This window comes from Peteryoungia wuzhouensis, from assembly GCF_003205195.1.
GTDB lineage: Bacteria > Pseudomonadota > Alphaproteobacteria > Rhizobiales > Rhizobiaceae > Allorhizobium > Allorhizobium wuzhouense.
This window is the reverse complement of record NZ_QJRY01000005.1, coordinates 286472-343034: the sequence shown is the minus strand read 5'-3', so window position 1 is coordinate 343034 and position 56563 is coordinate 286472. Positions and strand designations below refer to the sequence as shown.

Sequence of the window (56563 nt, the reverse complement as noted above, 5' to 3'; positions counted from 1 at the left end):
CGAGATCGCAGGGGCAGCGTCCCCAGCCGGTGAAATTCGGATCGGCTCTGCCGCGCGTCTCCGAAGGACTGTTGTACAGCCCGTCGGCATCCGCCTGCCAGATTTCGATCAGAGCATCCTTGAGCGGCGTGCCGGAGCCGTCGATGACGCGACCGGTGAGCGTGATCCGCTCGCCGCGCGTCTTGTCGTTGACCATGCTGGTGCCGAGATCGACGGGATAGACACCCTTGATGTCGGCGAAGTTCGGCGTGAGGCCGATATGGACATAGGGGCCTGCCGTCTGGGAGGCGCTTTCCTTGAGGTAACCGAGATCCTGGACCATCAATTCCCCTCCATCCGGTTTTCAAACAGCGTCGAACGACGACCGCGGAGCACGATGTCGAACTTGTAGGCGCGGGCATCCATCGGAATGGTCGCGGACCAGTCGAGGACGGCGACAAGCTGTTCGATCGCCTTGCGATCCGGGATGGTCAGCACGATCGGACATTTCCAGATCATCGGATCGCCCTCGAAATACATCTGGGTGATCAGGCGCTGCGAGAAACCATGACCGAAGATCGAGAAATGGATATGCGCCGGCCGCCAGTCGTTGACGCCGTTCGGCCAGGGGTAAGGTCCTGGCTTGATGGTGCGGAAGGCATAATAGCCGTTCTCGTCGGTGATCGTGCGCCCGCAGCCGCCGAAATTCGGATCGAGGGCCGCCAGATAGCTTTCCTTCTTGTGGCGATAGCGACCGCCGGCATTGGCCTGCCAGAACTCGACGAGAGCGCCGGGGACCGGGCGTCCGCGCTCGTCGAGCACGCGGCCATGCACGATGATCCGCTCACCGATGGCGCTCTCACCGGGCTTGGCAAAATTATGGATCAGGTCGTTGTCGAGTTCGCCGAGGATCGAATGACCGAAGACCGGGCCTGTGATCTCGGACTTGGTGCCGTCCAGAGACAGCAGTGCCTTTTGCGGCGAGCGCAGGACCGAGGTCTTGTAGGTCGGGGTGAAGGCCGGCGGATGCAAATTCCGGTCGCGCGGGAAGAAGGCGCCCGTCTCCGGCTTCTTGTTGGACAAATCAGTCATGATCCCCTCCCCCGATCTCGCCGGCATCCATCTTATCAAACACGTGCTTGGCGATCTTGAAAGCCCTGTTGGCTGCGGGAACACCGGCATAGATGGCGACATGCATCAGCGCTTCGGTGATATCTTCGCGGCTCGCACCGGTATTGGCAGTGGCGCGCACATGCATGGCAACTTCTTCGTCATGCCCGAGCGCGGCCAGCAGCGCGATGGTGATCATTGACCGTTCGCGCGAACTGATGCCGGGACGCGACCACACGGTGCCCCAGGCGCCTTCGGTGATCATCTCCTGGAAGGGCTGATCGAACGGCGTCGCGGACGACGAGGCGCGATCGACATGGGCGTCGCCCAGCACCCGGCGGCGGGTCGCCATGCCCTGTCGATAACGGTCTGATGGACTGCGGGCGTCAGCCATGGGCTGGCTCTCCTGAAATGATGGGCGCGAGGAAGGCCTCGATGAGGGTGGTGAGAATTTCAGGCTGCTCGACGCAGGGAATGTGGCCGGCGCCCTGGATGACCTCGTAGCGCGCGCCGGGCACGAGCTTGGCGAGCGACAGCACGAGTTCGGGCGGCGTTGCCCCGTCCTGGTCACCAACGACGCAAAGCGTCGGGACAGCGATGCGCTTGGTAGCCTCGGTGAAATCGGCATCGCGGATCGCGGCACAGGTGCCGGTATAGCCCTCGACCGGCTGGCGCAGCATCATGTTGCGATAGCCCGGGAACGCGGGATCGTTTTCGCGAAAGGACGGGGTAAACCAGCGCTCCATGACACCATCGACGATGCCCGAGAGTCCCGTTTGTTCGATCGCCGAAATCCGGGCGGCCCACATGTCAGCCGTTCCGATCTTGTGGGCGGTGTCACAGAGGATCAGCGCCTTCACCAGATCCGGACGTCGGGCATAGAGACCTTGGGCGATCAGCCCGCCGACGGACAGTCCGCAGATCACGGCATCACGAACCTTGAGATGCTCGAGCACGCCGATCAGATCGTCGACATGGTCCTCGATCGAATAGGGCGCCTGCCCGACATCAGAGAGCCCGTGACCACGCTTGTCATAGGTCAGCAGCGGATAGCTGCCGGCGAGCCGGACGATCACGTCGCGCCAGATGCGGAAATCGGTGCCGAGCGAATTGATGAAGACGATGACCGGCTTGTTGCCCGGCCCACCGATGATCTGGTGATGCAGGCTGACGCCGTTGACCTGAACGAACTGCACGGGTTCCTCCTCCGTTGGCTCCATATTGCTCATGCGATTTGGTTAGGTAAAATGATGTTTTCCACGAAACATCTAACCGCAGGGTTATGATTTCATGATCGACAATCGCGTCAAGTTTCGCCATCTGCAGACCTTCGTCGAGGTCTCGCGCCAGAAAAGCGTGATGAAGGCGGCGGAATTGCTGCATGTCAGCCAGCCGGCGGTGACGAAGACGATCCGGGAACTCGAGGAGGTGCTGGGAGTCGCGGTGTTCGAACGGGACGGGCGCGGCATCAAGATCACCCGCTATGGCGAAGCGTTTCTCAAACATGCCGGTGCTGCCCTGACGGCGCTGCGCCAGGGATTCGATTCCGTTTCCCATGCGCTGCATGCCGACGCGCCGCCGATCCGCATCGGCGCCCTGCCGACGGTCTCGACCCGGATCATGCCGCAGGCAATGACACTCTTCCTGAAGGAAGACGTGCCCGCCCGCATCAAGATCGTCACCGGCGAAAATGCGGTGCTGCTCGAACAGCTGCGGGTGGGCGACCTCGACCTCGTCGTCGGCCGTCTGGCGGCGCCCGAACAGATGACCGGCTTTTCCTTCGAGCATCTCTATTCCGAACAGGTGATCTTCTGTGTGCGCGCCGGTCATCCCCTGTTGTCGGCCGGCTCCGACCTTTTCGGCGAACTGGAGCGCTACCCGGTGCTGATGCCCACCCGGGCCTCGATCATCCGCCCTTTCGTCGAGCGGTTTCTGATAGCCAACGGCATTTCCGGCCTGCCCACCCAGATCGAGACCGTATCGGATAGTTTCGGCCGCGCCTTCGTGCGTCAAACGGATGCAGTCTGGATCATCTCCGCAGGGGTCGTGGCAACGGATCTGGCAGACGGTATCCTGGCGACGCTGCCGATCGACACAAGCGAGACCAAGGGACCTGTCGGGCTCACCGTCAGGGCGGATGCCGTTCCCTCCATGCCGCTTGCACTTTTGATGCGCACGATCCGGGAAGCGGCGATCGAGGCGGCGAAGGCATGAGACATCAGGCAAGCAGAGGTTTCAACCTCGCCTGAACCTCCCGCATGGCCGCAAGGCAATGTCCAGGCAGTTCCGAAGCGGGCAGCACGGCAGCGGGCGCGCCGACATTGATCGCTGCGACAACACGCCCGCGATCATTGCGAACAGGAACCGCAATCGAACAAAGGCCGATTTCCAGTTCCTGGTCGATCACGGCATAACCCTGTTCGCGAACCCGCGCGATTTCTGCCTTGATCGCCATGGGATCGGTCAACGTACGCGGCGTATGCGCCTTCAACTGCGACCTCGACAAGATGGCATCGACCTCGGCATCCGAAAGCGCTGCGAGCAACACCCGCCCCATGGACGCACTATAGGCTGGCAGCCGCGAACCGGGCATCAGGTTGATGGACATCACCCGCTTCTGGGAGGCGCGGGCGATATAGACGATCTCGCTATTGTCGAGGATCGAGGCCGAGGCGCTGTGACCCACACGTTCGGACACCTGATCGAGGTGGGGTTGAAGCAGCATCGGCAACGGTGTCGCCGACAGCCAGGCATGGCCGATGCGCAAGATCTTTGGCGTGAGCGAGAAGAACTTTCCGTCGTAATCCGCATATCCAAGGTCCGCGAGTGTGAGCAGACAGCGCCGTGTGGTGGCCCGGTCGAGCCCACTGACCTCGGACGCTTCGGTGATGCTGAGCCGCTGGCGCTCGACACCGAAAGCTTCGAGCACCTTCAGGCCTTTGGCAAAACCACCCATCAGATCCCGCTCACCAATCGCCATGCCACACCCCCATTTTTGTGCGATTATCGAACAAAAATAAAATATCGCACAATTGCCTTGCTGTCGATGTCCGTCCGGACTTATTTGTCTGCCGAGGAGGCGGGCGACCGCCAGACGGAAACGGGAGTTCCCATGGACAAGAGAATTGCAAGCCTGGCGGATGCCGTGGCCGGTATCGGCGATGGCGCAACCGTCATGATCGGCGGCTTCGGCGGCTCCGGCGCGCCAATCGAACTCATTCACGCGCTCATCGACAAGGGCCCGAAGGGTCTGACCGTCATCAACAACAATGCCGGCAACGGTCGCATCGGCATTGCCGCGATGATCGACGCCGGCATGGTGAAGAAGATGATCTGCTCCTTCCCGCGCTCCTCCGACCCGCGCGCATTCACCGACCGTTATCTCGCCGGTCAGATCGAGCTGGAACTCGTGCCGCAGGGCACGCTTGCCGAGCGCATCCGCGCCGGCGGCTCGGGCATCCCCGCCTTCTACACGCCGACCGGCTTCGGCACCGAGCTTGCCAACGGCAAGGTGATTGCCGAATTCGACGGCCGCCAATATGTGCAGGAGCGCTGGCTGAAGGCCGATTTCGCCATCGTCAAGGCGCATCTCGGCGACACGATGGGCAACCTGACCTACCGCATGGCCGGCCGCAACTTCAATCCGCTGATGTGCATGGCCGCGGCCAAGACCATCGCCCAGGTCTCGAAGATCGTGAAGCCCGGCGAAATCGATCCCGAGCAGGTGATCACCCCCGGCATCTTTGTCGATGGCGTCGTCGAAGTCGCCAACCCGCAACAGGAAGAAGAGCTCATCCGGGCCGGAGTGGAATACGCATGACCGACGCACCAGCCATCGACACCCGCGAGGACATCAAGCTTTCCAACGCCCAGATCGCCTGGCGCGCGGCCCAGGACATCGCCGACGGGGCCTATGTGAACCTCGGCATCGGCTTTCCGGAAATGGTCGCCAAGTTCCAGCCTGAAGGACGCGAGGCGATCTTCCACACCGAAAACGGCGTGCTTAACTTCGGTGAAGCGCCTGCTGCCGGCGAGGAAGACTGGGACCTCATCAATGCCGGCAAGAAGGCGATCACGCTGAAGCCGGGCGCTGCCTTCTTCCACCATGCCGACAGCTTCGCCATGGTCCGCGGCGGCCATCTCGATGTGGCCATCCTCGGCGCCTATCAGGTGGCCGAAAATGGTGACCTCGCCAACTGGCGTGTCGGCTCCAAGGGCGTTCCCGCCGTCGGCGGCGCCATGGATCTGGTGCACGGTGCCAAGCAGGTCGTCGTCATCACCGAACATGTCACCAAGGACGGCAAGCCGAAACTGGTCGAGCGCTGCTCGTTCCCGCTGACCGGCGTCGGCTGCATCACCCGCGTCTATACGAGCCACGCCGTGATCGACATCGTCGATGGCAAGTTCGTCGTGCGCGAAAAGCTTGGCCCCATGACCATGGACGAGCTGCAGGCCATGACCGGCGCCAGGCTCCACACGGACGGTCCGGTTGCCGACCTCGTCGTGCCAGCGCTGTAAGGAAAACCCAATGACCGAAGCCTTTATCTGCGATTACATCCGCACACCCATCGGCCGTTTCGGCGGTTCGCTCTCCTCCGTCCGCGCCGACGATCTTGGCGCCGTGCCACTGAAGGCGCTGATGGAGCGGCATTCCGGCATCGACTGGGAAGCCGTCGAGGACGTGATCTTCGGCTGCGCCAACCAGGCCGGCGAAGACAACCGCAACGTCGCCCGCATGTCCGCCCTGCTCGCGGGCCTGCCCGTTTCGGTGACGGGCACCACGATCAACCGCCTCTGCGGCTCCGGCATGGATGCCGTGATCACCGCTGCCCGCGCCATCAAATCGGGCGAGGCCGAGCTGATGATTGCAGGCGGCGTCGAAAGCATGAGCCGCGCACCCTTTGTCATGCCGAAGGCGGAAACCGCTTTCTCCCGCAATGCAGAGATCTACGACACCACCATCGGCTGGCGCTTCGTCAATCCGCTGATGAAGAAGCAATACGGCGTCGATTCCATGCCGGAGACCGGCGACAACGTCGCGATCGACTTCAAGGTGTCGCGTGAGGACCAGGATGCCTTTGCCGTGCGCAGCCAAGCCAAGGCGGCGGAAGCGCAAGCCAATGGCCGGTTGGCGAAGGAAATCACGCCCGTCACCGTACCCCAGCGCAAGGGCGATCCCGTGATCGTCGACCGCGACGAACATCCGCGCGCGACATCGGTCGAGGCGCTCGCCAAGCTGAAGCCGGTCAACAAGATGGAAGGGGCTACCGTCACCGCTGGCAATGCGTCCGGCGTCAATGACGGGGCCGCTGCCCTGATCATCGCTTCGGAAGCGGCCGTGAAGAAATACGGCCTCAACCCAATCGCCCGCGTCCTGGGTGGTGCGACGGCGGGCGTCCCGCCGCGCATCATGGGCTTCGGCCCGGCCCCGGCCTCGAAAAAGCTGCTCGCCCGTCTCGGCCTGACGCAAGACCAGCTCGACGTGATCGAGCTGAACGAGGCCTTTGCATCCCAAGGCATCGCCACGCTCCGCGATCTCGGCATCGCCGACGACGACCCGCGCGTCAACCGCAACGGCGGCGCCATCGCGCTTGGCCACCCACTCGGCATGTCAGGCGCGCGCATTGCCGGAACAGCCGCGCTGGAACTGAAGGAAACAGGCGGCCGCTACGCGCTCTCCACCATGTGCATTGGCGTCGGCCAGGGCATCGCGATCGCCCTGGAACGGGTCTGATCGAGAATTGAAGGCGCCCCAATGCGGGCGCCTTTTCATGTCACGGATTGAGGAAAGCCAGGATCAGCTGATGCACTGCACCACCCGGTGACATCTCGACCTGATCGTATTCGCTGTGGCGCGCCACATGCGCATCCGAGATCGGCTTCAGCTGGGCCTGCAAGGCCGCCCGCACCTTCTTGCAGCCGGGATCGTTCTCATCGCGCAGACCGACCGAGATATCCTGGATCTGCTGGGTGAGGTCCCGCATGAACTGGCCGTGCAGTTTCTCGTGCGTCACGATCCCATCGTAGAATTTGCTCCACTTCACCGCCACGTCTGCCGGCAGTTTCTGGGTCGGCTTCGGCAAGGTGTAGGTGATGACAAGCTTCGGCTTGGCCGAAGCCAGCACACAGGCCGCCCCCTGCTGTTGATAGTCCCGCTGCCAGGTCAGCTTGAAGCTGGTATGGGCGATCACACGCCCGCCGCCGAGCTTCGGGCCACGCTCGCCGATCGACTGGTAGAGTTCCATCGGCGAAGTGCCATTGACCTTGTAGTGGTCGACCTTTTCCGTCGCCGTCCACTCTTGTGCCACTGCGGGCACGGCGGCCAAGGTCGAGACAAGTAAGACAACCAGCTGGCGAGCGTTCAATGTCACTGTCCGAAATCTCCCGTCGTTTCGGCCTCTGATATCGGCGTGCGCCGCCAATCGCAACGCTGCTGTGACATCGGCCAAATTTCTCGGTGCAATTTTATGGCCGACGCTTTCCGCAATTTTAACGGAGTCTCATATAGAACGAACGCTGGGGGAGCGATGATGAAAGCGGACCGCGTGGATAAAATTCGGACGACGCACCATTTCAGGACACGCCTGGGACAGTGGTTTGAGCTGCTTAAAGTCCCGAACGGCAATCCGGCTCTGACCGCTGCCCAGTTCGAAGCCTTCTCGAAGCAGGTTCCACTTCTCTACTTCATTCTTGCGACAAACATGATCTCGCTCGCCTGGACGCACCAGGGCACGGCACCGGATTATCTCGTCATCTACCTGCCATCGTTCTTCATCGCACTCTTCGTCTTGCGCTCGCTGATCTGGCTGCGTGGTCGCAAACGTCAGCGCACAGCGGAACAGGCTTATCGCCAACTGAAGGCGACCAATCTCCTCTCCTTGCCAATTGCGGTCTTCTGCACCGGATGGTCGCTCTCTCTTCTGCCTTATGGCGATGCCTACCAGCAGGCCCATGTCGCCTTCTTCATGGCAATCACGGTCATCGGCTGTATCTTCTGTCTGATGCATCTGCGATCGGCCGCGCTGATCGTCACGGTCACCGTCAACCTTCCCTTCTTCGTGGTGATGTGTCTGAGCGGTCACCCCACCTTCATCGCAACGGGTGTGAACGTGATCTTGGTCACCATGGCGATGATCATGATTCTGGTCTCGCATTACCGGGATTTTCGCCAGCTGCATGAATCGCGCAATGTGCTGATGCTGCAGCAGCAGGCTCTGCAAGAGCAGAACAAGGCCATGCAGGTTCTCTCGGATGAAAACCTGCGCCTCGCCAACCTCGACAGCCTCACCCAGCTCGCCAACCGTCGAAGCTTCTTCGCCATGCTGGAAACGGCCTTTGCCCGGGAAAGCAGCACCGATGGCAAGCTGGCTGTCGGCGTCATCGACCTGGACGGGTTCAAGCCGGTCAATGATCTCTATGGCCATTCGGCAGGCGACAAGGTTCTGATCGAGATCAGCAACCGCCTCTCCACGATTACCGATCCGCGTTTGTCGGTCTATCGGCTTGGCGGCGACGAATTCGGCCTCCTGCTGCAGGGGGACGTAACGGAGGACAGCGCCAACGCGCTGGGCGCGAAGGTCTGCGAACTGATCGCCGAGCGGATCAACATTGGCAGCGGCATGGTCCAGGTCACCGGCTCGGTTGGCTTCGCCATCTATCCCGATGTCGGTGAAACGGGACAGGAGATCTACGAGCTCGCGGATTACGCACTCTATACCGCCAAACGCCATCATCGTGCCGGAACGGTCATCTTCAACGCTGTCCAGGCGAACGAATTGAACCGCCAGAAGGTGGTCGAGGAAGCAATGGTCGCGGCCGATCTCGACAAGGAACTGTCTCTGGTCTTCCAGCCGATCACCTGTGTCGACCGTCGCATCTGCATCGGCTTTGAGGCGCTTGCACGCTGGCAAAGCCCGCGGATCGGCCAGGTCTCTCCGGCGGAGTTCATTCCCGTGGCAGAACACAATGGCCGCATCACGCTCATCACCCGCATGCTTCTGGCGCGGGCGCTGAAGACGGCAACGCTTTGGCCTGATGATATCTATCTCTCCTTCAACCTGTCGCCGCACGACCTGACGTCGCCGGAAAACATCCTGAAGATCGTGGCGATCGTGCTGAAGAGTGGCTTCGATCCGCGCCGCATCAATTTCGAGATCACCGAAACCGCCGTCATGCACGACTTCGAGCAGGCCAGCGCCTCGATCCAGATGCTGCGGGAACTGGGTGCCGGCATCTCGCTCGACGACTTCGGCACGGGCTATTCCAGCTTGAACCACGTGCACAAGCTGCCGCTCACCAAGATCAAGATCGACGGCAGCTTCGTCCGCAACATCCACACCCGCAAGGCGAGCTTCAACATCGTCAAGTCTGTTCTGGCCATGTGCGCCGAGATGGAGCTGGAGGCGATCGTCGAGGGCGTCGAGACCGAAGAAGAGCTGCACATCCTCGAAAATCTCGGCGTTCGCGCGGTGCAGGGTTATTACTTCGGCAAGCCGATGACAGCCGACGACACCCTCAAGCGGCTTGCTCTGCAGGACACCAAGGCCCTCGCCTCCTGAGCCTCAGTCCGGTGTTGCGAGCATGCGGGACTTAAGGGCCCGCACGGTTTCCGCATCTGTGCGGCGCGTGTTTTGCGCTGAAAAACCGAGTTCCGCCAACCGCCGTTCACTCAGCGTCTCCTGGCTGCAGGACGCATGCAGCTCACGAATTCCGGGAAGGGCGAGAAACAATGCAGCATTGTCCGGTCGCACCCCCCCGCCGGGCATGATGGAGATACGGCCGGAACCACGCTGCGCGAGCCGCGCAAGGGTGCTGATCCCTTCTTCCGCATGGCGAGCGCCCCCCGACGTCAGGATCCGGGAGAAGCGGAACTCGATGGCGAGATCGAGCGCGGCGTCGATATCCTCGACGACATCGATGGCCCGGTGCAGGGTGAGATCAAGCCCTTGCGCCGCCTTGACCAGTCGCGCGATGACAAGGGGATCCAAAGCGCCCTTAGAATTGGTGGCACCGATCACCACGCCGGCAAGTCCGGCTTCACGAGCAGCGGCGATATCCGCTTCCATCAATGAGACTTCCGTCTCGGAATAGGTGAAGCCGCCGGCGCGGGGTCGTATCAGCGCATTGACGGGAACAGGCGCTTGCGCTGCGATCGTCATGAAGCCACGCGAGGGCGTGAGACCGCCCGAGCCGAGTGCAGAACAGAGTTCGATGCGATCGGCGCAGCCGGCAATCGCCGCATCCAGCCCCGCGACGTCGTCGACGCAGACTTCGAGCAGCGGCCCACCAATATACCCCTCAGACGTCACGATCAGCGATCCCTCAACCTTGTGCCTTCGCCCCTGACCTACCATCGAGCAGCCACAACAGACAAACACCCGTAAAGCCTGCGATCGAGGCGATGATCGCCGTTCCCGCATAGTCGCTGATGCTGGTGCCGAGCGCAAACATCAGCGACGCCATGCCTCCGCTTAAGAAGATGTTGACCGCGATCAGCGAACTGCCGAGGCCGGCCCGGTCGGAGATCAGGTTCTGCAGATAGGTGATCGGGATCGCGATGATGCCGGCCGCCCCCAAACCTGACACCAGCGTCAGAAGATAGACATCCATCGGCCGGTCGGCGAGGCCGAGAAAGACCAGATAGCTGCAATAGATCAGCGCTGCCGCGACCATGGCAAAGAGGATCGAGGTCCGCCCCTCGACCCATCCCCAGAACAGGATGAAGATGATTTCGAGGAAGGCGACGATGCCGACGATCACGCCCACATCGGCGGGCGTGCCGCCGGCCTTGCCGGTGACGATCAAGGGCAGCACCGTGCCATTGGCATGCAGCATGGCCGAGATCAGCGAAACGGCGAAAAGCCGCGGCAGGACGCTGGCAGAACCGATCTGTCGGATGGAGCGGAAGAAGGAATAATGCTGCCGTTCGCCCTCCGGCTTCGGGGCATTCCGTTCCAGGCCGAACACAAACAGCAGAAGGCAGACCAGGCAGGCGAGGCTTGCCAGCAGAAAGGCTGGAAGCATGCTCGGCTGCCCCGCCAGAAGCGCACCGACAATGCCGGGGACCAGCACCCAGGATGCCGACAGGACGGCCCGGACAGCGGAATTCACCGCCATCAATTCGCGAACCGCCATGCCGACGGAAACGGTGCGGATGTTGGCGAAGACCAGCGAATTGATGGTTCCGAAGACCGGGATCAGCGTGAGTGTGGCGATCGCAAACATCACCGGCGTCGGCACCAGATACACGAGTCCGAAGCCGCACACGCCGAAGATGGCCGCGAGGATCATCGGCGAGCGGAAATGCCCCAGCCGATCCGCGACAATGCCGGCGGTCACGCTGGCGCTGACATTGACCACGGCCGCCAGAAAGCTCAGCACCGAATAGACGGCATCCGAAAGCCCGAGTTCTCGGATACCGATCAGCGACATATAGGGAGACGTCGCGGCGCCAGAGAAGCCGAAGAAGAAGATCGCGGCCGCGCTGACCCGGATCGGCTTGTGGCGATAGACCACCGAAAAGGACGACAACATGAGAGGAACAATCGGGTTGGGGTTCGCGCCGCCCGAGGGAGCGGCGCGCTATTCAGACAATCAAGGGAATCGCTTCGAAAAAAATGTCTTCGCCGTATAGCTGAAATCCTTGACGAAGGGATAGCTGGGCTGATGGCGGCGGCGGCTCGGCAGGTTCTCGATATCCTGGTTGATCACGCCGTCCGTCAGCGCCATCAGGTTCGGGTTGGCGATCGGCGCGAGTTCAGGCGAGAGGTAACCCGATTTCACCACCAGTAGCCGCACCTTGGTCGGATCGAGCCCGAGGCGGGTGAAATCCGCGATATTGTGATAGGGCCGGCGCCGCGCCGCGAGCACCAGCGTGATGCCGCCGACCTTGACGACCGCCTGCTGCTCGCCGGACGAACCCGGATCATCGAGGAAGATGACATCGGCCTCGACTTCGACGGAGGGGCTAGCCGGATCGAGCGAACCACCGACCTTGAGCGAGACCCGCGTGCCCGCACCGGCTGCAAAGCAGCGTTCGACGGCCGGACGATCGGTGATGCCGGCAATCAGCACGTCGTCGATCGACCGCGCCAGAAGCGCCTTCAGCACGTCGGCGCGATCTCCGACGCCCCCACCGGTCGGGTTGTCGCCGGAATCGGCGAGAATGATCGGTCGGGTCTCGGTGCGCTCGGCGATCTCGAGCATCTCGGGCAGCGGGCCTGTGAAGGGACCGAAACGGAAGTCCTCGCGGGCATCCCAATAGGACTGGGCGATTGCTGCGGTCACCTTCTCTGCCGCAGCTTTGTCCACGGCCGTGACGACGGCACAGGCCGTGGCGCGCGGCTCGTCAGCCCAGACATAGCCCACCATGAGGTTGGCATCCCAGATCCCGGCAACCGCATCGTGCTCCGGCAGCTTCAGATAGAGGCTCCTGGCCGGTTCGTCCTCGGTCGAGGTCCGCTCGCCGGGCAGAAGCACCGGCACCGGCGCCCAGGCAACCCCAGGCTTCGCGCCGGTCTTCAGCGCCCGCACCAGCATCGACCAGGCCCGCACCATGGTCTCGCGCACATCGATATGCGGCGCCGTGCGATAACCCGCGAAGATATCCAGCTGATCGACGATCGTCTGCGTGACATTGCCGTGCAGGTCATAGCTCGCCGCCACCGGCACATCAGGCCCGACGACGGCGCGGGCCGCCGAAATCCAGTCGCCCTCGGCATCATCCATGCCCTCGACATTCATAGCGCCATGCATGGCGAGATAGAGACCGTCGATCGGCAATGCTGCCTGAAGCCGTTCAAGAAATTCCGCCTTGAAAGCCTCATAGGTCGCACGCGACACCGGACCACCCGGAACCGCCCGGGCATGCAAAAGCGGAAGATGCTCGACCGCCTCGTCAGCGAGGAAGTCGAAATACTCATGCGCGAGCAGGTCTGGCCCGCGCAGCACGCGAAAGTCCTCGGGTTGCATCAGGACAGGCGACGAAGTGGAGCATTCGGTATGGATGCCACCGACGGCAATGCGGAAGGTCATGGGGTTGATACCTCAGTAGCGGGGGCTCAGGCGGACAATGGCGGCAAAACGCAGCCAGTCCTTGTTGTCTTTCGGTGTCCAGGCGGCCTCGGCAATGGCCGGCAGACGCGGGAAGACAAGATGGTTGAAGTAGTCGCGGGTGAGGAAATGCTCCGACCAGATGCACGCTTGGACACCCCGCATGCGCGGCGCAAGTTCTGCCGGGAACTCGGCGACCGCCTCATAGGTGTAGGTATGTTTGGGCGGCACGGTCCCGGCCCAGCTGCCGCCGGGCTCCTGGAAGGATTCGTCCTGCACCATGTCGAGATAATAGGCCTGGCCCGGCGTCATGACGACGTCGTAACCCTGTTTTGCCAGTTCCAGCCCGACTTCCGGCTTCTGCCAGGCCATCAGCAGCGTGCCGTCGGGATCGACGCCGCCGCCATGGCTGACCTCGTCCCAACCGGCGAGCTTGCGGCCACGCTCGGCGAGCATCTTCTGGATGCGCTTCATGAAATAGCTCTGCAGCCCGAAGGTGCCATCGATGCCTTCCTGCTCCATCAGTTTGCGCGCGAGCGGCGACGCCATCCAGGTGTTGGCAGCCACCTCGTCACCTCCGATATGGATGAGGCTGGAGGGGAAGAGCTCCACCATCTCGTCGAAGACCTTCCCCAGCACCTCGTAGGTGTATTCGATCGCCGGGTTCAGCGCGTTGTTGGGATAGCCCTGGACAGAACGATAGCTGTCCGGCGCTTCCTGGCCGTCGACAAGCTCCGGCAATGCGACGAGCATGGCCGTGCTGTGGCCGGGAATGTCGATCTCGGGAACGACTTCGACCTGAAGGGCAGCGGCATGGGCGACGATATCGCGGATATCGTCCTGGGCGTAGAAGCCGCCAACCGGCTCGGCACCATTGCCGAGCTGCGGCAGCAGCGGCTCGTCCGGCCCGCGCAGGACACCAATGGTGGTGAGCTGCGGGAAAGCCCTGATCTCCAGGCGCCAGGCTTCGTCATCGGACAGATGCCAGTGGAACGTGTTCATCCGGAACCAGGCGAGGATATCGATCAGCCGCTTGACGTCAGAGACCGGGTAGAACTGGCGCGACACATCGAGATGGCAGCCGCGCCAGTCGTAGCGTGGCTGGTCCGCAATGGAGCCGGAGACCGGGAACCGGAACGTGCCTGGCTGGGTCCGGGCGCCATGCAGCATCTGGGCAAGCAGCGTCAGCGCATATTGCAGGCCGGCGACATCGCCATAGGCGAGCGTGATGCCATCGGCGGCAAAGGCCAACTGATAGGCAGACGCGCTGAGGCTGTCATCCGCGCGGAAGGATATCGACCGCCCCTGATGGACAGGTGCCAGCGACAGCGGCGCATGACCAACGGCAAACAGACGGCAGAAGAGACGCAGCACGTTTTCGACGGCGCGCAGCTCGACGAGCGAAGCACCGCTGGCAGGATAGAGCGCGACCGGGAAGCCTTCACCGGCCACAAGCTCGGCAGAAGCCGGCCAGGGCAGCATGGCGAAGGGTTGGCTGACATGCCCCTCGGGCAACAGCGGCGGTGGGGGGGCGCTGTCACCACCGCCCAGCATCAGGTCCGCCACGGCCACGGCCGCATGCTGCCCCGTGGGAAGTGTCAGATAGGCTGACTTCGCCCCGTCCGTCCGGTGTTTGGCCGCGCGCCAGAGACCACCAACCCGGAAGGTCCAGGCGGCACCGGGTTCGAGCACGAAACCGGCCGGCGGCGCAAACTGGTGGAAGTTGGCGTTGCGTTTCAGGAAGACGGCGTTTTCGACAATCGGCTCCTGCGTGTCTTTCACGCGCGTGAGCGATGTGTAGGCCAGCTTGAAATCGACAAGCGCCACATCGGAGAGATTGACGAGCGTGAAGACGAAGGCGCCGCAGTCGTCACCCTCCACCGGATGCCACGCGTTTTCGAGGCGGAACTGAACGGCTGTTGCCATGGGGAATGCTCCTGGCGTTACAAGGATCAATAATGGTCGGACTGGGAGAACGTGCGCGCGAGCTCGGCCTGGCCGGCGGTCAGCCCGCAATCGACCGGAAGACAAACGCCGGTGATCGCGGCCGCCTGGTCGCTCGCAAGGAAGTAGACGGCATTGGCAACATCCTCGGCCGTCGCGATCCGCCGCAAGGCATACCAGCGCTTCGCCTCTTCGAAGACTTGCGGATTGACGGCGGCACGCGCCTCCCAGGCCTGCGTTCGCACGGTGCCGGGCGCAACCGCATTCGAGCGGATGCCGAACTTGCCGTATTCGACCGCGATCAGCTTGGTCAGATGAATGAGACCGGCCTTGGCGGCGCTATAGGCCGGATGGCCGAAGACGGCCATGCCATTGACCGAGGAGATGTTGACGAGCGCGCCCTGGCTCACTTTGAGCGCGGCCTCGAAAGCGCGGAAACACAGGAACGGCGCCTCGAGATTGAGCGCATTGTCCTTGCGCCAGATCTCGCCATCGGTATCGCCAAGACTGACGGCCCGCGCCGCACCCGCATTGTTGACGAGTGTCTTCACCAGACCCAGGTCCGCGACGCGCGCGGCGGTGCGAGCGAGGTCGGCCTCGCTCGTCACATCACAGGCCATCGCAACGAAATGCTCGACCGGCCCGAGGCCAGACGCGACCTCCGCGGCGGCATTACCGTCCAGATCGAGCAGCACGACGACATCGTGATTATCGGCGAGCCGCTTTGCGATCGCCCGCCCGATATCTCCGGCCGCCCCCGTCACAACCGCGACCGACGACTTCACGACAGGGCTCCTGTCAAACAGGTGGGGCAGGCGATCGGCATGAAGGTCAGTCTCCGAGAAGTTGCCGGTCGTCTCCGCCATCGCGATGCTCGACCAGCTGTTGCTTGATATGGCGCAGCGTCACCAGCGACTGCTTGCGATTGCGATAGGCGACGAGGCTGGCAATGGCATCGACGACCGCCAGATAGGCAAAGCGCGTCGAGGTCGGCCGGAAGATGTTGTCGCCTTCCGGCAGATCGATGCCGATCACCAGTTCGGCCGCCTGCGCGACGATACTGTCGCTCTGCGTCAGGGCGATCGTGGTGATGCCGTTCTCGCGGGCGAGCGCGAAACACTTGACCAGTTCCGCATTGCGCCCGGAAAAAGAAGAGCCGATCAGCACATCGTTCGACCGCGCCGCCGCCGTCAACATCAGCTGCATGGCATGGTCGTTGGAGGCTGTGACCCGTGATCCCAGCCGGAAGAGCCGGTTCTGGATCTCGCTTGCGATCATCGAGGAATTGCCACCCGAGCCGAAGGCATAGACCATCTCGGCACGCGACAGTCGGTCGGCCACCTTGTCGAGAATGTCGGCATCGAGCGACCGATGCAGCATGAAGAGCGCATTCTGCGCCTTCGTAATCACGTCGGTTGCGACATCAGCCGGATCGGTGCTTTTCGTTTCCGGATTGAGGTAACGCACCCCGACATAGGCCGTGCGGGCGAGATTGACCTTGAAATCGGCAAAACTGTTGCAGCCGAGGCGACGGCAGAAGCGCGTCACCGTCGGCGGCGAGACCTCGGCCCTCTCCGCAAGTTCGATGATCGAGGCATTGACCGCGAAATCGAAGGAATTGACCAGGATATCCGCGATGCGTTGTTCCGAGGCAGAAAACTGCCCCGCCTCATCCTGTATGCGCGCGAAGATATCCAATGCCGTTATCCCTCAGCTATTTCGAGGGTTTGTAAGCTATGCAGTCAATCTCGACCTTGCAATCGACCATCATCGAGGCCTGAACGCAGGCCCGCGCTGGCGGGTGCTCACCGAAATACTGCTGGTAGATCTTGTTGAAGGTCCAGAAATCGCGGGGATCGTCGAGCCACACGCCGCAGCGCACCACATGCTCGACGCCGTATCCGGCCTCGTCGAGAATGGCGAGTACATTGGCGATGGTCTTGTGGGTCTGCTCGATGATACCGCCCGGGATGATCTCGCCGTCTTCCATCGCGACCTGGCCCGAGACATGAAGCCAGCCATCCGCCTCGACCGCCCGCGCAAACGGCAGCCTCTGGCCGCCCGCTCCCGCCTTTTCCGCACCGTAACGCTTGATCGTCATCAGGCCCTCTTATGCAAATTATTTTCGTCAATCGTTGACAAACCACCACAGAAAACGGATTTTGACCAGACAAAATCGGAATTCATGAAAAGAATTTAAAGGCAGGGATGAAATGCGCGATCCTTTTCTCAATCCATTCCCGACATCCGACACCGCCCGCCACGCGATCTGGGAGATGCTGGTACCGCGCGACATCGATGCTTTTCTCGCGGCAGACTGGAGCATAGTGGCAGGTGATTTCGTTGAGGAAGGCTTCATCGGCATCAACGGCAATCGCGATCCGAACCCCGACAACTGGCGCCTTGCCTTCCCCAATCTTGCCGCCTATCGCGACGAATGGCTGAACCAGGCCAAGGATTTCGCCGCAGGAACCTATGGCGAAGACCCGCGCACGGCGATCTTTACCACGACCACCCTGGAAGAGATTGAAATCTCCGGTGAGACGGCGCTCGTGCGCAAGAAGTTCGACGGCGGCATCAAGAAGGCGGACGGCACGCTGGATGTTATGCGCTGGCAGACACTCTATTATTGCCGCCTGCACGAGGGGCACTGGAAAATCTCCGGCTTTACCGGCTATCTGCCCAATCCGATGGGCACGCTGTAAAGGCTGCCACGTCCATCCCACCCGGAGGTCGACCCTTGCGCATCTTCACTGCAGCGCTTGCAACGGAAACCAACACCTTTTCCCCGATCTGCATTGACCGGCGCGCCTTCGAGGAATCGCTCTACGCCGCACCCGGACAGCACCCGGCGACCCCGACGCTGTGCACCGCGCCGATCACCGTGGGGCGCAAGGTCTGTGCCCAGAAGGGTTGGACGCTGATCGAGGGCACCGCGACCTGGGCGGATCCGGCAGGTCTGGTCAACCGCCAGACCTATGAGGGACTGCGCGACGAGATCCTCGATCAGTTGAAGGCAGCCATGCCGGTCGATGCGGTCGTGCTCGGTCTGCATGGCGCCATGGTCGCTGACGGCTATATGGATCCGGAAGGCGATCTGCTGACACGTATCCGGGACATCATCGGCCCCGACATCCTGCTCTGCGCCGAACTCGATCCGCACAGCCACCTGACCGCAAAGCGGGTTGCCGCCGCAGATTTCTTCGTCGTCTTCAAGGAATTCCCGCACATCGACTTCGTCGATCGTGCCGAAGATCTCTGGCGCATTGCCGTCGACACGCTGGAGGGCCGCGTCAAGCCGGTCATGTCGGTGTTCGACTGCCGGATGATCGACGTCTTCCCGACATCGCGCGAGCCGATGCGCAGCTTTGTTGACAGGCTTATGGCCATCGAAGCGGCAGAAGCCGATGTCCTTTCTCTCTCCGTCATCCATGGATTCATGGCCGGCGATGTTCCGGAAATGGGGACGAAAACCATCGCCGTGACCGACGGCAACAAAGCCAAGGGCGAGGCACTTGCCCGGGAACTGGGGCTTGAGCTGTTCTCCAAGCGCGGCACCTTCATGATGCCGCAGATCGATGAGAAGTCCGCGATCGACCAGGCGCTCGCCATCGCGAAAGGTCCGGTCGTCATCGCCGACATGTGGGACAATCCCGGTGGCGGCACGGCGGGCGATGCGACCGTCATCCTCGAGGAAATGCTGGCGCGTGGTGTTACAAACGCGGCAGTCGGCATGATTTGGGACCCGATCGCAGTGCAGATCTGCATGGCGGCCGGCGCAGGCGCCGAGATCCCGCTGCGCTTCGGCGCGAAATCGGCGCCCGGCACAGGCAACCCGGTCGACGGGCTGGTGAAGGTGATGAAGGTGGTGCCCGCCGCCGAGATGCGCTTCGGCGACAGCATCGCCCCCTTCGGCGATGCCGCCCATATCCATTTCGCCGGCATCGACATCGTGCTGTCGAGCGTGCGCGTGCAGAGCTACGACCCCTCGCTCTTTACGGCGCTCGGCATCGACCCGACCACGAAACATATGCTGGTCATCAAGTCGACCAACCACTTCTACGCGGCCTTTTCCAAGATCGCCTCCGAGATCCTTTACTGCGCGGCAGGCTCGCCCTATCCCAACAATCCGGCCAAGACGGCCTACCGCCACGTGCGTCGCGACATCTGGCCGATCATGGCCGATCCGCATGGCGCGCCTGAAGACAGCGAGGCTGCCTGATGACCTATCCCCTCCCCGCCCCGCGCCCGCAGGTCGGCCAGCCCATCCGGGACCTCTCCACGCCCCTGCCGCTGATCGACGAGACGAAGCTCGAGGCCAACATCGCCCGTGTCCAGTCCTACATGGACGGACACGGCATCGCCTTTCGCCCGCACATCAAGACGCACAAGATCCCGGCCATCGCTGCCCGGCAGGTTGCGGCCGGTGCAAAAGGCATCAACTGCCAGAAGATCACGGAAGCCGAAGTTTTCGCCGATGCCGGCTTCGAAGACCTGCTGATCACATTCAACATTCTCGGCAGCGAAAAGCACAAGCGCCTCGTCGACCTGAATACGCGCATATCGGGCCTGAAGGTCGTGGCCGACAGCGAAATCACCGTTCGCGGTCTCTCCTGCGCCTTTTCTCAATCGCGCCCGCTGACCGTTCTCGTCGAATGCGACACGGGCGGCGGACGCTGCGGCGTGCAGTCTCCGGAAGCGGCCATCGCGCTTGCCGAGATGATTGCGGCAGCCCCAGGGCTGACCTTCGGCGGCATCCTGACCTATCCCAAGGCCGACAGCGAAGACGCTGTCGAAGCCTTCTTTGCAGCAACGATCGCGGGCCTCTCCGCCCGTGGTATCCCCTGCCCGATCGTCTCGAACGGTGGCACCCCGAGCCTTTTTTCGGCCCACAAGGTGACCACGGCGACCGAACATCGCGCCGGTACTTATGTCTATAATGACCGCGCCATGGCACGCTCGGGCCACTGCAGCCTTGATGACTGCGCCATGCACATCCTGGCCACCGTCGTGTCTCGGCCAACCCCGGACCGGGCCATTCTCGATGCCGGTTCCAAGGCGCTCACCTCCGACCTCCTCGGCTTTTCCGACTACGGGATGATCGTCGACTATCCGGAAGCGGTCATCAGCGGGCTCTCGGAAGAACACGGCACGGTAGATCTGTCGAAGGTGAGCGGACGTCGCCCTGAGATCGGCGACAAGGTCCGGATCATCCCCAATCACACCTGCGTCGTCTCCAACCTCTTCGGCATCATGACCTTCCACCGCGACGGGTTCGTCACCCGCGTGGAAGAGGTCGCGGCCCGTGGGCTGGTGTGGTAGTAACTCGGCGCAAAAATCTCCTGAGGCGGAGCCGTCAGGCGCCCTGTGCAAGTTCTCTCGCCGAGGAATCTGCAGCCGCCACGTCGACGCTTTGAAACAGCCAGGAAGTCGACTAGAATGGTAGAACTCTCGCCACCTTGGTAGAATGGAGTGATGCGCCATGAGTCTCAACATAAAGGATCCCGAAGCGCATCGCCTCGCTCAGGCGATCGCGGCAGCCACCGGGCAGAGCATGAGCCGTGTTGTCACCGATGCTCTTCGCGAGCGCTACGCGCAAATTGAGAAGCAGAAAGGCAAGGCTTCCATCGACGAGCTTTTGACGATCGCGAACCGGGCCGCAGCCCACCTCAAGCAGCCTTACGCCGATCACGCCGATCTGCTCTATGACGCAGATGGCCTGCCGAAATGATCGTGGACACATCGGCCATGGTCGCGATTTTCTATGGCGAACCGGAGGCTACCGATTTCACGCAACGGATCCACGGCGCGGCAATAACGCGGATGAGCGTGGCAAACTATCTCGAACTATCCATGGTGATTGAAAAGCAGCTCGGGCCCGACGGAATGCGGCAGGTCGATACCTTCATCCGCCGTGCAGCAATCATCATCGAGCCAGTGACCGTCGAGCAGGGCAATCTCGCCCGGCAGGCATTTCTCGATTTCGGCAAGGGCCGGCACAAAGCCGGCTTGAATTTCGGCGACTGCTTCGCCTACGCTCTTGCCAAGGATCTGGACGAACCGCTGCTATTCAAGGGTAAAGATTTCGCGGCGACGGACATTCGCTCGGCAGCATAGTGCTCCCACAGCGAGATCCTTTGTCTCGACACGGGAGGCAATCATGACTGAGCACAAGCAGTTGCAGGGATTGCGGCGGCTGCGCGGCGGCTGCATGTGCGGCGCCGTCACCTACACGGTGGCGGACCGGTTCCTCTACGCGCTCAACTGCCACTGCGCGAAATGCCGCCGAACGACCGGCGCGGCCTTCAAGCCGATTGCCGGCGTCGCGGTCGAGGATTTCGAGGTGACGGAGGGACGGGAAAGCCTCTTCCGCCATGGCGATCCCGACGGCATCCACGACATGCATTGCCGAACCTGCGGCTCGCTCGTCTATTCCTGGATTGCGGAGAAGGGCACGGTGAAAGTGCATGTGCCGATGGGGACCTTGATCGATGCCCCGTCGATGAAACCTTCGATGCACATTTTCGTCGGCTCAAAGGCGCCCTGGTACGACATCCTCGACGATCTCCCGCAATTCGACGGTTTCCCGGATTAGCGCCGCCCCCATCCGCCCACAAAAAAGGTCCGCCCGAGGGGCGGACCAGGCGTGGCCTTGGCCGGGAGGAGACTTATTCGGCAGCGGTGACCGATGCCGGGAGGTCGAGCGTGCGCCAGTCGATCCGACGCTCAAGCGCCTGGCCGTCAGCGTCGAAAAGGTGGCAATCCGCCGCCATGATGCCTGTCGTCATCGGCTGTTCTGCTCTGACCGGCGCCGAGCCCGGCAGAAGCGCGCAATAGGGTTCGCCATTGGGAAGCGCCGCATAGGCGATCGTGTTGATGCCAAGCCGCTCGATGACGGCGGGCGTGACCATGATATTGATGTCGCCATCGCTGAGGCGCGTATGCTCGGGGCGAATGCCGAGTGTCAGGGGCTTTCCGATGAGATCGGAACGGCCGTCGACCGGGATCAGTGCCGTCTGGCCCTCGTAAGAGATGGTCACGCCATTTGCCTCGACACCGACGCAGGTAACCGGCACGAAATTCATCTTCGGATTGCCGATGAAGCCGGCGACGAAGGTGTTCTGCGGCTTGTGATAAAGCTCAAGCGGCGCCCCCACCTGGGCGATGTTGCCGGCATTCAGCACGACGATCCGGTCGGCCATGGTCATGGCCTCGATCTGGTCATGCGTGACATAGATCATCGTTGCCTGCAGGTCGCGATGCAGCTTGGTCAACTCGATGCGCATGTCGGCGCGAAGGGCCGCATCAAGGTTCGACAGCGGCTCGTCGAACAGGAAAATCTTCGGCTCGCGCACGATGGCACGACCGATTGCAACGCGCTGCCGCTGGCCGCCCGACAACATGCCGGGGCGCTGCTGAAGGCGCTGCTCGAGCTGCAGGATCTTGGCAACCGCGCCGACCTTCTGCCGGATGGTCTCTTCGGGAAGCTTCTCGACACGCAGCGGGAACGCGATGTTCTCGAAGACGGACATATGCGGATAGAGCGCGTAGGACTGGAAGACCATGGCGATGCCGCGCTCGACCGGCGGCTTGTCGTTGACCCGCTCACCGTCAATGACGAGGTCGCCGTCGGTGGTGTCATCAAGACCCGCGATCATCCTCAAAAGCGTGGACTTGCCACAGCCCGAGGGACCGACAAAGACGACGAACTCGCCGTCATTCACCTCGAGGTTGACCCCCTTGATCACCTCGAAATGTCCGAACGACTTTCGCACCTTGTTGAGAAATAGCTGACCCACGACTTCTGTCCCCGCGTGCCGGCCAACAACTGGACCGGCAAGTTCATCATCAATCGAAAACCGCGGGCCGAAACCGGCCCGCGGAGCCTCGGTTTGCCGAGATTACTTGTACTGCTCGAGTTCGCCGGCAGCCTTTTTCAGGGCAGCTTCCGGTTCGGCCTTGCCGGTGACAACCGACTGGACCATTTCGATCATGACGTTCTGGAAGCCCTTGTAGTCGGTGAAGAGCGGCTCGGGGCCACCGAAGGCGATGCCGTCGATGAACGGCTTCCACGACGGGTCTGCCTTGACGAACTCGTCGACAACCGGGCCCGGACGAAGCGGGGTGAGGCCGGCGCCTCCCTGCAGTTCGTATTCGTGCTGGATGTCGGTCGAGGTGATGTACTTGGCGAATTCGGTTGCCTTTTCCTCGACGCCCGAACCCTTGAACACGGCCAGGCTGTCGGTGATCAGCAGCGTGCCTTCACCCTTGGCGGATGGGCCGAGCGGCAGAGCGGCGACACCCCAGTTGATCTTGGTTTCCTTCAGACGGGCAGCAGCGCCCGAGCCGGCCTGGATCATGCCGACCTTGCCGTCGAGGAAGATGGCGCGGATTTCGTTCTGCTCATAGGCAGTCGCACCCTCGACGGAGTAAGGCGTGATGTCCTTGTAGGCCTGCAGGGCTGCGAGCACTTCCGGGCTGTCGATGACGATCTTGTCGCCGTCGATGACCTTGCCATTGTTGGTGTAAACCCAGTGCATGAACTGGTGCATGGTGTTGTCGAAGGTCTTGGCCGGCAGGCCGTAACCGGCAGTGCCGGTCTTTTCCTTGATCTGCTTGGCGAAGGCGATTTCTTCAGCCCAGGTCTTCGGCGGGGTTTCCGGGTCGAGGCCGGCAGCCTTGAACAGGTCCTTGTTCCAGTAGAGCGCCTTGGTCGAAAACGCGATCGGAACGCCCCACTGCGTGTCCTCGAAGGTCACGGTGTCGACGATGTTCGGATAGTAGGAAGCCTTTTCCTCATCCGTCATCGGAACCGGAACGATCAGGTCGTTCTGGGCGAATTCCTTCAGTGTGCGCGAACCGACATAGGCCATGGCAACAGGCGTTCCGGCGACGGCGAGCGTCGTTGCCTTGTCCTGGCATTGTTCCCAACCGACGACTTCGGGCGTGACCTTCCAGCCTTCGTTCTTGCCTTCCCATTCCTTGATGTACTTCTCATGGATCGGGTCGATCTTGTCACCGCAATAGATCCAGGAGATCTCCTGGTCGGCAGCCAGCGTGGTGAGTGCCGAGCTGGCCAGCAGGACAAACGAGCCTGCAAGCATGGTCAGTTTTTTCGTCATCGGTAATTCCCCTTTGTTGACAGGTTGAAGCGTCCGGTTGGCCCGAATTTTATTGGCAGCTCATTTGATCGCCCCGGCGGTCAGGCCGCTGACGAGGTAGCGCTGCAGGAAGAAGATCACGATCATCGCCGGTGCAATGCCGACGAAGCTTGCGGCCATCAACTCGTTCCAGATGACTTCCTGCCGGCCGAAATAGGCGAACAACCCGATCGGCAGCGGCATGTATTCCGTCTTGGAGTTGAAGGTGAGCGCGAAGATGAACTGCTGGGCATAGGCGCCGATGAAGGTCGTGATGGCGACCACGGCAATACCCGGCGTGGCGAGAGGCAGGACCACGCGCCGGAAAGTGTAGAAATAGCCAGCGCCATCGACATAGGCCGCTTCTTCCAGCTCGCGCGGAATGCGCATCATATAGGTGCGCAGCAGCCAGATCGCCGTCGGGATGAGGAAGGCCACACCCGGAACGATCATGGCGAAATAGGTATTGAGCACGCCGAACGAGCGCATCAGGCGGAAGAGCGGGATGAGCAAAACGGCGCCGGAAAACATGTTGACGGCAAGGAAAGCGCCAAGCAGCTGGCCGCTGCCCTTGAATTCGAAACGGGCAAACGCATAGGCTGCCGGCACAACCAGGATCAGGACGATGACGGTGGCGACCGTCGAGATGAAGAACGAGTTGAAGATGTAGCGCGCAAAACCCGGAACGCTGTCCCACATGGTGACATAGGCGTCGAACGATCCGTTCTCCGGCCAGAAGCGATAAGGCGACGAGAAGAGCTGACTGAGCGGCTTCAGGGAGACCAGGAAGCCTTCGACGAAAGGTGCCAGAACAAAGGTGAGAAACACCACGATCCCGGCATAGATACCGACGAGTTCATACCACTTGTAGCGGTTGATCAGGGCTGTCTTGTCGTAGCTCATCGGGCTGGCTCCTGCGAAAGACGGCTCGTGACGCGGAAATAGGCGACGCAGAAGATCGACAGGAAGATACAGATCAGCACCGCGCGGGCAGCGCCTTCGCCGTATTTCTTCGAGCCGATCGCCGTATGATAGGTGTCGATGATCATCGTGGTGGTTTCACCGCTCGGGCCACCGCGCGTCAGAATCCAGATGATATCGAAGGAGTTGAAGGTCGAAATCAGCGAAATCATCGACATCGTGATCATCGCCGGCAGGATCATCGGCAAGGTGATGCGACGGAAGCGGTAGGCGCGGCCGGCACCATCGGTCCAGGCGGCCTCGTAAAGATCCTGCGGGATCGCCTGCATAGCAGCCATCATGTAGAGCGTCACCATGGGCACGCCGATCCACACATCGGTGAAGACCGTCGCCCAGAAAGCGGTCGATCCGTAGGCGAGGAAGGCAACGGGGCCATCGACCACGCCCATGCGCTGCAGAACGCCGGAAATCATGCCGAACTGTCCGTTATACATCCAGCCCCACATGAAGATGCCAATCGCCATCGGCACAATCCATGGCGGCATGGTCAGGATGCGGAAGAGGGTCCGGCCTGGGACCGCCGAGTTCAGCATGGCCGCCCCGAACGTCCCGATGATCATCTTGATCGACACCGAGAAGAAGGTCCAGATGAAGGTGCGGACGATGACTGTGCCGAAAGTGTCGTTGAAGATCTTCTCGTAGTTGACCCAGCCGACCCAGTTGGTCGTCTTCTTCAGCGACGCATCGGTGAAGGAGAGAATGAAGGTATCGACCAACGGGTAGGCGACGATGACAGTGATATAGAGAAGGGCCGGTGCAATCAGCAGCCAGGCAAACAGGATAGCGCTACGGCGAGCTTGCATCCGACCGCTCCCTTAAGCCGACCGGGCGCGCATGGCACCCGGCGCACCATGCAGGCAGGTATCGAACTTCTCCCAGACGGGCTGGAGATCGACGACCTTGCGGCCGAAACGCGCCTCGTCCATGGCCAGCGCCAGGATCCCGGCCTCCAGCGCATCGATCGCCGAGACCGGCTGCTTGGCACCCGTCTGCACAAAGGCGATCACGTCTTCAGCCATCTGCTCGTCGGCGCCATAATGATGAGAATGCACGGAAGGCGCCTGATAGGTATTGGCGACGACCTTCTCATTGGTCCGGGCATCATGCACATCCATGAAGCCCCGGACGAAATCACCCTCCGCCATGCCCTTCGAGCCGATCACGCAGAAACGGCGGAATTCGTCGGGCACGTTGAGATTGGTGTGGAACGTCATCGACACGCCGTTCTCGTATTCGACGATCGCGGTCTGGTAATCGACGATGTCGCCGTCGCTGTCGAACACTTTGTCGGAGCCCTCCCAGCCGCTCGGCTTGCGGTGATAGACTTCCATGTCGTTGATGCCGGAGTTTTGCGGGGCATTGGCGGGGACAAAGCTCTTGCGGCCACCGAAACTGGCAACGAAACGCGGCCGTGCACCGACCAGACCGTTGTAGAGATCGAGGTCGTGGCAGCATTTCTCCAGCATGAAGCCGCCGGCATAGCGGCCGTAGCGGCGCCAGTCGCGCATGAAGAAAGCGCCGTGATACGGCTGAATGTGTTCGGAAGCCTCGATCGACACCACATCCCCAAGACGACCTTCGGCCTGGGCCTTGCGCAGGTCGCGGTAGAGCGGCGAATAGCGCAGGACGAGACCAACCAGCAGCCGGTCATGGCCATAGGTGTGGAGCAGCGAGGCAAGCGCATAGCTCTCCTCAACGCTGGTCACGATCGGCTTTTCCGTGAACACCGTGAGGCCGGCCTCGAGCCCGAGACGGATATGATCGAGATGCATGTGATTGGGCGAACCGATCATCAGCAGGTCGAAACCGCCAGCGGCAATCAGGGCTTCAGGTGTGTCATAGGCTGCGCCGGCGGAAATGCCGTTTTCAGTCAAGGTCGCCATTCCGGCAGGCGCGGGATCGACATAACCGACGATCTCGAAGCTCGGATCGAGCTCCCGGAACACCCGACCCAGATATCCGAGACGGAATCCGAGTCCGATTATGGCGACTTTCATGGCAATTCCCCTGCTTTCGTAATTATTTTTCGCAGACTGCGTCAAAAAACCGATATCGTCAACAGATCGCGCAAAATTACGCTTCACTGTGAAAATGATTTTCAGACCAGCACAAAAATAGACGATGATGCTGCGCCAAACCTCCCCCGCTCCATCCGCCCGCTGACGGAAGGGATGACGAGAGAACGATGGCGGCGCCCCATCAATCCATTCGTTAATTTACAATACCAAACAAAGTCCAATCGTAAAGCCAATTTCGCCAAAATCGGCCAAAATCCTGCAAACACTTGGCATTTCTGCAGAAACTCGAAAATTCTGCCGGCCTACGTCGCAATTTTCAAAACCATTTGCGAAATAGGTTTTGAGTTGGTATTGTTTTTGAGAAGGATCACGGGACACACCATGCCAAACGACATCTGCGCATCCGGCCTCAGACGCCGCCTGCCCACCGGCAACCGCCAGGATGGACGCTTGGCATGAATGCAGCACTTCCTTTGAGTGAACTTCAGTCCATGCGTGGCGGCCCACTCTATGTGAAGCTCCGCATGATGATCGAGCATGCCGTGGCCTCCGGACGCCTCAAGCACGGAGATGCCTTGCCGGCCGAGCGAGACATTGCAGAGGCGGCCGACATCAGCCGGGTGACGGTGCGCAAGGCCATCGACGAACTGGTGAGCGAAGGTCTGCTGGTGCGCCGGCGCGGCTCGGGCACCTTTGTCGTCAAGCCCGTTCAGCGCATGCAGCAGCCGCTCAGCCAGTTGACCTCCTTCACCGAGGACATGCGCCGCCGCGGCATGGTGGCCGGTTCGCGCTGGCTGGGTCGTGGTCTGTTCTATCCGACGGCCGAGGAAACCATGATGCTGGGTCTGGCAGGCGGCGCCCGTGTCGCCCGTCTTGACCGCCTGCGCACCGCCAACGACATGCCGATTGCGCTCGAACGTACCAGCCTGCCGGACGACCTGCTGCCCGATCCCGGCAAGATCGAGGATTCACTCTATCTCTGCCTGCTGGATGCGGGCATCCGGCCTGTCCGCGCCAATCAACGGATCTCCGCCGTCCTGCTGAAGGACGAAGAGACCAGGCTGCTCGGTGTGCCACCGGGATCTGCCGCCCTGTCGGTGCAGCGTATCGCCTATCTGGAAAGCGGGCGCGTCATGGAAATGTCGACCGCCCTTTATCGCAGCGACGCCTATGACCTCGTCGCCGAACTCGGCATCGGCTCGCCGATGAAGCAACCGACCTGATCCCCCGAGACACCACACGCCAAATAACCGAAAGCAAAGACATGACGACGAAAATGCGAGAGGAGATCAACGAGATTCCGGCAGCCGCCGCTCGCCTCCTCGACACCTCCGCCTCGATCATCGCGCATTGCGCCAAGGGGCTGCGCGAAAAGGATCCCTCCGTCGTCGTCACCATCGCACGCGGCTCTTCGGACCACGCGGCATTCTTCCTGAAATACGCCATCGAGCTACAGTTGGGCCTGCCCGTCGCCTCTCTCGGCCCTTCGCTCGCCTCGATCTATGAGCGTCCGATGAAGCTCGGCAATGCGGCGGCCTTCGCCGTCTCGCAGTCGGGGGCAAGTCCCGATATCGTCGCCATGGCAAAGGGCGCGCGCGACGGCGGCGCGACAACCATCAGCCTCGTCAACACCCTCCCCTCGCCGCTGGCCGATGCCGCAACCCACGCGATCGACATCATGGCAGGCCCGGAAATTGCGGTCGCCGCGACGAAATCCTTCGTCAATTCGATCGTCGCAGGCCTTGCGATCATTGCGGCCTGGACTGAGGACAAAGACCTGGAGCGCGCCGTAGCCTCGCTTCCCGACCATCTCGACAAGGCACTCGCACTCGACTGGAGCCCGCTTCTTCAGCCACTCTCCACAGCGGATTCGCTCTATATGCTCGGCCGTGGTCCCGCCCTTGCGATCGCTGCCGAGGCCGCCCTCAAATGCAAGGAAACCTGCGAGCTGCATGCCGAGGCCTATTCCTCGGCGGAAGTGTTGCACGGCCCTGTTTCCATCGTCGGGCGGGACTTTCCGGTGGTCGCGTTTGCCGCCCGCGACAAGGCGGAAGCCTCGATCGTACAGACCGTCTCGAAACTGTCGGCCGGCAATGCCGCCTGCTTCATCACGTCAGGACTTGGTGAGGGCGGCCATCGTCTGCCCTTCGTCGCAACCGGTCATCCGATCACAGATGCGCTCGCGCTGATCGTGCCCTATTATGGCTTCATCGAATCCCTGTCGCGCGCCCGGGGTTTCAACCCGGACAAGCCCGTCGCGCTGAAAAAGGTAACCGAGACTCAATGACATCAGCCTTTGCCGTCACCGCAAGCCGCATCTATGACGGCAAACGCATGCATGCCGATGCAGCCCTCATCGTGGAGGGTGAGAAGATCCGCGCGATCGTCTCCCAGGCGGATGTGCCGGCCGGCATGCCGCGCTCCGGCCCGCCCGCTGCCCTGATCGCGCCCGGCTTCATCGATTTGCAGGTGAATGGCGGCGGCGGCGCGCTGTTCAACAACGATCCGACCGAAGCCGGCATTCGCACCATCTGCGAAGCCCATGCCCGCTATGGCACCACAGCCCTGATGGTCACCTTCATCACCGACCGTCCGGAACTCAAGCGGACGGCGATTGCATCAGGCAAAGAGGCCGCCGCCCACGCGCTGCCCGGCTATCTCGGCCTGCATCTCGAAGGCCCGCATCTCTCAGTGGCGCGCAAGGGCACCCATGACCCGGCCCTCATCCGCCCGATGACCGAGGCCGATCTCGCTTATCTCGAAAGCGTGGCCGGGAGCTATGGCCTTGCCATGATCACGATTGCCCCGGAAAGCGTGACGCCCGAGCAGGTGAAGCGTCTCACAGACGCCGGCTACCGCGTCAGCCTTGGGCACACCGATACCCCGTGTGCCGGCGTCGCGCCTTATGTCGAAGCAGGCGCCGTCATGGTCACCCATCTGTTCAATGCCATGAGCCAGCTCGGCAATCGTGAGCCGGGCCTCGTCGGCGCAGCACTCTCCTCACCGGCCCTGCATTGCGGCCTGATCGCCGACGGCTATCATGTCGATCCGGTCAGCATGCATATCGCGCTCGCCGCCAAGCAGGGGCCGGCCCACATCTTCCTGGTAACCGACGCCATGTCGACCATCGGCACAAACGAGACCGGCTTCGACCTCAACGGCCGGGCCGTCTATCGCCGCGATGGTCGATTGACATTGGCCGATGGCACCCTCGCCGGCGCCGATATCGACATGCTGTCGTGCATTCGGTTCGTCCACGAAAATCTCGGCCTGCCACTCGAGGAGGCGTTGCGCATGGCCACAGTCTATCCGGCCGAAGCGATTGGTGCCGGCGACAGGGGAGCGCTGGAGCCCGGCAAACGGGCCGATTTCGTCCTGCTCGACGGGGAGCTCGACCTCTCGTCCACCTGGATTGGCGGAACCTGCGTCTACGATACCGCGAGCCGTCGGGACAGGGCCACCGCATGATCGTCTGCTTCGACATCGGCGGCACCGCGATCAAGGGCGCGGTCGCCTATTCCCCCGATGACATCCGCCCCTTCCCGCGCCAGCCGACGCCGCTCCATGATTTCGATGCCTTCGTGGCGACCCTCTCGACCGTCATCACGGAAGCGGAAGCACAGGCCGGCAAGCGCCCGGACTGTGTTGCGCTGTCGATTGCTGGCGTGATCGATCCGGACACGTCAAACGCAGTCGTGGCCAATATCCCTTGCGTCCATGGCCGGCCTCTGCAGGCAGACCTCGAGCGCGCTCTGGGACTTCCCGTCGTGGTGGCCAATGACGCCGACTGTTTCGTCTTGGCTGAAGCCGGCATTGGGGCTGCACGCGGCCACCGGGTTGTCTTCGGCATCATCCTCGGCACCGGCGTCGGCGGGGGCCTCGTGATTGACGGCAAACTAATCAACAGCAATGGCGGCTTCGCCGGCGAATGGGGCCACGGCCCCGTCCAGGCCAATGAAGCCGGGACACCGCCGGTCCGGATTCCCCGTTTTAAGTGTGGCTGCGGCCAGGTCGGCTGCATCGACGCGATCTGCAGTGCGCGCGGCCTGGAGAAGCTGCACCGCGAACTGCATGGCGAAACGCGCACAAGCGAGGACATTCTCGCCGATTGGCAGAGCGGTGACAGACCTGCGGCCCGCACCATCGACGTCTATGTCGATATCTTGACCGATGCCCTGTCCATGGTGGTCAACGTGACCGGCACGACCATCCTGCCCGTCGGTGGCGGGCTGTCCAACGTGCCGGCCCTCATCTCGGCGATCGATGTGGCGCTCAGACGCCGCATATTGCGCAAGTTCGCCCATCCGATCGTGGTGCCCGCGACCTGCCGGGTCGAGCCCGGTCTGATTGGCGCTGCCATCCTCGGCCTAGGCTTTGCGGCTGAGCATCAGGAGATCTGACATGGCCTCCGATATGCTGGTGAAGCTCTATGACCTGGCCCAGGACGCGGCGCTCGACAAACGCATGGCCGATCAAGGCATTACCCTGCGCCGCGCATTGGTGCCGGAACGCAGCGCCATATGCGATTGGATCCGCCCCCGCTTCGGCGAGGGATGGGTCGATGAGGCAACAGCCGCCATCCTGCGCCAGCCGGTCACCTGCTGGATTGCCCATGACCACGAAATGCTCCTCGGTTTTGCCTGCCACGATGCCACGATGAAAGGCTTCTTCGGCCCGACGGGCGTGGATGAGACCGCGCGCGGCAAGGGGATCGGTCATGCGCTTTTGTTGCGAACCCTGCTCGACATGCGCGACCAGGGCTATGGCTATGCCATTATCGGCGGTGCCGGTCCGGTGGACTTCTACCAGCGCAGTGTTGGAGCGATCCCGATCGAGGGGTCCTCACCCGGCATCTATCGCGGCATGCTGCCCACGGCTTCGCCATCCGGCATGTCGGACTAAGGATCAGCCGAGCTCCAGCGTCGTGATCGCGTAAACGCCGGCGTTTTGCAGCACGGGTGGCTGGCCACGATACATGCGCGCCGTCTGGAAGCCCGGCTTGAACCCCAGACGTTCCAGCAGATAGCGGAAGCCTTGCTGATAGCCGGGCACATCCAGATGGATCTCCGCACCCGTCAGATTTGCCAGGCAGACCTTCAAGAGATCCTCGGCCGTTCTCCCATCGACGGCAAAGAGCGGCCCGATCTTGTGACCGCTGAGGCAGGGGCGCACAACCGCATAGCCCGCCACCGCACCCTGCCGGCGGCAGATGAAGGCACGGCGCGGCGGTTGAAGCCAGATGGTGAGGAAATCATCCCGCCTCTCCGGAAAGAAGTTGCGATCGAAGGCGAGAATGTCGGCGATATCCCTCTCGCCCGCAGCAAGGCAGGCGGCATCGGCTCGCGCCATAGCCGGCACGCGCTCGATGCTCCAGCGCACCGTGTCATAGGCCGGCACAAAACCCATGCGACCATAATTCGCCTGCTGCTCGACCACGCCGTCAAGGCCGATCACCCGACCACTGAGATGCGCCATGCCGGCATCCCAGACGAGGCGACCGAGACCACGTCCTCGAAAATCCGGGTGGCAGATATAAAGACCGATGAAACCGAAACCGGTCCCGTAGCGCACGGCGGAAATTCCGGCCGCGAACCGCCCCTCCACGAAACAGCCGATGAAACCATCAGGGTCTGCTGCGCGGAAAGCTGCGGCATCGCCATGTCCCGGATTCCAGCCCTCCAGCGCCGCCCAACCGATGAGGTCCTTGACCTCGCTTAGCGTCAGCACGCGGATCTGCACATCACCCGTCATACTCATACGCCCATGGCTTCCGGCGAAAAGCGTGCGAGGTCACCGTGATAAGGCTTGCGCACCGGCGTCGCATAGGCACCGCGCTTGGCGGTCGACAGCCCCAGCGCCACAAGCGCTTCCGCCTGCTTGACCGCCGCAGCAACGCCATCGACGACGGGAACACCGAATTCCAGCCTCAGCGCAGCCGTCAGGTCCGCCATGCCGGCACAGCCGAGCACGATCGCCTCTGCCTTGTCGTCCTTCAGCGCCGCTGAGATTTCGCTGCGCAGCCGGTCGCGGGCATTCGAATTCGGGTCTTCGAGCGACAGCACCGGCACATCCGCCGCACGCACCTTGCAGCGGCTGCCCATGCCATAGCGATGCACGAGATGTTCGACCGGCAGCCGCGAGCGCTCCATGGTGGTCACGATCGAGAAGCGTTGGGCGATGAAAGAAGTGGCAGAGACAGCCGCCTCGCAGATGCCGATGACGGGGATCGAGGCGAGCGCGCGCGCGGCATCCAAACCGGTATCGTCGAAACAGGCGATCACGATCGCATCAGCGCCCTCGCGCTCGACCTTCGCGATCTCCACGAGAAGGCCGGGAATGGCGAAGACCTCGTCATAATAGCCTTCGATCGAGACGGGCCCCATCGACGAGGTGATCGCCACGATCTCGGTATCCGCATGCGCCACCCGCCGCGCGGCGTCCGCGATGGTCGCGGTCATGCTGGCGGTGGTGTTCGGATTGATGACGGCAATTTTCATGCAACTCAGCCCTGGCTTCTGCGGCGGTTCATCGCGACGATCAGGCCGAGTGTGCCGCCGATGACCAGCAGCGAAAACAGCGTCGTGACCGTGCCGAGCGCATAAAGCACTGGCGTCGTGACATTGGTCGTCATGCCGTAAATCTCCAGCGGCAGCGTGTTGTAGGTGCCAGACGTCATCAGCGTGCGGGCGAACTCGTCATAGGAGAGCGTGAAGCCGAAGAGCCCGACACCGATCAGCGGCGGCGCGATCATCGGCAGCACCACATGGCGGAAGGTCTGCCAGGAGGTGGCGCCGAGGTCTCGGGCTGCTTCTTCGTAGGACGGCGAGAAGCGGTTGAAGATGGCGAACATGATCAGCACGCCGAAGGGCAGCGTCCAGGTGAGATGCGCACCGAAGCCGGAGGTGTACCAGGCGGGCTGGAAGCCGAGCTGGCTAAACAACACGCCGATGCCGAGCGAGATGATGATCGACGGCACGACAAGGCTTGCGACCGAGAGATAGAAGAGCGGCGTCGCCCCGACGAACTTGCGGCGGAAGGCGAGCCCAGCGAGCAGCGAGACGACCACGGTGACGATCATGACCATCAGGCCGAGCGCGAAGGAGCGGCGGAACGAACCGCCGAAATCACCGACCGCCTGGGTCTCGAACAGATTGGCGAACCAGTGCAGGGACACGCCGTTGAGCGGGAAGGTCAAACCGCCATTCGGTCCCTGGAAGGACAGGATGACGATGGCCGACAGCGGCCCATAGAGGAAAACCACGAAGAGCGCGAAAAAAGCGGCGAGAATATAGAATTCGCGGGGACGCTTGTCGGAATGCATCTTAGAGCTCCTTCCGGATATCGACGACGCGCAGGATCGCTGCGACCATCAGCAGCACGAGGATCAGGAGCACCACGGCATTGGCGGCCGCCGCCGGATATTGCAGCAGCGACATCTGGTTTTTCATCATCAGCGCGACAGACGCGCTCTGGCCGCCGGACATGACCTGCACGGTGGAGAAATCGGCCATGACCAGCGTGACGACAAAGATCGTGCCGATCGCCATGCCGGGCTTCGACAGCGGCAGGATGACATTGGTGAGGATCTGCCAGCCGCTGGCGCCTGCATCACGTGCGGCTTCCAGAAGCGAACGGTCGATGCGCATCATCGTGTTGAAGATCGGCGTCACCATGAACAGCGTGTAGAGATGCACCATGGCGAGCACGACGGCGAAATCGGAATAGAGCAGCCACTCGATCGGCTGCGGCACGATGCCGGCACTGACCAGCGCCGAATTGATCAACCCGTTGCGCCCGAGCACCGGGATCCAGGAGATCATGCGGATGATGTTCGACGTCAGGAACGGCACGGTGCAGACGAGAAAGAGTACGCTCTGCATGGCGGACGTCCGCACGTGGAAGGCCAGGAAATAGGCGACCCAAAAGCCGACAAATAGGGTGATTGCCCAGACGATCAGGGCGAATTTCAGGGTGTTGAGATAGGTCTTCCAGGTCACCCAGGAGCCCAGCGTCTCCGTATAGTTGAAGGTCACGAAATCAGGATACATCTGAGCGAAGTCGTAATCCCAGAAGGACACCGTCCCGATCATCAGGATCGGGAGGAGCAGAAAGCAGCCGAGGATGAGCATCAGCGGCGTCGCCTGCAGATAGGAGACAAGCCCGAGCGGCACACGGATCACGCGTTTCGGCTTCGGCGCGCCGACGCCCAGAAATCGGACTTCTACCATGTCGTTAGGTCTCCAATCGCTGCGAGAAAGTGCGGACCGAGAGAGTTGCCCCTCATCCGGCTGCCGCCACCTTCTCCCCGCAAGCGGGGAGAAGACACTTGTGGCACGGTCGGCGGCTCCCCCCTTCTCTCCGCTTGCGGGGAGAAGGCCCCGGCAGGGGGATGAGGGGCGAGCGCCACACGAAAATTAAGCCGCGATGAACTCGTTCCAGCGACGGACCATGTAGCGGTCTTCGTCCATGACGGAGTTCCAGCAGGCAACCTTGCCCATGCGCTCTTCGAAGGAACCGCCGTCACGAACGGCACCGGCCTTCTCCATGACCTTGCCTTCCGGAGACATGATGTCACCGGTCGCGGCCTTGCCTTCGATCCAGTAACCCCATTCATCCGGCGTCATGAAGCCCTTGGCGGTTTCCATGCAGGCCGAGTAGTAGCCCTGGCGGTTGAGATAGCCGCCGACCCAGCCGGACGTGTACCAGTTGATGTATTCATAGGCGGCATCGAGCTGCGCACCCTCGAGGTGGGCTGCGAGACCAAGACCGCCGCCCCACGAGCGATAGCCTTCCTTGAGCGGCTGATACTTGCAGGCGATGCCCTTCGAGCGGACGGCGGCAACGGCCGGCGACCACATCGACTGGATGACGACTTCGCCCGAGGCCATCAGGTTGACCGACTCGTCGAACGACTTCCAGAAGGCGCGGAACTGGCCGTCCTGCTTGGCCTTGATGAGGAAGTCGATCGTCGTGTCGATCTCGGCCTTCGTCATGTTGCCCTTGTCGGCATATTTGATGATGCCCATGGCTTCGCAGATCATCGCGGCATCCATGATGCCGATGCTGGGAATGTTGAGAATCGAGGTCTTGCCCTTGAAGGCCGGGTCCATGATGTCGGCCCAGGAGGTAATCTCGCGACCGACGAGGTCGGGGCGGATGCCGAGTGTGTCGGCATTGTAGATCGTCGGCATCATCGTGAAGAGTTCGGTCTCACTGGCGGCAAAGGTCTTGGCGTCCTTGCTTTCGACATAACCCACGGTGTGCGGCGCGGTGCCCTGCGCAATCACGCTGTCGGGCAACAGCTTGCCGGTTTTGAACAGCGGCACGACCTTGTCGTAATATTTGAGCTTCTTCGTCTCCATCGGCTGGATCACGCCGGTCGGATAGACCTTCTTCAGGATCCAGTATTCGATGTCGGCGATGTCGTAGGAGTTCGGCTGGGTCACGGCGCGCTGGGCGGCAGCGTCGGAATCGGTCGCGGTCATTTCAAGCGTGATGCCGAGGTCCTTCTTGCACTGCTCGGCGATCGCATTGATGTTCGACACGCCGGTGCCGAACTGGCGGAGCGTAATGTTGGACTGCGCCCAGATGGTCGGGAAGCCGGTGATGGCACCGGAACCGGCGGCGAGGCCGGCAGCCGCCGAGGCCGTCTTCAGGAACGTGCGGCGCGAAACGCCCTTGGGGGTCTTCTTGCTGGCAGTCATTGCTGTTCTCCTGGTTTTATTGGTTTTGGTTTCACTTCTCGACACGCCCGAGGACGATCGAATCCTGCTTGTCCCATGACAGGGTCACGCCCTCGCCGACCTTGACCGGCGAAGCGAAAAAGGCCGCGTCGCTGAGGACGGCGGTAAATTCATCGGTGAAGGCCGTGGTGACGGTCAGTTTCACCTTGGCGCCGAGATATTCGACATTGGAGACAATGCCATCGAAGCTGAGGCCCGCAACCGAGGCCGGTCCGATCCGGACATGGTCGGTCCGGATGGCGATCTCGGCAGTGTCTTGTTCTGCGGGCGCTGTGCCGCCGGCATAGAAGCGCCCGCCGCCGACGACCTCGATGAAGAGCCCGTCCGCCTCGCGCTCAACGATCCGGCCTGACAGCACGTTGTGGTCCCCCATGAAACGAGCGACGAAACCGGTGGCCGGCTTTTCGAACACCGTGCGCGGCGTCGCCGCTTGCTCGATACGACCCTCGTTCATCACGACGATGAGGTCTGCCAGCGCCATCGCCTCTTCCTGGCTATGGGTCACGTGCACGAAGGTGATGCCGAGCGTCGTCTGCAGCTTCTTCAACTCCGCCCGCATGCGGATCTTGAGAAAGGGATCGAGCGCCGAGAGCGGCTCGTCGAGCAGCAGCGCCTCGGGCTTGGTAATCAGTGCGCGGGCCAGCGCCACGCGCTGCTGCTGGCCACCCGAGAGCTGCGCCGGGCGGCGGCTGGCATAGGGCTCCAGCTGCATCAGCTTCAGCATCTCCATCGCCTCGCGGCGCCGGGTGTCCTTGTCGACACCCTTCATCTTCAAACTGAAGGCGACATTGTCGACAAGATCAAGATGCGGAAAGAGCGCATAGGACTGGAACATCATCGCCGTTCCCCGGCTGGCCGGCGGCAGATCGGTGACATTGGCATTGCCGAAGATCACGTCGCCGGACGAGACACTCTCATGGCCCGCGATCATCCGAAGCGTCGACGTCTTGCCGCAGCCGGAGGGGCCCAGCAGGCAGCAATAGGTGCCGGCCGGGACCTTGAGACTGATGGCATGCACGGCCGTGGCGTTGCCATAGACCTTGGAGACGGCTGCAAGTTCGATCTCGGCGGCTTTCGTCATGACGGCTCCTTCTGCTGCCGTAGACGATGCATAAGCCGTGCCAATTGCGCAGCGGCCAGCCAAACCATTGAATTGTCAGGGATGGAATATTGTGTCGCTGCATCAATGTGCAGCCTGCACGAATGCATGCACACGAATTAGTCGATTGATGCCAATCAAGATATGAGATTGTATGCAATTTAGCGCCGCAATATTTTTCGTGGCCTTCCCCTCGCCCGACATGCTGGCTAAAAGGAAGAACGACAGCGGAATGGACCCATGAACGCGAAGAACTCGTTGCGCCGACATCTCGACCCGAACCAGGAAGACCGCGCCCGCGCAATCCGGGATGCGCTGCGCGATGCGATCGTCGACCGTCGCTTGGCGCCCGGCACGAAACTGTCGGAAGCGGAGGTCGGCACGTTGTTCGACGTCAGCCGCACGGTGGTGCGCGATGCCCTGCAGATGCTGGCCTTCGAGGGGCTTGTCCGCACCGAGCGCAATCGCGGCGCCTTCGTCTCCAATCCGAGCACCGAAGAAGCCCGCCAGGTTTTTGCCTCCCGACGCCTGATCGAGGCCGGCATCATTGCAGCCGCGTCCGAACGGATCACGGCCGAAGAGATCGCAGCCTTTCGCGAGCATCTGAAGGAAGAAGCCCGCTATCGCGCCGAACGCGGCGCATCCGCCCGCAGAGCAGAGATCAAGGCATCCGGCGATTTCCATCTGATGCTGGCCAAGGTCGCCGGAAACCAGGTGCTGGAAAAGTTCATGGACGAACTGGTGGCCCGTTCCTCCCTCGTCATCGCGCTTTATGGCCGCACCGGCGTCTCCAGCTGCGGCCATGACGAGCACGACGAGATCCTGAAGGCGCTGGAACGCGGCGACGTGGAACACGCGACCGGGCTGATGCTGCACCATATCGACCACATCGAAGCCGACCTTGACCTCTCTGTGGCAGAGGTGCGCACGCTCAAGGACGCACTGGAACTCTGACCTGCCCGTCTGTCATGGATCAGGTGCCCAAGGCAATCTGCCGGTCGTGCTCGATCGTTTCCAGCATGGCGGCGCGCGTTCCTGACTCGTCACCATATTCGATGCGCTGGACCAGCATCTTGTGTTTGTCCAGGATGGCGACCAGCACCTCCTCCTCGGGCGTATCCACGAGCCGCTGGTAGGCGAAGGCGTGCGCAAGCTCGATCACGCCGTAAAGTGCGCGAATGAAGGGATTGTGAGCCGCATCCGCGATGATGCGATGCAGTTCGAAATCGGCCAGCGCAAAATTCTGCGGCGATGTGAGCGACGTCTCCATCTGCCGGATCCAGTAGAGCATCAGGCGGATCTGGTCGGCCGTGCGCCGCCGCGCCACCTCGGCCGCAGCAATCGGTTCCAGCGAACGCCGCACCTCATGCAGGCCGGAGAGAAATTCCGCATCCGGCGGCGCATCGAGATGCCAGGCCAGAACCTGCGGATCATAGAGGTTCCAGCGGCTTTTCTTGGCGACCTTGGTGCCAACCTTTGGGCGGGCTTCGAGGAGCCCCTTCGCTTCCAGCGTTTTCAAAGCTTCCCGCAGCACCGTGCGCGACACTTCGAAATCGGCCATGAGTTCGGCGTCGTTCGGGAGCGTCGTCCCGATCGGATAGCGGCCGGAGATGACTCCGGCCCCGATTTCATTGATCACGTGCGAATGGAAGTTACGTGCCGTCGACCGCCCGGACAGGGAGCGAAGAAGGCTCCCCGGCTCACTCATGCAGGGCCCTTCTTCAACCGAGCCCGCCCGGTCTGTGCGTTGAAGACCAGTTTCTGGAGCAGGATGAACATGAAGAGCAAGAACCCGATGGCGATTTTGGTCCACCAGCTGGAGAGTGTTCCGTCAAAGACGATGTAAGTCTGGACAAGGCCCTGCAGCATGACCCCGATCAGGGTTCCGAAAATGAAACCATAACCGCCCGTCAATAGGGTTCCGCCTATCACCACGGCTGCAATCGAGTCAAGTTCGATGCCCACCGCCGCCAAGGGGTAACCGGCAGAGGTGTAGAGCGAATAGACGATGCCCGAGAGACCGCCAAGGAAGGACGACAGGGCATAGATGCCGACAGTCACGCGGCCGGTCGGCACCCCCATCAGCGAAGCCGAGGTGGCATTGCCGCCAATCGCATAGACATAGGATCCGAAGCGGGTCTTGTGGGCGATGAAACCGCAGATCAGGAAGGTGCCAAGCATCAGCAGACCGATGGCGCTGAGGCGCCCGCCACCCGGTAGCTTGTAGTATAGGCTGGAAATCGTCCGGTAGAACTCGTGATCGATCGGGATCGAATCCTGGCTGAGAACCGACGCGAAACCACGGGCAAGGAACATGCCGGCCAGCGTCACGATGAAGGGCGGCACCTGCAGGAAGTGGATGACCGCACCCATAGAGGCACCGAAGGCGGCCGCCAGAACCAGCACGATGGCAAAGACCGCCAGAGGATGCATGCCGACCCAGGAAATCAGGATGGCGGTGACAACGCCGGTCAAGCCGATCACGGCACCAACGGAGAGATCGATCCCGCCGGAAAGGATGACAAAGGTGGCGCCGACGGCGGCAATCCCGAGAAAGGCGTTGTCGGTCAGGAAATTGCCGAAGACGCGTGTCGACCACATGCCGGGATACTGGAAGATGCACACGGCATAGGCGATCACGAAGATGAGGGTGGTCGCGGCGAGAGGGCGATAACGCGGATTCATCGTGCCTGTCCCGAAGTTTGGCTTGAAGTCTGGGTCGCAGGGGCGGCCGGCTGGCGAGGGCCGAACTTGCGTCCGAGCACCTGGGCGATCCGGGCGGACTGCAGCACCAGAATGATGATGATCATGCCGGCCTTGACGATCAGGTTGAATTCCGGTGGGAAACCCGACACGAGAACGCCCGTGTTCATGGCCTGGATGATAATGGCGCCAAGCACCGACATCGGAATGGAGAAACGACCTCCCAGCAAAGAGGTGCCGCCGATCACGACGGCGAGGATCGCATCGAGCTCAAGCCAGAGGCCGGCATTGTTGGCGTCCGCGCCACGGATGTCGGCGGCGGCGATGATGCCGGCCGTCGCGGCGCAGAAGCCACCAAAGGCATAGATGCAGAGAATGACGACCTTGCTGCGCAGACCGGTATAGTTCGCCGCCGACAGGTTGATCCCGATCGCCTCGATGAAGAGACCGATCGCGGTGCGGCGCATGAAGAGATGCGCGACAATCATCAGCACGATGGCAATGACGGCGGGCATCGGCAGGCCGAACAGCGAGCCGGTGCCGACGAAGATCAGCGCGGGGTCGGAGAAGGTCACGATCGACCCTTCGGTGATCAACTGTGCCACGCCTCGCCCCGCCACCATCAGCACCAGCGTCGCAACGAACGGCTGGATTCCGAGATAGGCGACAAGGATGCCGTTCCAGAGACCACAGAGGATGCCGACGGCAAGAGCGGCGAGAAGCGTCACGATCAGTGGCTGACCTGCAACCGCACAGGTCGCGGCAACAGCACCGGCAACCGCCATCACGGCACCGACCGACAGGTCCACGCCCTTGGTCGCGATGATCGCGGTCATCCCGATCGCGAGGATTGCGACAGGCGCACCGCGATTAATGACGTCGATGAGGCTGCCGAACAGACGACCATCCTGCCAGGTGATGTTGAAGAAGCCGGGAAAGACGACCCAGTTGAAAAACAGCACGCCGGCAAGCGCCAGGAGCTGCGGGGAAATGATGCGGGACATGGAAAGCCTTTTCATGCCTCGACCTCCGCCGGTTGGGCGGCAATGGTCTGGACGATGACGCCGGGAGTGATATCGGCGCCATGCAGTTCGGCGACCATTTTGCGATCGCGCATGACGACGACACGCGAGGAATAGCTGACGATTTCGTCGAGCTCGGACGAGATGACCACGAGCGCCAACCCGTCTTCCCGCAACCGGCTGATCATGCGCACGATCTCGGCATGGGCGCCGACATCGATGCCGCGCGTCGGCTCGTCGAGGATGAGGAAGCGCGGATCGGTGGCGAGCCAGCGGGCGAGGATCACCTTCTGCTGATTGCCGCCGGAGAGGAGCTTGACCGGCAGCTCGGCAGAGGCCGTGCGAATGTCGAGCGCCTCGATGAAATTGCCGGCGATCTCCAGCTGTTCGTCGCGGTTGAGCGCCTTGAACCAGCCGAGCCGCGCCTGCATGGCAATGACGATATTCTCGCGCACGGACAAATCGCCGAAGATGCCGTCGATCTTGCGGTCTTCCGGGCAGAAGCCGAAGCCGAGCTCGACGGCATCGCGCGGATTGCGCACCTGGCGCGTCGCGCCGTCGATCTTGATCGAGCCACTGTCGGCCTGATCGATGCCGAACATAAGCCGCGCCATCTCGGTGCGGCCGGACCCCAGCAATCCGGCCACACCGACGACTTCGCCTCGATGGATCTTGAGGTCGAAGGGACGCACCGTATTGGTCAATCCGAAGTTCTCGAACGTCATCAGCGTTTCGCCGACCTCGGCTTCTTCACCGACAACGTCGGGATGATGGAAGGCGAGATCCTTGCCCAGCATCATGCGGACCAGGCTGGTGCGGTCGAGCGAGGCAATGGCTTCCGTGCCGACAAGCCGGCCGTTGCGCAGGACCGTCACGCGATCGGAGAGTTCGAACACCTGGTCGAGGAAATGGGTGATGAAAACGATGGCCAGACCGCGGTCGCGCAGCTGTCGAATGATGCCGAACAGCTTCTCCACTTCGGACCGGTCGAGGCTGGCGGTGGGCTCGTCGAGAATGAGAACCTTGCCTGAAAGCTCCACCGCCCGCGCGATCGCGATGATCTGCTGCACGGCGACGGAGAAGGTGGAAAGCTCGGCCTTGACGTCGATATCGAGGCCGTAGGTCGCAAGAATTTCACGCGACTTGCGCTCCATCTGGCGCTTGTCGACCAGACCGAAGCGGCTGACCGGCTGCCGACCGATGAAGAGATTGTCGACGACGGTCATGTTCGGCAGGAGGTTCACCTCCTGGTAGACGGTACCGATGCCGAGCGCCTGGGCCTGCTGCGGCGTCGTGAAATTCACGGCCTCGCCATCGACCGTGATCGTCCCGCCGTCAGGAATATAAGCACCCGTGAGGATCTTGATCAGCGTCGACTTGCCGGCACCGTTTTCACCGAGCAAAGCGTGGATCTCGCCGCGATGGAACGCGATGTCGACCTTGTCCAGCGCCGTGTGATTGCCGAACGTCTTGATGATGCCCGCAGCGGCGAGCACGATGGATGGATTGTCGGTCATGTGCCTCTTCCCCCTCTCCCACGAAGCTATCTCCGGACGCGGTCCGATGAAAGCGGCAACGACCCCGTCACCAGGAAATGACGGGGTCGCTCCGGGAGGGTTACCTTAGTAACCGAGGCCCTTGCGGTTGTCGTATTCACCCTGCGGATTGTCGGCAGGGGTATACAGCTTGGATTCCGTGATGATGAACTTCTCGGGCTCCTTGCCGTCCTTCAGGAAGGCGTCGAGAGCGTCGAAGGCCGGACCTGCCATGTTCGGCGTCAGTTCCACGGTGGCATTTGCTTCGCCGGCCACCATGGCGGCGAAGATATCCGGAACGGCGTCGATCGAGACGACGAGGATGTCGGTGCCCGGCTTCAGGCCAGCGTCCTTGATGGCCTGGATGCCGCCGACAGCCATGTCGTCGTTATGGGCATACATCGCGCAGATGTCCTTGCCGCCATTTTCGGCCTTCAGGAAGCCTTCCATGACTTCCTTGCCCTTGGCGCGGGTGAAGTCACCGGTCTGGCTGCGAGCGATCGTGATGTTCGACTTGCCGGCAATGGCTTCTTCGAAGCCCTTCTTGCGGTTGATCGCAGGCGTCGAACCGACGGTACCCTGCAGTTCGACCACCTTGCACGGCTTGTCGCCGACCGTCTTGACCAGCCACTCGCCGGCAACGCGACCTTCCTTGACCTGGTCGGAAGCGACAGACGTCAGGTAAAGATCCTGCGGCGCGTCCACACCACGGTCGAGCAGGATGACCGGGATCTTGGCTTCCTTGGCTTCCGTCAGCACGTCTTCCCAACCGGTTGCGACAACGGGCGCAACGAGAATGGCGTCAACGCCCTGAGCGATAAAGCCGCGAAGTGCCTTGATCTGGTTTTCCTGCTTCTGCTGAGCATCTGCAAATTTTAGGGTAATGCCACGCTTTTCGGCTTCGAGCTTGGTGACGGAAGTTTCAGCCGCGCGCCAACCGGACTCGGAACCAATCTGAGAAAAACCGACTGTCAGATCTGCAGCCATGGCAGCAGTGCAGCTAAGTGCAATCACGCTCGCGCTAAGCGCGAGCTTGCGTACAATATTCATGATGTCCTCCCTAAGAAAGACACCGCCTCCACGGTGTCTGCCATTATGCATAGGCAAGAGTTTGCAACCTGTAAAGATGAAAAGTACTATTATATGTTGTGCACTGCAGCATGAATTGAGCCACCGTTCCTTGGCGCCACTTGATCACCTGACCTCAACGGTTGGCGCAATCTGACGCCGCAGCGCTCAGCCGCCGGAGGACGGGATGGCTCCCGCCCCCGGAAATAGCACCCCTAATTCTCGTAATGGCTTGTTAACCACGTTTGTTTATATGTGAACCCGCACGATGCCTGTGCCTCGGTGAGCGATTCGAAGCTCGATGTTCACGCAGCAGGATCTCGCGATGGCAGTAATTACGTTTGCCAACACCAAGGGCGGCGCCGGCAAGACCACGGCAGCCCTTCTCCTTGTCACCGAACTCCTTCATCGCAAATACCGCGTCTGTGTCATCGACGCCGATCCCCAGCGCTGGTTCTCGCGCTGGTACCAGGGCGCAAGGCTCCTGCCGAATTTCACCATCGAAACCTATGTTTCGGCGCCGACGATACAGAAGACCATTCACGAGCGGCGCAGCCAGTTCGATTTTGTCATCGTCGACCTGCCCGGCATTCAATCGCCGCTGCTGGCCGCGACTGTCGGTCTCTCGGACCACGTTCTCGTGCCGATCCAGGGCAGCAGCATGGACGCCCAGGGCGGCGCACAGGTCCTTGACCTCCTGCGTTACCTCGACCGCAAGGCCGGCCTCAGCATTCCCCATTCTGTGGTGCTGTCGCGCGTCAACCCGATGATCACCACGCGCTCGATGCAGGCGGTCAAGCGCCTGCTCTGTGAGCAGCAGATCCATGTCCTCGATACGCCGATTGCCGAACGCGCGGCCTTCCGCGAGATGTTCGACCTGAGCCGCCCGCTTCGCGACCTCCCGGAGGCACAGGGACGCAATATCGACAAGGCCGTGGCCAATGCCTCGGACTATACGAACGACGTTCTGGCCCTTGTTGCAGCAGGCACAAGTGCGCGATCTGCACCACTGGCAGAGCGCAACCTGAACCGGCTTGAATCGGCCGCCTGACCTTCCGCTCCACACAACCTTGACCTGCAGCTCCGCCCGGCGTGCTCACGCCCTCGCGTGAGAATTCGACGGGCGAGACTGTTCGAAAAGCGACAAAACTGTCGCTGCTGCATTTTCGCCCGATACCGTGACTAGGGTCCCGGCACCACGACGCATGATTCACGTCAATGTGTCCTGCCAAGATACCGAAAGGGACCCCAGGATGACGATTCACCGCAGGCACGACGCCCCTGCCGCCATAGTCTCGCCGTATTTGGCACTGGCCGAAGGCCCTCCACAGGCCGAAATCTTACCCCTAAGTCCTTCAATATCCATTTCCTCCGAAGCCAAAATGGCTTCGAATGAAACAGTTTCAGTATGCTCCAGATTGCAGCGCGACAGACCCGCAATCACGGGATTATTGAGCATTTCGTCAGCAACATACTGTTCTGATTTCACCTTTCGGGGCGATTGTGACAGCCGCCGCAGCGTGATGATGCTGCACAACAACAAATTGCCTTTAATTTTCGCGGCAGTGCAACATCTTGACACCCCTGCCGTTCTCTCTGAACATCGAGGGCAGAGCTAGTGGACGACGGGATCGATCGTACGGTTCCGATGGGTTCGAGGGATTTGTGGCATTGCCGAGAGATTGGAGCTGCAATGGAAAGCACTGGCAAAATTAGGGTTCTGGTATTGGACGACAATCCGGTGCTGGTGGATGGGTTGAACTTCCTGGTCAACTCGACACGTCAGCTATCAGCACTGACACTGAGCAACCGCGACCAGAAGTTGCAGGATGCAGTGATGCGGCTTGATCCGGATGTGATCGTCGCCGACCCCATGCACCTCGAGCGCACGCTGGAGGAATGCGACATGGGTCTGGAGACACTGCGGGAAAGGGCAAAACTGATCGCCTATTGTGACGTTCGTGATACGCGCCCCGGCGAAAGCTATGTCAGCCGCGGTTACAGCGGGGTGGTGACGAAGTCGGTGGCAAGTCCGAGGCTCTTGAGGGCGATCAAGAGCGTGCATGCCGGAGATGTGGTCATCGACGAAACCGTGCTTGCCCTCTCCGATCAGCGCCCGATTGGGCTCAGCCCCATTCAGCGGAAACTTTCGCTCAAGGAGGAATTCGTGTTGCGACACGTAGCGCTCGGTAAGGCGATGAAAGAGATCGCCGCCGATATCCAGCTTAGCGCCAAGACGGTCGAGACATACAAATATAGAGCAACCAAGAAACTCGACCTGAGAACGAGATCAGATATAGTGAGCTATGCGATCAGTGTTGGATGGCTTCAACACTAATATAAATTATCATTATTTTTGGTATGCCGCAGTTGAAAAGCTGCGGCTTATTTTTTGGGCGAAAATCTAATATTTGTGCATTGGGATTTTGTAGGCATTTTGTCAGGAATATTCCTGACAAATCTCCATTTTTCCTGACTTTGATACTGACAGAAGACCTGCCAATCCTAGGGCTGACATTAACAGATGTTAACCAACGGCGGGTCCCTGAGCGGGCCTGCCTCCAGGATAAGAGGCAGCAGATGGCTAGGATCAGCGTTTTCGGAATCGGGTATGTCGGCGTGGTGGCGGCCGCCTGCCTGGCAAAGGACGGCCATGAGGTCGTCGCGGTCGACATCGATCCGGCAAAGGTCGACACGATCAATCGCGGCAAGACACCGATCGTCGAGAAGGGCCTGGAGCCGCTGATCGAAATGACGGTCGCGAGCGGCAAGCTGCGCGCCACGCTCGACATCGACGAGGCGATTGCCGCGACCGACCTCTCCTTCGTCTGCGTCGGCACGCCGAGCGCTGCGGATGGCTCCGTCGGCCTGACCTATGTCGTGAAGGCCTGCGAAGCGATCGGCGCGGCCATCGCCCGCAAGGATGGCTTCCACTCCGTCGTCGTCCGCTCGACCATCGTGCCCGGCACGATGGACAAGGTCTGCATTCCGGCACTCGAAGCGGCCACCGGCATGATGGCTGGCACGGATTTCGGCGTCGGTTACTATCCGGAGTTTCTCCGCGAGAGCACCGCGATCGAGGACTATTACGATCCAGGCCTGATCGTCTTCGGCGCGATCGATGAAAAGACCGACGCGATCCTGCACGAGATCAATGCCGGCCTTCCCTGCGTCTGCCACTCGGTGCCGCTCGCAACGGCGGAAATGATCAAATACACCAGCAACTCTTGGCGCGCGGTCAAGGTCACCTTTGCCAACGAGATCGGCAATATCGCCAAGGCCTGCGGTGTCGACGGCCAGCAGGTGATGAAGATCCTGTGCTCGGATCTCAAGGTCAACATCTCGCCCTACTTCATGCGTCCCGGATTTGCCTTCGGCGGCTCCTGCCTGCCCAAGGACGTGCGTGCGCTTCGCCACCTCGCCAAGGAAGCCCATGTCGAGAGCGCCCTGCTTGATGCGGTTCTCGAGGCCAACGAGGCCCAGATCGACCGCGCCGAGACCATGGTCTCGCAGATGGGTGGCCAGACCGTCGGCATGGTTGGCATCAGCTTCAAGACCGGCACCGACGATCTGCGCGAAAGCCCGCTCGCAAGCCTTGCCTCGCGGCTGATTGCCAAGGGTTATGATCTCAAAATCTACGACCCCTTCGTCCAGCAGGCCTATACCGAGGGCATGAGCGGCGCCGGGCGCGGCAATGATACCTCGATCGACCTGAAGAACCGGCTTGTCGGCGAGCTCGATGACCTCATCGACACCTCCGACGTCATCCTGGTCGGCAACCACTATGCCGAGGCCATGCCGGCACTGCAGAAGTCGAGCGACACGATCCCGATGGTCGACTTGTTGCGCATCAGCCCCGGCATCCGATCGTCCGGCACCTACCAGGGCATTTGCTGGTAAGGAGCGCCCAGATGTTGGCCCACGTCATCTATCTCCTGTCCATGACGATCCTGGCGCTCAGCGTGCCGCACCCGACCGTGTCAGCGGTCTCGGGCACCCTGATCACCGTCGGTCTGATCGGAGCCTGGCGTTATGCCTGGGCCGGGATCAACCTGGCGCGGGCCGCCTATTACCTGACATTCGCCTATCCTCGGCGGCGGCGTCTTGCCGCCGAGGCCTATGTCGCGCGGGGCCTCAGGGATCACGCCTATTTCCTCGTGACCACCTACAAGATCGCACCTGATATCTCGACCCGCGTCTACCGCTCGATCTTCGAAGCGGCCTACAACGCGGCCGGCGGCGCGACCATCGTCGCCTCGATCGTCGACGAGGCCGATGCCCGTCTGATCCGCCGTGTCATGGAATCCGTCGCCGCCCGCCATCCCGAAAGCCAGGCCATGGTCGGCCTGAAGATCGACAAGATCGCCGGCACCGGCAAGCGCGATGCGCTCGCAACCTCGCTGCGCTCGATCGCAAGGCTCAACCCGGGCCGCAACGACATCGTCGTCTTCGTCGATGGCGACAGCTGCGTGCCGATCGATGTCGTCGATTGCAGCCTGCCCTTTTTCACCGATCCGGCGGTCGGCGCCGTCACCACCGACGAACTCAGCGATACGCAAGGCGGCCGCCTGTTCCGCGACTGGTTCGACCTGCGCTTCTCCCAGCGTCACGTGATGATGTCGTCAATGTCGCTCAGTGAGCGCGTGCTGACGCTGACCGGCCGCATGTCAATCTTCCGGGCAAGCCTCGCAACGGATCCCGGCTTCGTTGAACTCGTTCGTCACGACTTCATCGACCACTGGCGCCTCGGTCGTGTCAACTTCCTGACCGGCGACGACAAGTCCACCTGGTTCTGGCTGCTGCAGCGCGGCTACAAGATGCTGTACCTGCCGGATCTCTGCACCCTGTCGATCGAGACCCAGCCCTATCCCAGCTTCTTCGGCTCGGCGATCGTGCTGATGACCCGCTGGTTCGGCAACATGCTGCGCACCAATGGCCGCGCGCTTGCCCTGCCCGCCTCGCAGATCGGCTACTTCACCTGGTGGTCGGTGCTCGATCAGGCGCTCTCGATCTGGACGACGCTGGCCGGCCCCGCCAGCATCCTGCTCGCTGCCTTCTTTGTCAGCCCGTGGATCCTGCCGATCTACTTCGCCTGGGTCATGTTCACCCGTTACGGCTTCTGCACCGTCATCATGGCGTTCCGCGGCCGCAGCTTCCCCGTCACCTTTCCCTTCCTGCTCTATTTCAGCCAGGTCGGCGGAGCCGTGGTGAAAAGCTTCATCCTCTTCCGCCTCGACCGCCAGAAATGGACCCGTCAGGCCGCGTCCGGCAGCCGCAAACCCGTTCCCGTCGAACAGCGCTGGCGCGCCCTCAGCTCCACCTACATGCACTGCCTTGCCCTCGGATGGCTCATCCTCGGCGTGGCCTATGTCGGCAACATCATCTAACCCCGAAGGATCGAGACCATGGACATCGATACGAAAGCCGCCCGAGACGCCGCTCCCCAGGGCTTTGCGCAGCAGCCCACCAGTTTCCCGGTCCTGCTGGACAACGGGACGGAGCATCCGAAAACCAACATTCCGTTCGCCGCCATCATCGATGGACGTCACTACAACGGCCAGAGCCTCTCGCTCGTGTCTGCCACCGTCTCCGGGCTGGCTGGCCCCGAGCTGGAAGGCAAGGAGCGGATCGCCGTCCTGCGCTTCGACTTCGACGGCTACACGATCTCCCTGCAGGTCGATGTTCGCATCAGCCGCACGCATGCCGAGACCGGGGAGTTGCGCCTCGATTTCCTGGAACCGACAGGCGAACATCTGCCGACGCTGCGTTACCTGCTGAACAGCCACATCGCCGGCGACATTACCTCGGTCGACGGCATCATCAGCCTGCGCGAGCGGGCAGCTGTTGCAGGCGGCAAGAAACAGGGCAGCCAGGCGACGCTCGGCAATTTCATCGGCCGCACTGTCAAGGTCGTGGCAACTGTGGCGCTCAGCCTGACCCTGGCCGGCGTCGCGGTGAAACTGGTCTATGAGCGCGTCTTCTCCAAGGAAGTGCAGCAGCTGGCCGTCCTCTCCACCGGCGGCCAGGCACTCAGGGCCGTCGCCAGCGGCCAGATCTCCTATCTCAATCTCGGCGCCAAGCGGGGCGAGGTGCTCTACACGCTGCAGTCCATCTCCGGAACGACGCTGAGCATCAACATGCCCTGCGACTGCAAGGTCCTGCCGATGAATGCGGGCGAAGGCTCGACCGTGATGGCCGGGGACACCATCGTCGAGGTCATCGACAAGGCAACGGCACCGGTCGTCCAGGCGGTCGTTACGGCAGAACAGGCCAAGCAGCTCGTCGCCGGCGACATCGCCGAACTCAGCCTGGCCGACGGTCAGGTCGCCTTCGGCACGCTCGCCCGCGATGCCCAGGCGCTGAAACCCGTTGGCAACCAGGGGGAAGTTCGCGCTCTCATCGCACCCCAGGCGGATCTCGGTGAAGCGGCGATCGGCGCACCGGTCTCTGTCCGCATCATCAACCGGCACATTTTCGCCGCCAGGCAGAAGGTCGCCCAATGGTTCGACGCCAAGTCGACGAGCTGATCGACCCGTCTAGGCAGACTATCCGCGCAATCACTCCAAAGAGTTTTCAGGAGCAGCCATGTTAGACGTTCACCCTCTCATCCTCTGCGGCGGCATCGGCACACGGTTATGGCCCCTCTCGCGCACGGAACACCCCAAGCAGTTCCAACGCATCGACGGCAATTCCGAAACGACCTTCTTCCACGCAACCGTCGAGCGCCACCGCGCCCCCGGTTTCGCCGACCCGATCGTCGCTGTCAGCAGCGCCCATGTCGCGACCGTTCTGCAACAGCTGAACGATCTGAAATGCCCTGCGCGCGTGATCGCAGAACCGATCTCCCGCAATACCGGCCCCGCCGTTCTGGCGGCGGCGCTCACGCTCGCCAAGACCGATCCGGCCTCGCTGATCTGCGTCATACCGTCCGACCACATCGTCAAGGGTGATCTGCCCGCGAATGTGCTGGCCGCCCGTAAGGCCGCCGAACACGGCCATATCGTGCTCTTCGGTGTTCCCCCGGAATACCCGGAAATCGGCTATGGCTACATTGTCGATGGCGGTGAGTTGGAAACGCTGACCTGCGCCCGCAAGGTATCGAGCTTCATCGAAAAGCCACCGGTCGAGGTCGCGACTGCCCTCATTGATGCAGGCGGCGCTTACTGGGCCTCCGGCATCAGCCTCTTCCGCGCCGATGTCCTGATTGGCGAATTCCAGCGGCTCGACCCGACCACCTATGATGCCGTGAAGGCATCGCTGGAGCTGGCGCGACCAACGGACCATGCAATCTACCTGAATGCAGAAGCGCTGATGCCGGCGGCCAATCTACCGACCGAATCCATCGTCTTCGAACATTCGCCCCGCACGGTGATTGCACCGCTGCTGGTCGCCTGGAGCGATGTCGGTGCCTGGAACGCCCTGCACCACATTGCCGAGAAGGACGAGGACGGCAATGTGCTGAGCGGCGACGTCATCAGCATCGACACGCGCAACTCCTATGTCCGGGCATCGAGCAAGCTGGTGGCCGTTGTCGGCATGGATGACGTCGTCGTCGTCGACACGGACGACGCGCTCCTCATCACCACCCGCGACCAGGCCCAGCAGGTCAAGCAGATCGTGAAGAAGCTCGAAACGATCAAGCGCCGGGAACTGGCCCAGCACATGCGCAACCAGATGGCCTGGGGCGAGGTTCGCCGCGTCCAGAGCGGCCCCGGCTACGAGCTGCGCATGATGACCCTGCGCCCCGGCACCATGCTGCCGATGGCCGAGAACCCGGCTGTCCACCGGATGGTCACCGTCACAACCGGTTCCGGTCTTCTGAAGACCGGGACCCAGACCCGGCCGCTCCGGGTCGGCGACAATTTCGAAGTGGCAGCCGGCGACAGCGCTGCGATCTATTGCGGCCCGGAAGTCGAAATGCAGCTCGTCGAAGTGGTCTGCGACGTCGCCGTCGAAGCCATCGACGCGCCTGTCACCCTGCAACTCGTGCACAGCTGAGGAAGACCGATGCGAAAGGGTCTTCCCATTCTCCTCGCATTTCTGCTGGCTTCGACGGCGACCGGCGCGCGCGCCGAACGCATTGGCCATGCAGATCTTGCGCGATTGACCCACACTGTCGGTGAAATCGGGCGGCGCCTGACGCCAGCCGATGCCCGCAAAGCGGATGCGGCCTCGCTGTTGTCAGGTCGGCTGGCAGACATCGCGGCGAAGGGTGACTGGCAGGCTCCATCGCTCGATGCGATTACGGGCAAGCCGACGCTGCACACGATCCCGGTCGACTTCATGCTCGCACAACTGCGGCTGCAGACCGGTGGCCGCTTCGAGACGGACACGCAGAAAGCCATGTCGGACCGGGCGGCCCCCGCTCTCTTCATCCGTGGCGGCGCGATTGGGCTCGACGAACTCGCCGCGCTCGCCGAAGCACAGCATCCGGGTGCCATCGAACGTCGGGGAGACACCTATGTCGCCCATTGGCCGATTGTCATCTGGTCCGATGCAGGCCTCGTCCTGAGCGAGGGGCAGAATCTGAAGCTGTCCACCCGCGAAGGTGCCTTCATCCTGAACTCGGGTCTTTTCACTATCGACCGGGCAAGCCTTGGCTCGACGTCGGAAAAGAATGCCGACATGCCGGAATTCAGACCCTTCCTGGCGACCGCAATGACAGGTGCCGTCCAGGCGCGGGAGGCCCGGTTCTCCGACCTGGGTTATGGTGAGAGCAGCGTGACGAGCGGCCTATCGATCGTGGGCGCCGCGCTCTATCCGGCCAAGCTGCGAACCAGCTTCACCGACAGCAGCTTTGCCGGGCTGAAAGCGGTCAGCCTCGAAAACACCCGCGACATCTCGGTCGTCGGCAATCGTTTCCAGGACATGACCGGCCCGGCAATTGCGCTGAGTGGTGTGACGCGCAGCCATATTCTCGGCAATGTCGTGACCGGCACCCGCACCGCCCAGGCAATCGACGTGCAGAACAGCACGTCTGCGGTCGAGATCGCGGGCAACATCATTCTCAACAATCGAGGCAGCGGCGTCTTCGTCGCCAACAACACACGTGATGTCACGATTGCCGCCAATCTCTTCTCCGGAAACGGCCGCGGCGGCGTCTCCGTCGTCCGCAGCACCTGCATCGACGTGTCCGGCAATGTCATTCTTTCCAATGCCCAGGTCGGCATCAAGATACGGTCGAGCGATGCGCTCAGCCTCTCCGGCAATGACCTGATCGGCAATGCCGGCGCCGGCATCTCGATCCTCGACCAGCAGCGGGACACGCTGATCACGGTCGAGGACAACGCATTCTCAGCCAACAAATCCGGCTTGTTCGGTGGCTCCGCCAGCGAAGTGGCCCTTGATGCCAACGACTTCGCCGGCCAGTCGCCGATCCTGCTGGACGGCGAGTTTGCAAGCTACGTACCCCAACTTCTGAGCGCCTCCTCCGCAGCCGACGGCGCCGGCAAAGCTTTCACCATCCACCCCAACGCAATCTCGACGACCGGGCAGAAAGCCCGGCCCGACTGCAAGACTGGGAGCTAGTTCATGGTCTTTTCCTCCGAGACTTTCCTCTTCCTGTTCCTTCCGCTGTTCCTGCTCGCCTACTACCTGACGCCGGAACGCCTGCGGTCCTGGACGATCCTCATCGGCTCCTACATCTTCTATTGCTGGTGGCGGGCCGACTTCCTGCTGCTCTTCATTGCGGTCACCGCCTGGGCCTATGGCTGCGGCCTGTTGATAGACCGATGGGAGGGACAGGCCCGCGCCAAGACGACGCTCATCATCGGCGTCATCGGCTGCCTGATCGTTCTCGGCATCTTCAAGTACCTGAACTTCTTCATGGACAGTTTCGCGGCCCTGATCGGCACGACGCCGGAAGAACTCGGCTACCACTGGCAGCTCATCCTGCCGATCGGCGTGTCCTTCTACGTCTTCCACGCCATCGGCTACATCGTCGACGTCTACCGCAAGGATACGCCGGCAACGCGCAGCTTCGTCGACTTCGCCGCCTTCATGGCCCTCTTCCCCCACATGATCGCCGGCCCCGTCCTGCGCTTCCGTGACCTGACCGACCAGTTCATCAAGCGCGAGCACTCCCTGCCGATCTTCACCTCCGGCCTCTACATCTTCACCATTGGCCTCGCCAAGAAGGTGCTGATCGCCGACACCGTTGCCCCGATTGCCGACCAGGCCTTTTCCATGGCCAATCCGACCGCCGTCGAATCCTGGCTCGGCGCCATTGCCTACATGCTGCAGCTCTATTTCGACTTCTCCGGCTATTCCGACATGGCGATCGGTCTCGCCCTGATGATGGGCTTCCGCTTCAAGCAGAATTTCAACACGCCCTATCTCAGCCTGTCGATCACCGAGTTCTGGCAGCGCTGGCACATCAGCCTCTCGACCTGGCTGCGCGACTACCTCTACATCCCGCTCGGCGGCAATCGCAAAGGCTCGGCCCGCACTTACGTGAACCTCTTCCTGGTCATGCTGCTCGGTGGCCTGTGGCATGGCGCTGCCTGGACTTACGTCATCTGGGGTGCCTGGCACGGCGGCTGGCTGGCGATCGAGCGTTACACCGGCTGGGCCAAGAAGGCACCGCCGCGCATGATCTCCCTGCCCATCACCCTGGTCTTGGTCCTGATCGGCTGGGTCATGTTCCGAGCCGCCAATGTCGAAAGCGCTTTTACGGTCTATGGCGGCATGCTTGGTCTGAACGGTGTCATGCCCGGCATCGAATTCCTCGCCAATGTCACCCGCGAAAACCTGGTCTTCCTGGTGCTGGCGATCATGGCAGTCTTTGCCGAACCCTACTTCAAGAAGCTGACCGACGCCGAGATTTCGGCGGAAGCCCACGGCTTCCAAGTGACCGGCAACGGTGTCGCGGTTGCCCGCCCCTCGCTCGCCTACCCGATCGCCATGAGCCTGCTGCTCGTGGTCACCGTCGCCCGGCTGTCCGAGCAATCGGTCTCGCCCTTCCTCTACTTCCAGTTCTGACGGGAGATTGAACATGGCCAACCTTCGCCAGCATACTGCAACACTGCTGCTGCCGACCGTCTTCTTCGGTTACGCGATCTATGCCAACTCGACCATGCTCTTTACCCCGCCGGCGGATGCCAAGGGAGGAAAGATCAACGATCTCTCGCTCTCCTATGTCATCGACGGCGAGGCGACCCGCGATCTCGATGCGCTCTACAAGAGCGAACTGCCCCACCGCGATCCCGCCGTCGGCGTGATCGGCAACGCCCGCTACGCCCTTCTCGGCTCCGGCCGCAAGGGTGTGATCATTGGCGATGAAGGCTGGTTCTTCACCGGCGAAGAATTCAAGCGCGTCAAGCCCACCGACATCGAGAACGCCGTTGCCAGGATCGATGAGGTGCGGGCGCGGCTCGCGGAGGCCGGCATCAAGCTTGTCATGGTTCCCCTGCCGGCAAAGTCGGACATCTATGCCGAACACCTGCCGGAGGTGATGCGCTCGGATGCCATGTCGGTCGCCTATTCAGACTTTTCGACCGCCCTGAAAGCAAAGGGAATGACCGTCGTCGACACGCGTGCAGCCATGCTTGCCGCCAAGCCGTTCGGGGAGCTGTTCCTGAAATCCGACACCCATTGGACGCCGACGGGCGCCAAGGTCACCGCAGAAGCGGTGCAATCGACACTCCAGCAGTCGGGCATTTCGCTGCCCTCCGAAACCGTGACGGCCAGCTGGCAGACGCCGGTCGACATCTGGGGCGACCTGACAACCTACATCACCTCGCCGGACTATGCCCCGCGTGCCGGCCTGAAGCAGGAAAACATCCCGATCTACCGCACCGCGGTCAATGTCGAAGCGGAAGGGACCGATCTCTTCGGCACCGAGACGAAGGTTCCGGTCATGCTGGTCGGCACCAGCTACAGCGCCAATGAAAACTGGTCCTTCGTCGACTTCCTGCGCCAGTCGCTGGTGACGGATGTCGTCAACGTGGCGAAGGAAGGCCTCGGCCCCGGCGTTCCGATGATGGATCTTCTGGAGGGGTCTGCGCTTGAGGATACGCAGCCGAGCGTCGTCGTCTGGGAATTCCCGATCCGCTACCTTGGCACGCCGACGCTCTGGGAGCGCAAGAGCCAGGCTGGAACCGGCGGCCATCATGGCGGCGTGGGAGACAGCAATGTCTGATCACGCCCGGAAACTGCGCCCCTGCAGCACC

The 56563-nt window shown here is 61.9% G+C and carries 57 protein-coding genes (2 of these 57 cut by a window edge); 27 read left to right on the top strand and 30 right to left on the bottom strand.

The features are described from left to right. The 4 genes in view from pcaG to pcaD are tightly spaced (each overlapping or abutting the next) and all read right to left on the bottom strand, a layout consistent with a single transcriptional unit that may run on beyond the window. Positions 1–322, bottom strand: partial view of a protocatechuate 3,4-dioxygenase subunit alpha gene (gene pcaG, locus DMY87_RS15570; RefSeq protein WP_110792535.1) — the 5' portion only. It extends 293 nt beyond the left edge of the window; 322 of the gene's 615 nt are visible here — the first part of the coding sequence; it begins with the start codon at positions 320–322; its stop codon lies off the left edge, out of view. Then, entirely contained in the window at positions 322–1071 is a 750-nt protein-coding gene (pcaH, locus tag DMY87_RS15565) for a protocatechuate 3,4-dioxygenase subunit beta (protein ID WP_110792534.1), read from the bottom strand. The genes pcaG and pcaH overlap by 1 nt, the downstream gene beginning before the upstream one ends. Beyond that, the gene (gene pcaC, locus DMY87_RS15560) at positions 1064–1483 is read right to left on the bottom strand and encodes a 4-carboxymuconolactone decarboxylase (RefSeq protein WP_110792533.1); all 420 of its coding nucleotides are present in this window, start codon (positions 1481–1483) and stop codon (positions 1064–1066) included. The genes pcaH and pcaC overlap by 8 nt, the downstream gene beginning before the upstream one ends. Then, complete coding sequence (gene pcaD, locus DMY87_RS15555) at positions 1476–2285, bottom strand: 3-oxoadipate enol-lactonase (RefSeq protein ID WP_110792620.1); 810 nt, start codon at positions 2283–2285, stop codon at positions 1476–1478. Before pcaD ends, pcaC begins: the two co-directional genes overlap by 8 nt. A 94-nt stretch (positions 2286–2379) precedes the next feature. On the opposite strand from pcaD, the gene pcaQ reads away from it, so the two are divergent. Continuing rightward, complete coding sequence (pcaQ, locus tag DMY87_RS15550; protein ID WP_110792532.1) at positions 2380–3303, top strand: pca operon transcription factor PcaQ; 924 nt, start codon at positions 2380–2382, stop codon at positions 3301–3303. A gap of 4 nt (positions 3304–3307) precedes the next feature. Here the strand turns inward: pcaQ and DMY87_RS15545 are convergent, their stop codons facing one another. Further along, positions 3308–4069, bottom strand: coding sequence for an IclR family transcriptional regulator (locus tag DMY87_RS15545; protein ID WP_425353507.1), 762 nt, complete (start codon positions 4067–4069; stop codon positions 3308–3310). A 132-nt stretch (positions 4070–4201) separates the two neighbouring features. Here DMY87_RS15545 and DMY87_RS15540 point away from each other — a divergent pair, with 132 nt between their 5' ends. Genes DMY87_RS15540 through pcaF form a run of 3 tightly spaced genes read left to right on the top strand, consistent with a single transcriptional unit; the run spans position 4202 to position 6823 of the window. Continuing rightward, the gene (locus DMY87_RS15540) at positions 4202–4909 is read left to right on the top strand and encodes a 3-oxoacid CoA-transferase subunit A (RefSeq protein ID WP_110792531.1); all 708 of its coding nucleotides are present in this window, start codon (positions 4202–4204) and stop codon (positions 4907–4909) included. After that, positions 4906–5607 carry a 3-oxoacid CoA-transferase subunit B gene (locus DMY87_RS15535; protein WP_110792530.1) on the top strand — a complete coding sequence of 234 codons (702 nt, stop codon included), beginning with the start codon at positions 4906–4908 and terminating at the stop codon, positions 5605–5607. The genes DMY87_RS15540 and DMY87_RS15535 overlap by 4 nt, the downstream gene beginning before the upstream one ends. A 10-nt stretch (positions 5608–5617) precedes the next feature. Then, on the top strand, positions 5618–6823 hold the full coding sequence (gene pcaF, locus DMY87_RS15530; RefSeq protein ID WP_110792529.1) for a 3-oxoadipyl-CoA thiolase: 1206 nt from the start codon (positions 5618–5620) through the stop codon (positions 6821–6823). 40 nt (positions 6824–6863) lie between these two features. Here pcaF and DMY87_RS15525 read toward each other — a convergent pair whose 3' ends face one another. Next, positions 6864–7460, bottom strand: a complete 597-nt coding sequence (locus tag DMY87_RS15525) for a DUF922 domain-containing Zn-dependent protease (protein WP_245408933.1) — start codon at positions 7458–7460, stop codon at positions 6864–6866. A gap of 174 nt (positions 7461–7634) precedes the next feature. Here DMY87_RS15525 and DMY87_RS15520 point away from each other — a divergent pair, with 174 nt between their 5' ends. Continuing rightward, entirely contained in the window at positions 7635–9647 is a 2013-nt protein-coding gene (locus DMY87_RS15520; RefSeq protein WP_245408932.1) for a putative bifunctional diguanylate cyclase/phosphodiesterase, read from the top strand. 3 nt (positions 9648–9650) lie between these two features. On the opposite strand, the gene DMY87_RS15515 is transcribed toward DMY87_RS15520, so the two are convergent. The 7 genes from DMY87_RS15515 to DMY87_RS15485 are packed head-to-tail and all read right to left on the bottom strand — an operon-like array spanning position 9651 to position 17185. Further along, entirely contained in the window at positions 9651–10403 is a 753-nt protein-coding gene (locus DMY87_RS15515) for a copper homeostasis protein CutC (RefSeq protein WP_425353510.1), read from the bottom strand. 7 nt (positions 10404–10410) lie between these two features. Beyond that, positions 10411–11622, bottom strand: a complete 1212-nt coding sequence (locus tag DMY87_RS15510; protein ID WP_110792526.1) for an MFS transporter — start codon at positions 11620–11622, stop codon at positions 10411–10413. Positions 11623–11682: 60 nt separating this feature from the next. Further along, positions 11683–13122, bottom strand: a complete 1440-nt coding sequence (locus tag DMY87_RS15505) for a M81 family metallopeptidase (RefSeq protein WP_110792525.1) — start codon at positions 13120–13122, stop codon at positions 11683–11685. A 12-nt stretch (positions 13123–13134) separates the two neighbouring features. Further along, positions 13135–15066 carry a beta-N-acetylhexosaminidase gene (locus DMY87_RS15500; RefSeq protein ID WP_110792524.1) on the bottom strand — a complete coding sequence of 644 codons (1932 nt, stop codon included), beginning with the start codon at positions 15064–15066 and terminating at the stop codon, positions 13135–13137. A gap of 26 nt (positions 15067–15092) precedes the next feature. After that, a complete protein-coding gene (locus DMY87_RS15495) occupies positions 15093–15869 on the bottom strand; it encodes an SDR family oxidoreductase (RefSeq protein WP_110792617.1) in 777 nt (258 codons plus the stop codon). 46 nt (positions 15870–15915) lie between these two features. Then, positions 15916–16782 (bottom strand): MurR/RpiR family transcriptional regulator, encoded by an 867-nt coding sequence (locus tag DMY87_RS15490; protein WP_110792523.1) that lies wholly within the window; start codon positions 16780–16782, stop codon positions 15916–15918. Positions 16783–16798: 16 nt separating this feature from the next. After that, entirely contained in the window at positions 16799–17185 is a 387-nt protein-coding gene (locus DMY87_RS15485) for a RidA family protein (protein WP_110792522.1), read from the bottom strand. A 112-nt stretch (positions 17186–17297) separates the two neighbouring features. On the opposite strand from DMY87_RS15485, the gene DMY87_RS15480 reads away from it, so the two are divergent. From DMY87_RS15480 to DMY87_RS15455, 6 genes are all read left to right on the top strand, one after another. Beyond that, on the top strand, positions 17298–17789 hold the full coding sequence (locus DMY87_RS15480) for a hypothetical protein (RefSeq protein ID WP_110792521.1): 492 nt from the start codon (positions 17298–17300) through the stop codon (positions 17787–17789). 35 nt (positions 17790–17824) lie between these two features. After that, positions 17825–19306, top strand: coding sequence for a M81 family metallopeptidase (locus DMY87_RS15475; RefSeq protein WP_110792520.1), 1482 nt, complete (start codon positions 17825–17827; stop codon positions 19304–19306). Further along, positions 19306–20406 carry a D-TA family PLP-dependent enzyme gene (locus DMY87_RS15470; RefSeq protein WP_110792519.1) on the top strand — a complete coding sequence of 367 codons (1101 nt, stop codon included), beginning with the start codon at positions 19306–19308 and terminating at the stop codon, positions 20404–20406. Before DMY87_RS15475 ends, DMY87_RS15470 begins: the two co-directional genes overlap by 1 nt. A 160-nt stretch (positions 20407–20566) precedes the next feature. Further along, on the top strand, positions 20567–20815 hold the full coding sequence (locus tag DMY87_RS15465) for a type II toxin-antitoxin system VapB family antitoxin (protein ID WP_110792518.1): 249 nt from the start codon (positions 20567–20569) through the stop codon (positions 20813–20815). Continuing rightward, the gene (locus DMY87_RS15460) at positions 20812–21201 is read left to right on the top strand and encodes a type II toxin-antitoxin system VapC family toxin (RefSeq protein WP_110792517.1); all 390 of its coding nucleotides are present in this window, start codon (positions 20812–20814) and stop codon (positions 21199–21201) included. Before DMY87_RS15465 ends, DMY87_RS15460 begins: the two co-directional genes overlap by 4 nt. Positions 21202–21244: 43 nt before the next feature. After that, positions 21245–21679, top strand: a complete 435-nt coding sequence (locus DMY87_RS15455) for a GFA family protein (RefSeq protein WP_110792516.1) — start codon at positions 21245–21247, stop codon at positions 21677–21679. 73 nt (positions 21680–21752) lie between these two features. Here the strand turns inward: DMY87_RS15455 and DMY87_RS15450 are convergent, their stop codons facing one another. The 5 genes from DMY87_RS15450 to DMY87_RS15430 all read right to left on the bottom strand — a co-directional run bounded on the left by DMY87_RS15450 (position 21753) and on the right by DMY87_RS15430 (position 27202). Beyond that, positions 21753–22883: an ABC transporter ATP-binding protein gene (locus DMY87_RS15450; RefSeq protein ID WP_110792515.1), complete on the bottom strand. Its 1131-nt coding sequence runs from the start codon at positions 22881–22883 to the stop codon at positions 21753–21755. Positions 22884–22985: 102 nt separating this feature from the next. Continuing rightward, entirely contained in the window at positions 22986–24188 is a 1203-nt protein-coding gene (locus DMY87_RS15445) for an extracellular solute-binding protein (protein ID WP_425353509.1), read from the bottom strand. Positions 24189–24266: 78 nt separating this feature from the next. Beyond that, positions 24267–25127 (bottom strand): carbohydrate ABC transporter permease, encoded by an 861-nt coding sequence (locus DMY87_RS15440; RefSeq protein WP_110792513.1) that lies wholly within the window; start codon positions 25125–25127, stop codon positions 24267–24269. Next, positions 25124–26008, bottom strand: a complete 885-nt coding sequence (locus DMY87_RS15435) for a carbohydrate ABC transporter permease (protein WP_110792512.1) — start codon at positions 26006–26008, stop codon at positions 25124–25126. The genes DMY87_RS15440 and DMY87_RS15435 overlap by 4 nt, the downstream gene beginning before the upstream one ends. 12 nt (positions 26009–26020) lie before the next feature. After that, positions 26021–27202: a Gfo/Idh/MocA family protein gene (locus DMY87_RS15430; RefSeq protein WP_110792511.1), complete on the bottom strand. Its 1182-nt coding sequence runs from the start codon at positions 27200–27202 to the stop codon at positions 26021–26023. A gap of 476 nt (positions 27203–27678) precedes the next feature. Between DMY87_RS15430 and DMY87_RS15425 the strand changes: the two genes are divergently transcribed. From DMY87_RS15425 to DMY87_RS15405, 5 genes are read left to right on the top strand one after another with little or no spacing between them, the layout of a single operon-like run. After that, a complete protein-coding gene (locus DMY87_RS15425) occupies positions 27679–28446 on the top strand; it encodes a GntR family transcriptional regulator (RefSeq protein WP_110792510.1) in 768 nt (255 codons plus the stop codon). 41 nt (positions 28447–28487) lie between these two features. Further along, the gene (locus DMY87_RS15420; RefSeq protein WP_110792509.1) at positions 28488–29510 is read left to right on the top strand and encodes an SIS domain-containing protein; all 1023 of its coding nucleotides are present in this window, start codon (positions 28488–28490) and stop codon (positions 29508–29510) included. Then, positions 29507–30691, top strand: a complete 1185-nt coding sequence (nagA, locus tag DMY87_RS15415) for an N-acetylglucosamine-6-phosphate deacetylase (protein ID WP_110792508.1) — start codon at positions 29507–29509, stop codon at positions 30689–30691. Before DMY87_RS15420 ends, nagA begins: the two co-directional genes overlap by 4 nt. Continuing rightward, positions 30688–31623 carry an ROK family protein gene (locus tag DMY87_RS15410; protein ID WP_110792507.1) on the top strand — a complete coding sequence of 312 codons (936 nt, stop codon included), beginning with the start codon at positions 30688–30690 and terminating at the stop codon, positions 31621–31623. Before nagA ends, DMY87_RS15410 begins: the two co-directional genes overlap by 4 nt. Before the next feature lies 1 nt (position 31624). Then, complete coding sequence (locus DMY87_RS15405) at positions 31625–32125, top strand: GNAT family N-acetyltransferase (RefSeq protein WP_110792506.1); 501 nt, start codon at positions 31625–31627, stop codon at positions 32123–32125. Between the two features lie 3 nt (positions 32126–32128). Here DMY87_RS15405 and DMY87_RS15400 read toward each other — a convergent pair whose 3' ends face one another. The 6 genes from DMY87_RS15400 to DMY87_RS15375 form a co-directional block, all read right to left on the bottom strand. After that, complete coding sequence (locus DMY87_RS15400) at positions 32129–32980, bottom strand: GNAT family N-acetyltransferase (RefSeq protein ID WP_110792505.1); 852 nt, start codon at positions 32978–32980, stop codon at positions 32129–32131. After that, positions 32977–33720 (bottom strand): aspartate/glutamate racemase family protein, encoded by a 744-nt coding sequence (locus DMY87_RS15395; protein ID WP_110792504.1) that lies wholly within the window; start codon positions 33718–33720, stop codon positions 32977–32979. The genes DMY87_RS15400 and DMY87_RS15395 overlap by 4 nt, the downstream gene beginning before the upstream one ends. Positions 33721–33725: 5 nt before the next feature. Next, a complete protein-coding gene (locus DMY87_RS15390; protein ID WP_110792503.1) occupies positions 33726–34544 on the bottom strand; it encodes an ABC transporter permease in 819 nt (272 codons plus the stop codon). Between the two features lies 1 nt (position 34545). After that, positions 34546–35451 carry an ABC transporter permease gene (locus tag DMY87_RS15385; RefSeq protein WP_110792502.1) on the bottom strand — a complete coding sequence of 302 codons (906 nt, stop codon included), beginning with the start codon at positions 35449–35451 and terminating at the stop codon, positions 34546–34548. A gap of 186 nt (positions 35452–35637) precedes the next feature. After that, the gene (locus DMY87_RS15380) at positions 35638–36927 is read right to left on the bottom strand and encodes an ABC transporter substrate-binding protein (protein ID WP_110792501.1); all 1290 of its coding nucleotides are present in this window, start codon (positions 36925–36927) and stop codon (positions 35638–35640) included. A 31-nt stretch (positions 36928–36958) separates the two neighbouring features. Further along, a complete protein-coding gene (locus DMY87_RS15375; protein ID WP_110792500.1) occupies positions 36959–38047 on the bottom strand; it encodes an ABC transporter ATP-binding protein in 1089 nt (362 codons plus the stop codon). Positions 38048–38305: 258 nt separating this feature from the next. Here DMY87_RS15375 and DMY87_RS15370 point away from each other — a divergent pair, with 258 nt between their 5' ends. Next, positions 38306–39019 (top strand): GntR family transcriptional regulator, encoded by a 714-nt coding sequence (locus DMY87_RS15370; protein WP_110792499.1) that lies wholly within the window; start codon positions 38306–38308, stop codon positions 39017–39019. Positions 39020–39038: 19 nt separating this feature from the next. On the opposite strand, the gene DMY87_RS15365 is transcribed toward DMY87_RS15370, so the two are convergent. The 5 genes from DMY87_RS15365 to ytfQ all read right to left on the bottom strand — a co-directional run bounded on the left by DMY87_RS15365 (position 39039) and on the right by ytfQ (position 44369). Continuing rightward, positions 39039–39773 (bottom strand): FadR/GntR family transcriptional regulator, encoded by a 735-nt coding sequence (locus DMY87_RS15365; RefSeq protein ID WP_110792498.1) that lies wholly within the window; start codon positions 39771–39773, stop codon positions 39039–39041. Next, complete coding sequence (gene yjfF, locus DMY87_RS15360; protein WP_110792497.1) at positions 39770–40750, bottom strand: galactofuranose ABC transporter, permease protein YjfF; 981 nt, start codon at positions 40748–40750, stop codon at positions 39770–39772. The genes DMY87_RS15365 and yjfF overlap by 4 nt, the downstream gene beginning before the upstream one ends. After that, positions 40747–41787: an ABC transporter permease gene (locus DMY87_RS15355; RefSeq protein WP_110792496.1), complete on the bottom strand. Its 1041-nt coding sequence runs from the start codon at positions 41785–41787 to the stop codon at positions 40747–40749. Before DMY87_RS15355 ends, yjfF begins: the two co-directional genes overlap by 4 nt. After that, entirely contained in the window at positions 41784–43307 is a 1524-nt protein-coding gene (locus tag DMY87_RS15350) for a sugar ABC transporter ATP-binding protein (RefSeq protein WP_110792495.1), read from the bottom strand. The genes DMY87_RS15355 and DMY87_RS15350 overlap by 4 nt, the downstream gene beginning before the upstream one ends. Positions 43308–43412: 105 nt before the next feature. After that, a complete protein-coding gene (ytfQ, locus tag DMY87_RS15345) occupies positions 43413–44369 on the bottom strand; it encodes a galactofuranose ABC transporter, galactofuranose-binding protein YtfQ (protein WP_110792616.1) in 957 nt (318 codons plus the stop codon). A gap of 349 nt (positions 44370–44718) precedes the next feature. Between ytfQ and DMY87_RS15340 the strand changes: the two genes are divergently transcribed. Further along, complete coding sequence (locus tag DMY87_RS15340; protein WP_110792615.1) at positions 44719–45444, top strand: ParA family protein; 726 nt, start codon at positions 44719–44721, stop codon at positions 45442–45444. A 210-nt stretch (positions 45445–45654) separates the two neighbouring features. On the opposite strand, the gene DMY87_RS24055 is transcribed toward DMY87_RS15340, so the two are convergent. Continuing rightward, positions 45655–45930: a hypothetical protein gene (locus DMY87_RS24055; RefSeq protein ID WP_133253025.1), complete on the bottom strand. Its 276-nt coding sequence runs from the start codon at positions 45928–45930 to the stop codon at positions 45655–45657. Between the two features lie 156 nt (positions 45931–46086). Here DMY87_RS24055 and DMY87_RS15335 point away from each other — a divergent pair, with 156 nt between their 5' ends. From DMY87_RS15335 to DMY87_RS15295, 9 genes are all read left to right on the top strand, one after another. Further along, positions 46087–46731 (top strand): helix-turn-helix transcriptional regulator, encoded by a 645-nt coding sequence (locus DMY87_RS15335; RefSeq protein WP_110792494.1) that lies wholly within the window; start codon positions 46087–46089, stop codon positions 46729–46731. A gap of 242 nt (positions 46732–46973) precedes the next feature. Next, positions 46974–48293, top strand: coding sequence for a nucleotide sugar dehydrogenase (locus DMY87_RS15330; protein WP_110792493.1), 1320 nt, complete (start codon positions 46974–46976; stop codon positions 48291–48293). An 11-nt stretch (positions 48294–48304) separates the two neighbouring features. Then, positions 48305–49780 carry a glycosyltransferase gene (locus tag DMY87_RS15325; protein ID WP_110792492.1) on the top strand — a complete coding sequence of 492 codons (1476 nt, stop codon included), beginning with the start codon at positions 48305–48307 and terminating at the stop codon, positions 49778–49780. 18 nt (positions 49781–49798) lie between these two features. Further along, positions 49799–50920 carry a biotin/lipoyl attachment domain-containing protein gene (locus tag DMY87_RS15320; RefSeq protein WP_110792491.1) on the top strand — a complete coding sequence of 374 codons (1122 nt, stop codon included), beginning with the start codon at positions 49799–49801 and terminating at the stop codon, positions 50918–50920. Positions 50921–50978: 58 nt separating this feature from the next. Next, positions 50979–52391 carry a mannose-1-phosphate guanylyltransferase gene (locus tag DMY87_RS15315; RefSeq protein WP_110792490.1) on the top strand — a complete coding sequence of 471 codons (1413 nt, stop codon included), beginning with the start codon at positions 50979–50981 and terminating at the stop codon, positions 52389–52391. Positions 52392–52400: 9 nt separating this feature from the next. Then, positions 52401–53921 (top strand): right-handed parallel beta-helix repeat-containing protein, encoded by a 1521-nt coding sequence (locus tag DMY87_RS15310; protein WP_110792489.1) that lies wholly within the window; start codon positions 52401–52403, stop codon positions 53919–53921. A 3-nt stretch (positions 53922–53924) separates the two neighbouring features. Further along, complete coding sequence (locus DMY87_RS15305) at positions 53925–55373, top strand: MBOAT family O-acyltransferase (protein WP_110792488.1); 1449 nt, start codon at positions 53925–53927, stop codon at positions 55371–55373. A gap of 13 nt (positions 55374–55386) precedes the next feature. After that, entirely contained in the window at positions 55387–56532 is a 1146-nt protein-coding gene (locus tag DMY87_RS15300; RefSeq protein ID WP_110792487.1) for an alginate O-acetyltransferase, read from the top strand. After that, a protein-coding gene (locus DMY87_RS15295) for a hypothetical protein (RefSeq protein ID WP_110792486.1) crosses the window boundary here: on the top strand, positions 56525–56563 show its 5' portion. Its footprint extends 747 nt past the window's final position; the window shows 39 of its 786 coding nt (coding positions 1–39); it begins with the start codon at positions 56525–56527; its stop codon lies off the right edge, out of view. The genes DMY87_RS15300 and DMY87_RS15295 overlap by 8 nt, the downstream gene beginning before the upstream one ends.

Excerpts from the sequence above, each read along its gene's own strand:
- DMY87_RS15435 (WP_110792512.1), bottom strand. The coding sequence starts at position 26,008 with ATGCAAGCTCGCCGTAGCGCTATCCTGTTTGCCTGGCTGCTGATTGCA.
- nagA (WP_110792508.1), top strand. The coding sequence starts at position 29,507 with ATGACATCAGCCTTTGCCGTCACCGCAAGCCGCATCTATGACGGCAAA.
- DMY87_RS15465 (WP_110792518.1), top strand. The coding sequence starts at position 20,567 with ATGAGTCTCAACATAAAGGATCCCGAAGCGCATCGCCTCGCTCAGGCG.
- DMY87_RS15325 (WP_110792492.1), top strand. The coding sequence starts at position 48,305 with ATGTTGGCCCACGTCATCTATCTCCTGTCCATGACGATCCTGGCGCTC.
- DMY87_RS15375 (WP_110792500.1), bottom strand. The coding sequence starts at position 38,047 with ATGACGAAAGCCGCCGAGATCGAACTTGCAGCCGTCTCCAAGGTCTAT.
- DMY87_RS15430 (WP_110792511.1), bottom strand. The coding sequence starts at position 27,202 with ATGAAAGTCGCCATAATCGGACTCGGATTCCGTCTCGGATATCTGGGT.
- DMY87_RS15500 (WP_110792524.1), bottom strand. The coding sequence starts at position 15,066 with ATGGCAACAGCCGTTCAGTTCCGCCTCGAAAACGCGTGGCATCCGGTG.
- DMY87_RS15445 (WP_425353509.1), bottom strand. The coding sequence starts at position 24,188 with ATGCTTGCAGGCTCGTTTGTCCTGCTGGCCAGCTCGGCACTCACCACG.
- DMY87_RS15420 (WP_110792509.1), top strand. The coding sequence starts at position 28,488 with ATGACGACGAAAATGCGAGAGGAGATCAACGAGATTCCGGCAGCCGCC.
- DMY87_RS15335 (WP_110792494.1), top strand. The coding sequence starts at position 46,087 with ATGGAAAGCACTGGCAAAATTAGGGTTCTGGTATTGGACGACAATCCG.
- DMY87_RS15480 (WP_110792521.1), top strand. The coding sequence starts at position 17,298 with ATGCGCGATCCTTTTCTCAATCCATTCCCGACATCCGACACCGCCCGC.
- DMY87_RS15305 (WP_110792488.1), top strand. The coding sequence starts at position 53,925 with ATGGTCTTTTCCTCCGAGACTTTCCTCTTCCTGTTCCTTCCGCTGTTC.
- DMY87_RS15510 (WP_110792526.1), bottom strand. The coding sequence starts at position 11,622 with ATGTTGTCGTCCTTTTCGGTGGTCTATCGCCACAAGCCGATCCGGGTC.
- DMY87_RS15535 (WP_110792530.1), top strand. The coding sequence starts at position 4,906 with ATGACCGACGCACCAGCCATCGACACCCGCGAGGACATCAAGCTTTCC.
- DMY87_RS15330 (WP_110792493.1), top strand. The coding sequence starts at position 46,974 with ATGGCTAGGATCAGCGTTTTCGGAATCGGGTATGTCGGCGTGGTGGCG.
- DMY87_RS15485 (WP_110792522.1), bottom strand. The coding sequence starts at position 17,185 with ATGACGATCAAGCGTTACGGTGCGGAAAAGGCGGGAGCGGGCGGCCAG.
- DMY87_RS15300 (WP_110792487.1), top strand. The coding sequence starts at position 55,387 with ATGGCCAACCTTCGCCAGCATACTGCAACACTGCTGCTGCCGACCGTC.
- DMY87_RS15460 (WP_110792517.1), top strand. The coding sequence starts at position 20,812 with ATGATCGTGGACACATCGGCCATGGTCGCGATTTTCTATGGCGAACCG.
- DMY87_RS15385 (WP_110792502.1), bottom strand. The coding sequence starts at position 35,451 with ATGGTAGAAGTCCGATTTCTGGGCGTCGGCGCGCCGAAGCCGAAACGC.
- DMY87_RS15355 (WP_110792496.1), bottom strand. The coding sequence starts at position 41,787 with ATGAAAAGGCTTTCCATGTCCCGCATCATTTCCCCGCAGCTCCTGGCG.
- DMY87_RS15425 (WP_110792510.1), top strand. The coding sequence starts at position 27,679 with ATGAATGCAGCACTTCCTTTGAGTGAACTTCAGTCCATGCGTGGCGGC.
- DMY87_RS15350 (WP_110792495.1), bottom strand. The coding sequence starts at position 43,307 with ATGACCGACAATCCATCCATCGTGCTCGCCGCTGCGGGCATCATCAAG.
- DMY87_RS15380 (WP_110792501.1), bottom strand. The coding sequence starts at position 36,927 with ATGACTGCCAGCAAGAAGACCCCCAAGGGCGTTTCGCGCCGCACGTTC.
- DMY87_RS15400 (WP_110792505.1), bottom strand. The coding sequence starts at position 32,980 with ATGAGTATGACGGGTGATGTGCAGATCCGCGTGCTGACGCTAAGCGAG.
- DMY87_RS15440 (WP_110792513.1), bottom strand. The coding sequence starts at position 25,127 with ATGAGCTACGACAAGACAGCCCTGATCAACCGCTACAAGTGGTATGAA.
- DMY87_RS15405 (WP_110792506.1), top strand. The coding sequence starts at position 31,625 with ATGGCCTCCGATATGCTGGTGAAGCTCTATGACCTGGCCCAGGACGCG.
- pcaH (WP_110792534.1), bottom strand. The coding sequence starts at position 1,071 with ATGACTGATTTGTCCAACAAGAAGCCGGAGACGGGCGCCTTCTTCCCG.
- DMY87_RS15390 (WP_110792503.1), bottom strand. The coding sequence starts at position 34,544 with ATGCATTCCGACAAGCGTCCCCGCGAATTCTATATTCTCGCCGCTTTT.
- DMY87_RS15310 (WP_110792489.1), top strand. The coding sequence starts at position 52,401 with ATGCGAAAGGGTCTTCCCATTCTCCTCGCATTTCTGCTGGCTTCGACG.
- DMY87_RS15455 (WP_110792516.1), top strand. The coding sequence starts at position 21,245 with ATGACTGAGCACAAGCAGTTGCAGGGATTGCGGCGGCTGCGCGGCGGC.
- yjfF (WP_110792497.1), bottom strand. The coding sequence starts at position 40,750 with ATGAATCCGCGTTATCGCCCTCTCGCCGCGACCACCCTCATCTTCGTG.
- pcaF (WP_110792529.1), top strand. The coding sequence starts at position 5,618 with ATGACCGAAGCCTTTATCTGCGATTACATCCGCACACCCATCGGCCGT.
- pcaC (WP_110792533.1), bottom strand. The coding sequence starts at position 1,483 with ATGGCTGACGCCCGCAGTCCATCAGACCGTTATCGACAGGGCATGGCG.
- DMY87_RS15395 (WP_110792504.1), bottom strand. The coding sequence starts at position 33,720 with ATGAAAATTGCCGTCATCAATCCGAACACCACCGCCAGCATGACCGCG.
- DMY87_RS15540 (WP_110792531.1), top strand. The coding sequence starts at position 4,202 with ATGGACAAGAGAATTGCAAGCCTGGCGGATGCCGTGGCCGGTATCGGC.
- DMY87_RS15340 (WP_110792615.1), top strand. The coding sequence starts at position 44,719 with ATGGCAGTAATTACGTTTGCCAACACCAAGGGCGGCGCCGGCAAGACC.
- pcaQ (WP_110792532.1), top strand. The coding sequence starts at position 2,380 with ATGATCGACAATCGCGTCAAGTTTCGCCATCTGCAGACCTTCGTCGAG.
- DMY87_RS15505 (WP_110792525.1), bottom strand. The coding sequence starts at position 13,122 with ATGACCTTCCGCATTGCCGTCGGTGGCATCCATACCGAATGCTCCACT.
- DMY87_RS15315 (WP_110792490.1), top strand. The coding sequence starts at position 50,979 with ATGTTAGACGTTCACCCTCTCATCCTCTGCGGCGGCATCGGCACACGG.
- DMY87_RS15320 (WP_110792491.1), top strand. The coding sequence starts at position 49,799 with ATGGACATCGATACGAAAGCCGCCCGAGACGCCGCTCCCCAGGGCTTT.
- DMY87_RS15410 (WP_110792507.1), top strand. The coding sequence starts at position 30,688 with ATGATCGTCTGCTTCGACATCGGCGGCACCGCGATCAAGGGCGCGGTC.
- DMY87_RS15470 (WP_110792519.1), top strand. The coding sequence starts at position 19,306 with ATGACCTATCCCCTCCCCGCCCCGCGCCCGCAGGTCGGCCAGCCCATC.
- DMY87_RS15370 (WP_110792499.1), top strand. The coding sequence starts at position 38,306 with ATGAACGCGAAGAACTCGTTGCGCCGACATCTCGACCCGAACCAGGAA.
- DMY87_RS15365 (WP_110792498.1), bottom strand. The coding sequence starts at position 39,773 with ATGAGTGAGCCGGGGAGCCTTCTTCGCTCCCTGTCCGGGCGGTCGACG.
- DMY87_RS15545 (WP_425353507.1), bottom strand. The coding sequence starts at position 4,069 with ATGGCGATTGGTGAGCGGGATCTGATGGGTGGTTTTGCCAAAGGCCTG.